The 54,467-nt window shown below is 68.9% G+C and carries 59 protein-coding genes and 3 tRNA genes (1 of these 62 running past the window's edge); 33 read left to right on the top strand and 29 right to left on the bottom strand.

Annotated elements, in window-relative coordinates:
* The 7 genes from topA to DXT68_RS12595 all read left to right on the top strand — a co-directional run.
* On the top strand, positions 1 to 1,351 hold the final stretch of the coding sequence (gene topA, locus DXT68_RS12625; RefSeq protein WP_045254282.1) for a type I DNA topoisomerase. 1,508 nt of this gene lie to the left of the window's left edge; the window shows 1,351 of its 2,859 coding nt (coding positions 1,509-2,859); its start codon lies off the left edge, out of view; the stop codon is at positions 1,349 to 1,351.
* A 29-nt stretch (positions 1,352 to 1,380) separates the two neighbouring features.
* Positions 1,381 to 2,010 (top strand): dTMP kinase, encoded by a 630-nt coding sequence (gene tmk / locus DXT68_RS12620; RefSeq protein ID WP_045254283.1) that lies wholly within the window; start codon positions 1,381 to 1,383, stop codon positions 2,008 to 2,010.
* 80 nt (positions 2,011 to 2,090) lie between these two features.
* Positions 2,091 to 3,248 (top strand): DNA polymerase III subunit delta', encoded by a 1,158-nt coding sequence (locus DXT68_RS12615; RefSeq protein ID WP_045254284.1) that lies wholly within the window; start codon positions 2,091 to 2,093, stop codon positions 3,246 to 3,248.
* Positions 3,245 to 4,801 carry an alpha/beta hydrolase gene (locus tag DXT68_RS12610; RefSeq protein WP_045254285.1) on the top strand — a complete coding sequence of 519 codons (1,557 nt, stop codon included), beginning with the start codon at positions 3,245 to 3,247 and terminating at the stop codon, positions 4,799 to 4,801. The genes DXT68_RS12615 and DXT68_RS12610 overlap by 4 nt, the downstream gene beginning before the upstream one ends.
* 51 nt (positions 4,802 to 4,852) lie before the next feature.
* Positions 4,853 to 4,928: transfer RNA gene (locus tag DXT68_RS12605), tRNA-Thr, on the top strand.
* Positions 4,929 to 5,009: 81 nt separating this feature from the next.
* Positions 5,010 to 5,591, top strand: a complete 582-nt coding sequence (locus DXT68_RS12600) for an isochorismatase family protein (RefSeq protein ID WP_045254286.1) — start codon at positions 5,010 to 5,012, stop codon at positions 5,589 to 5,591.
* Positions 5,588 to 6,115 carry a DUF1697 domain-containing protein gene (locus tag DXT68_RS12595; protein WP_045254287.1) on the top strand — a complete coding sequence of 176 codons (528 nt, stop codon included), beginning with the start codon at positions 5,588 to 5,590 and terminating at the stop codon, positions 6,113 to 6,115. Before DXT68_RS12600 ends, DXT68_RS12595 begins: the two co-directional genes overlap by 4 nt.
* Here the strand turns inward: DXT68_RS12595 and DXT68_RS12590 are convergent.
* Complete coding sequence (locus DXT68_RS12590) at positions 6,105 to 6,320, bottom strand: hypothetical protein (protein WP_045254288.1); 216 nt, start codon at positions 6,318 to 6,320, stop codon at positions 6,105 to 6,107. The two genes, DXT68_RS12595 and DXT68_RS12590, sit on opposite strands and share 11 nt — an antisense overlap.
* Before the next feature lie 25 nt (positions 6,321 to 6,345).
* On the opposite strand from DXT68_RS12590, the gene DXT68_RS12585 reads away from it, so the two are divergent.
* Positions 6,346 to 6,867, top strand: a complete 522-nt coding sequence (locus tag DXT68_RS12585) for a CGNR zinc finger domain-containing protein (protein ID WP_045254289.1) — start codon at positions 6,346 to 6,348, stop codon at positions 6,865 to 6,867.
* A gap of 59 nt (positions 6,868 to 6,926) precedes the next feature.
* Here the strand turns inward: DXT68_RS12585 and DXT68_RS12580 are convergent, their stop codons facing one another.
* The 3 genes from DXT68_RS12580 to DXT68_RS12570 form a co-directional block, all read right to left on the bottom strand.
* On the bottom strand, positions 6,927 to 7,475 hold the full coding sequence (locus DXT68_RS12580) for a type 1 glutamine amidotransferase domain-containing protein (protein ID WP_045254290.1): 549 nt from the start codon (positions 7,473 to 7,475) through the stop codon (positions 6,927 to 6,929).
* A gap of 108 nt (positions 7,476 to 7,583) precedes the next feature.
* A tRNA-Lys gene (locus DXT68_RS12575) sits at positions 7,584 to 7,656 on the bottom strand.
* A 128-nt stretch (positions 7,657 to 7,784) separates the two neighbouring features.
* Entirely contained in the window at positions 7,785 to 8,447 is a 663-nt protein-coding gene (locus DXT68_RS12570; protein WP_045254291.1) for a fasciclin domain-containing protein, read from the bottom strand.
* Between the two features lie 224 nt (positions 8,448 to 8,671).
* Between DXT68_RS12570 and sigK the strand changes: the two genes are divergently transcribed.
* The 4 genes from sigK (at position 8,672) to DXT68_RS12550 (ending at position 11,836) form a co-directional block, all read left to right on the top strand.
* Positions 8,672 to 9,271: an ECF RNA polymerase sigma factor SigK gene (gene sigK, locus DXT68_RS12565; protein WP_174233211.1), complete on the top strand. Its 600-nt coding sequence runs from the start codon at positions 8,672 to 8,674 to the stop codon at positions 9,269 to 9,271.
* Positions 9,268 to 10,125 carry an anti-sigma factor gene (locus DXT68_RS12560; protein ID WP_045254293.1) on the top strand — a complete coding sequence of 286 codons (858 nt, stop codon included), beginning with the start codon at positions 9,268 to 9,270 and terminating at the stop codon, positions 10,123 to 10,125. The genes sigK and DXT68_RS12560 overlap by 4 nt, the downstream gene beginning before the upstream one ends.
* A gap of 28 nt (positions 10,126 to 10,153) precedes the next feature.
* Positions 10,154 to 10,783: a hypothetical protein gene (locus tag DXT68_RS12555; RefSeq protein WP_045254294.1), complete on the top strand. Its 630-nt coding sequence runs from the start codon at positions 10,154 to 10,156 to the stop codon at positions 10,781 to 10,783.
* A gap of 168 nt (positions 10,784 to 10,951) precedes the next feature.
* The gene (locus DXT68_RS12550) at positions 10,952 to 11,836 is read left to right on the top strand and encodes an aminotransferase class IV (protein WP_045254295.1); all 885 of its coding nucleotides are present in this window, start codon (positions 10,952 to 10,954) and stop codon (positions 11,834 to 11,836) included.
* Between the two features lie 182 nt (positions 11,837 to 12,018).
* Here the strand turns inward: DXT68_RS12550 and pstB are convergent, their stop codons facing one another.
* From pstB to DXT68_RS12515, 7 genes are all read right to left on the bottom strand, one after another.
* Complete coding sequence (gene pstB, locus DXT68_RS12545; RefSeq protein ID WP_045254296.1) at positions 12,019 to 12,798, bottom strand: phosphate ABC transporter ATP-binding protein PstB; 780 nt, start codon at positions 12,796 to 12,798, stop codon at positions 12,019 to 12,021.
* Positions 12,799 to 12,848: 50 nt separating this feature from the next.
* Entirely contained in the window at positions 12,849 to 13,952 is a 1,104-nt protein-coding gene (gene pstA / locus DXT68_RS12540) for a phosphate ABC transporter permease PstA (protein ID WP_045254297.1), read from the bottom strand.
* A 1-nt stretch (position 13,953) separates the two neighbouring features.
* The gene (pstC, locus tag DXT68_RS12535) at positions 13,954 to 14,922 is read right to left on the bottom strand and encodes a phosphate ABC transporter permease subunit PstC (RefSeq protein ID WP_045254298.1); all 969 of its coding nucleotides are present in this window, start codon (positions 14,920 to 14,922) and stop codon (positions 13,954 to 13,956) included.
* Positions 14,923 to 15,049: 127 nt separating this feature from the next.
* Entirely contained in the window at positions 15,050 to 16,153 is a 1,104-nt protein-coding gene (pstS, locus tag DXT68_RS12530) for a phosphate ABC transporter substrate-binding protein PstS (RefSeq protein ID WP_045254299.1), read from the bottom strand.
* A 166-nt stretch (positions 16,154 to 16,319) separates the two neighbouring features.
* Positions 16,320 to 17,297 (bottom strand): NUDIX hydrolase, encoded by a 978-nt coding sequence (locus DXT68_RS12525; protein ID WP_045254300.1) that lies wholly within the window; start codon positions 17,295 to 17,297, stop codon positions 16,320 to 16,322.
* Entirely contained in the window at positions 17,294 to 19,459 is a 2,166-nt protein-coding gene (locus DXT68_RS12520) for an RNA degradosome polyphosphate kinase (RefSeq protein ID WP_045254355.1), read from the bottom strand. The genes DXT68_RS12525 and DXT68_RS12520 overlap by 4 nt, the downstream gene beginning before the upstream one ends.
* Positions 19,460 to 19,512: 53 nt before the next feature.
* A complete protein-coding gene (locus DXT68_RS12515) occupies positions 19,513 to 20,196 on the bottom strand; it encodes a winged helix-turn-helix transcriptional regulator (protein WP_045254301.1) in 684 nt (227 codons plus the stop codon).
* A 72-nt stretch (positions 20,197 to 20,268) separates the two neighbouring features.
* Here DXT68_RS12515 and DXT68_RS12510 point away from each other — a divergent pair, with 72 nt between their 5' ends.
* The 3 genes from DXT68_RS12510 to ygfZ all read left to right on the top strand — a co-directional run bounded on the left by DXT68_RS12510 (position 20,269) and on the right by ygfZ (position 22,466).
* On the top strand, positions 20,269 to 20,556 hold the full coding sequence (locus tag DXT68_RS12510; protein WP_045254302.1) for a hypothetical protein: 288 nt from the start codon (positions 20,269 to 20,271) through the stop codon (positions 20,554 to 20,556).
* Between the two features lie 184 nt (positions 20,557 to 20,740).
* Complete coding sequence (locus DXT68_RS12505) at positions 20,741 to 21,343, top strand: heme-binding beta-barrel domain-containing protein (protein ID WP_045254304.1); 603 nt, start codon at positions 20,741 to 20,743, stop codon at positions 21,341 to 21,343.
* A gap of 1 nt (position 21,344) precedes the next feature.
* Positions 21,345 to 22,466: a CAF17-like 4Fe-4S cluster assembly/insertion protein YgfZ gene (ygfZ, locus tag DXT68_RS12500; RefSeq protein WP_045254305.1), complete on the top strand. Its 1,122-nt coding sequence runs from the start codon at positions 21,345 to 21,347 to the stop codon at positions 22,464 to 22,466.
* Between the two features lie 4 nt (positions 22,467 to 22,470).
* On the opposite strand, the gene DXT68_RS12495 is transcribed toward ygfZ, so the two are convergent.
* Positions 22,471 to 23,295 (bottom strand): class I SAM-dependent methyltransferase, encoded by an 825-nt coding sequence (locus DXT68_RS12495; RefSeq protein ID WP_045254306.1) that lies wholly within the window; start codon positions 23,293 to 23,295, stop codon positions 22,471 to 22,473.
* A gap of 60 nt (positions 23,296 to 23,355) precedes the next feature.
* On the opposite strand from DXT68_RS12495, the gene DXT68_RS12490 reads away from it, so the two are divergent.
* A complete protein-coding gene (locus DXT68_RS12490; protein ID WP_045254307.1) occupies positions 23,356 to 24,105 on the top strand; it encodes a phosphoglyceromutase in 750 nt (249 codons plus the stop codon).
* Positions 24,106 to 24,236: 131 nt separating this feature from the next.
* Here the strand turns inward: DXT68_RS12490 and phoU are convergent, their stop codons facing one another.
* On the bottom strand, positions 24,237 to 24,935 hold the full coding sequence (gene phoU / locus DXT68_RS12485; RefSeq protein ID WP_045254308.1) for a phosphate signaling complex protein PhoU: 699 nt from the start codon (positions 24,933 to 24,935) through the stop codon (positions 24,237 to 24,239).
* Positions 24,936 to 25,154: 219 nt separating this feature from the next.
* Here phoU and DXT68_RS12480 point away from each other — a divergent pair, with 219 nt between their 5' ends.
* Together DXT68_RS12480 and DXT68_RS12475 are read left to right on the top strand one after the other, a co-directional pair.
* Complete coding sequence (locus DXT68_RS12480; RefSeq protein WP_045254309.1) at positions 25,155 to 26,369, top strand: sensor histidine kinase; 1,215 nt, start codon at positions 25,155 to 25,157, stop codon at positions 26,367 to 26,369.
* Positions 26,366 to 27,049, top strand: a complete 684-nt coding sequence (locus tag DXT68_RS12475; protein WP_045254310.1) for a response regulator — start codon at positions 26,366 to 26,368, stop codon at positions 27,047 to 27,049. The genes DXT68_RS12480 and DXT68_RS12475 overlap by 4 nt, the downstream gene beginning before the upstream one ends.
* Positions 27,050 to 27,126: 77 nt before the next feature.
* On the opposite strand, the gene DXT68_RS12470 is transcribed toward DXT68_RS12475, so the two are convergent.
* Complete coding sequence (locus tag DXT68_RS12470; RefSeq protein WP_045254311.1) at positions 27,127 to 27,660, bottom strand: hypothetical protein; 534 nt, start codon at positions 27,658 to 27,660, stop codon at positions 27,127 to 27,129.
* Positions 27,661 to 27,795: 135 nt separating this feature from the next.
* Between DXT68_RS12470 and DXT68_RS12465 the strand changes: the two genes are divergently transcribed.
* From DXT68_RS12465 to DXT68_RS12440, 6 genes are all read left to right on the top strand, one after another.
* On the top strand, positions 27,796 to 28,278 hold the full coding sequence (locus tag DXT68_RS12465) for a CarD family transcriptional regulator (protein ID WP_045254312.1): 483 nt from the start codon (positions 27,796 to 27,798) through the stop codon (positions 28,276 to 28,278).
* A 73-nt stretch (positions 28,279 to 28,351) separates the two neighbouring features.
* The gene (gene ispD, locus DXT68_RS12460; protein ID WP_045254313.1) at positions 28,352 to 29,566 is read left to right on the top strand and encodes a 2-C-methyl-D-erythritol 4-phosphate cytidylyltransferase; all 1,215 of its coding nucleotides are present in this window, start codon (positions 28,352 to 28,354) and stop codon (positions 29,564 to 29,566) included.
* Positions 29,567 to 29,660: 94 nt separating this feature from the next.
* Positions 29,661 to 30,251: a short chain dehydrogenase gene (locus DXT68_RS12455; RefSeq protein ID WP_045254314.1), complete on the top strand. Its 591-nt coding sequence runs from the start codon at positions 29,661 to 29,663 to the stop codon at positions 30,249 to 30,251.
* Positions 30,252 to 30,405: 154 nt separating this feature from the next.
* On the top strand, positions 30,406 to 31,809 hold the full coding sequence (gene cysS, locus DXT68_RS12450; protein WP_045254315.1) for a cysteine--tRNA ligase: 1,404 nt from the start codon (positions 30,406 to 30,408) through the stop codon (positions 31,807 to 31,809).
* Positions 31,802 to 32,809: a 23S rRNA (guanosine(2251)-2'-O)-methyltransferase RlmB gene (rlmB, locus tag DXT68_RS12445; protein WP_045254316.1), complete on the top strand. Its 1,008-nt coding sequence runs from the start codon at positions 31,802 to 31,804 to the stop codon at positions 32,807 to 32,809. Before cysS ends, rlmB begins: the two co-directional genes overlap by 8 nt.
* Before the next feature lie 11 nt (positions 32,810 to 32,820).
* Entirely contained in the window at positions 32,821 to 33,462 is a 642-nt protein-coding gene (locus tag DXT68_RS12440) for an NAD(P)-dependent oxidoreductase (RefSeq protein ID WP_045254317.1), read from the top strand.
* An 18-nt stretch (positions 33,463 to 33,480) separates the two neighbouring features.
* Here DXT68_RS12440 and DXT68_RS12435 read toward each other — a convergent pair whose 3' ends face one another.
* Entirely contained in the window at positions 33,481 to 34,779 is a 1,299-nt protein-coding gene (locus tag DXT68_RS12435; protein ID WP_045254318.1) for a DUF4032 domain-containing protein, read from the bottom strand.
* A 76-nt stretch (positions 34,780 to 34,855) separates the two neighbouring features.
* On the bottom strand, positions 34,856 to 35,959 hold the full coding sequence (locus tag DXT68_RS12430) for an ABC transporter ATP-binding protein (RefSeq protein WP_045254319.1): 1,104 nt from the start codon (positions 35,957 to 35,959) through the stop codon (positions 34,856 to 34,858).
* A 229-nt stretch (positions 35,960 to 36,188) separates the two neighbouring features.
* Here DXT68_RS12430 and DXT68_RS12425 point away from each other — a divergent pair, with 229 nt between their 5' ends.
* Complete coding sequence (locus DXT68_RS12425; protein ID WP_045254320.1) at positions 36,189 to 37,181, top strand: thioredoxin domain-containing protein; 993 nt, start codon at positions 36,189 to 36,191, stop codon at positions 37,179 to 37,181.
* 42 nt (positions 37,182 to 37,223) lie between these two features.
* A tRNA-Thr gene (locus tag DXT68_RS12420) sits at positions 37,224 to 37,296 on the top strand.
* An 81-nt stretch (positions 37,297 to 37,377) separates the two neighbouring features.
* Here the strand turns inward: DXT68_RS12420 and DXT68_RS12415 are convergent.
* Both DXT68_RS12415 and DXT68_RS12410 read right to left on the bottom strand, forming a co-directional pair.
* Positions 37,378 to 38,466: a tyrosine-type recombinase/integrase gene (locus tag DXT68_RS12415; RefSeq protein WP_156149300.1), complete on the bottom strand. Its 1,089-nt coding sequence runs from the start codon at positions 38,464 to 38,466 to the stop codon at positions 37,378 to 37,380.
* A gap of 74 nt (positions 38,467 to 38,540) precedes the next feature.
* Positions 38,541 to 38,978, bottom strand: coding sequence for an ImmA/IrrE family metallo-endopeptidase (locus DXT68_RS12410; protein WP_052677734.1), 438 nt, complete (start codon positions 38,976 to 38,978; stop codon positions 38,541 to 38,543).
* A 203-nt stretch (positions 38,979 to 39,181) separates the two neighbouring features.
* Here DXT68_RS12410 and DXT68_RS12405 point away from each other — a divergent pair, with 203 nt between their 5' ends.
* On the top strand, positions 39,182 to 39,499 hold the full coding sequence (locus tag DXT68_RS12405) for a hypothetical protein (protein WP_045254322.1): 318 nt from the start codon (positions 39,182 to 39,184) through the stop codon (positions 39,497 to 39,499).
* A gap of 160 nt (positions 39,500 to 39,659) precedes the next feature.
* Here the strand turns inward: DXT68_RS12405 and DXT68_RS12400 are convergent, their stop codons facing one another.
* Entirely contained in the window at positions 39,660 to 39,866 is a 207-nt protein-coding gene (locus DXT68_RS12400) for a hypothetical protein (RefSeq protein ID WP_244268190.1), read from the bottom strand.
* A gap of 654 nt (positions 39,867 to 40,520) precedes the next feature.
* Between DXT68_RS12400 and DXT68_RS12390 the strand changes: the two genes are divergently transcribed.
* Positions 40,521 to 41,474 (top strand): aldo/keto reductase, encoded by a 954-nt coding sequence (locus DXT68_RS12390; RefSeq protein WP_045254323.1) that lies wholly within the window; start codon positions 40,521 to 40,523, stop codon positions 41,472 to 41,474.
* Positions 41,475 to 41,546: 72 nt separating this feature from the next.
* On the opposite strand, the gene DXT68_RS12385 is transcribed toward DXT68_RS12390, so the two are convergent.
* The 6 genes from DXT68_RS12385 to DXT68_RS12360 form a co-directional block, all read right to left on the bottom strand.
* A complete protein-coding gene (locus DXT68_RS12385) occupies positions 41,547 to 42,281 on the bottom strand; it encodes a response regulator transcription factor (RefSeq protein ID WP_045254324.1) in 735 nt (244 codons plus the stop codon).
* Positions 42,278 to 43,555, bottom strand: a complete 1,278-nt coding sequence (locus DXT68_RS12380; RefSeq protein ID WP_052677736.1) for a sensor histidine kinase — start codon at positions 43,553 to 43,555, stop codon at positions 42,278 to 42,280. The genes DXT68_RS12385 and DXT68_RS12380 overlap by 4 nt, the downstream gene beginning before the upstream one ends.
* 37 nt (positions 43,556 to 43,592) lie before the next feature.
* Positions 43,593 to 44,402 (bottom strand): ABC-2 transporter permease, encoded by an 810-nt coding sequence (locus DXT68_RS12375; protein ID WP_045254325.1) that lies wholly within the window; start codon positions 44,400 to 44,402, stop codon positions 43,593 to 43,595.
* Positions 44,399 to 45,310, bottom strand: a complete 912-nt coding sequence (locus tag DXT68_RS12370; RefSeq protein ID WP_045254358.1) for an ABC transporter ATP-binding protein — start codon at positions 45,308 to 45,310, stop codon at positions 44,399 to 44,401. The genes DXT68_RS12375 and DXT68_RS12370 overlap by 4 nt, the downstream gene beginning before the upstream one ends.
* 92 nt (positions 45,311 to 45,402) lie before the next feature.
* Entirely contained in the window at positions 45,403 to 45,789 is a 387-nt protein-coding gene (locus tag DXT68_RS12365; protein WP_045254326.1) for an MmcQ/YjbR family DNA-binding protein, read from the bottom strand.
* A gap of 3 nt (positions 45,790 to 45,792) precedes the next feature.
* Complete coding sequence (locus DXT68_RS12360; protein WP_045254327.1) at positions 45,793 to 46,446, bottom strand: SOS response-associated peptidase family protein; 654 nt, start codon at positions 46,444 to 46,446, stop codon at positions 45,793 to 45,795.
* 78 nt (positions 46,447 to 46,524) lie between these two features.
* Here DXT68_RS12360 and DXT68_RS12355 point away from each other — a divergent pair, with 78 nt between their 5' ends.
* Positions 46,525 to 47,466 carry a DMT family transporter gene (locus DXT68_RS12355; RefSeq protein WP_045254328.1) on the top strand — a complete coding sequence of 314 codons (942 nt, stop codon included), beginning with the start codon at positions 46,525 to 46,527 and terminating at the stop codon, positions 47,464 to 47,466.
* Between the two features lies 1 nt (position 47,467).
* Here DXT68_RS12355 and DXT68_RS12350 read toward each other — a convergent pair whose 3' ends face one another.
* Together DXT68_RS12350 and msrB are read right to left on the bottom strand one after the other, a co-directional pair.
* Positions 47,468 to 48,052: a nitroreductase family protein gene (locus DXT68_RS12350; RefSeq protein ID WP_045254329.1), complete on the bottom strand. Its 585-nt coding sequence runs from the start codon at positions 48,050 to 48,052 to the stop codon at positions 47,468 to 47,470.
* A complete protein-coding gene (gene msrB / locus DXT68_RS12345; protein ID WP_045254330.1) occupies positions 48,049 to 48,453 on the bottom strand; it encodes a peptide-methionine (R)-S-oxide reductase MsrB in 405 nt (134 codons plus the stop codon). The genes DXT68_RS12350 and msrB overlap by 4 nt, the downstream gene beginning before the upstream one ends.
* 68 nt (positions 48,454 to 48,521) lie before the next feature.
* Between msrB and DXT68_RS12340 the strand changes: the two genes are divergently transcribed.
* The 4 genes from DXT68_RS12340 to groL all read left to right on the top strand — a co-directional run bounded on the left by DXT68_RS12340 (position 48,522) and on the right by groL (position 52,159).
* Positions 48,522 to 49,514: a DUF2332 domain-containing protein gene (locus DXT68_RS12340; RefSeq protein ID WP_045254331.1), complete on the top strand. Its 993-nt coding sequence runs from the start codon at positions 48,522 to 48,524 to the stop codon at positions 49,512 to 49,514.
* Between the two features lie 9 nt (positions 49,515 to 49,523).
* Entirely contained in the window at positions 49,524 to 49,781 is a 258-nt protein-coding gene (locus DXT68_RS12335; protein WP_045254332.1) for a DUF3263 domain-containing protein, read from the top strand.
* A gap of 68 nt (positions 49,782 to 49,849) precedes the next feature.
* Positions 49,850 to 50,416 carry a LytR C-terminal domain-containing protein gene (locus DXT68_RS12330; RefSeq protein WP_230111236.1) on the top strand — a complete coding sequence of 189 codons (567 nt, stop codon included), beginning with the start codon at positions 49,850 to 49,852 and terminating at the stop codon, positions 50,414 to 50,416.
* Between the two features lie 123 nt (positions 50,417 to 50,539).
* Positions 50,540 to 52,159, top strand: a complete 1,620-nt coding sequence (gene groL / locus DXT68_RS12325) for a chaperonin GroEL (RefSeq protein ID WP_045254334.1) — start codon at positions 50,540 to 50,542, stop codon at positions 52,157 to 52,159.
* Between the two features lie 90 nt (positions 52,160 to 52,249).
* Here groL and DXT68_RS12320 read toward each other — a convergent pair whose 3' ends face one another.
* Positions 52,250 to 52,537, bottom strand: a complete 288-nt coding sequence (locus DXT68_RS12320; protein WP_045254335.1) for a WXG100 family type VII secretion target — start codon at positions 52,535 to 52,537, stop codon at positions 52,250 to 52,252.
* 193 nt (positions 52,538 to 52,730) lie between these two features.
* Positions 52,731 to 54,428, bottom strand: a complete 1,698-nt coding sequence (locus DXT68_RS12315; protein WP_045254336.1) for a sensor histidine kinase — start codon at positions 54,426 to 54,428, stop codon at positions 52,731 to 52,733.
* Between the last annotated feature and the right edge of the window lie 39 nt (positions 54,429 to 54,467).

Below are 54,467 nucleotides of genomic sequence, written 5' to 3'. Positions count from 1 at the left end.
CATCGGCCGCCCCTCCACGTTCGCGAGCATCATCGGGACCGTGATCGACCGCGGCTACGCCACCAAGCGCGGACAGGCGCTCGTGCCCACCTGGCTCGCTTTCAGCGTCGTCCGACTGCTCGAGGAGCACTTCGCGCACCTGATCGACTACGACTTCACGGCATCGCTCGAAGACGATCTCGACGCGATCGCCCGCGGTGAGCAGAAGCGCGTCGAATGGCTGCGCTCCTTCTACTTCGGATCCGACTCGCATGTCGGCCTCCGCCAGGTGGTCGACAACCTGGGTGAGATCGATGCGCGGGCGCTGAACTCCACGCCGATCACCGAGAACGCGACTCTGCGCTTCGGCAAGTACGGTCCGTACCTCGAGGTGGCCGACCCCGCGGCGCCCGACGAGAAGCCGCGCATCGTGAACGTCCCCGAGGACCTCGCGCCCGACGAGCTCACCGCCGAGAAGGCGCAGGAGCTCATCGATGCTCCCGTCGCGGGCGATCGAGTGCTGGGAGTCAACCCGGAGAACGGCAAGATCGTCGTCGTCAAGGACGGCCGCTTCGGTCCCTACGTGCAGGAGAACGATCCGGTGTCCGACGACGCCGAGGTCGACGAGACGACCGGTGAGGTCGTCGAGGAGAAGCCCAAGCCGAAGCGGGGGGCGAAGAAGGAGACTGCGCCGAAGCCGCGCACGGGCTCGCTGTTCCGGTCGATGTCCGTCGACACGATCGACCTCGACACCGCGCTCCAGCTCCTGAGCCTGCCGCGAGTGGTCGGGGCCGACCCTGAGACCGGCGACGAGATCACGGCGCAGAACGGACGCTACGGTCCGTACCTGAAGAAGGGGACCGATTCGCGTTCGCTGGACAGCGAATCGCAGATCTTCGACGTCACCCTCGAGAAGGCGCTCGAGATCTACGCGCAGCCGAAGTACGGCGCAGGATCCCGTCGGGCCTCCAGCGCGCTCGCGGAGTTCGAGGCCGACCCGGTGAGCAACAAGCCGATCCGCATCCGCGACGGTCGCTTCGGTGCGTATGTGACCGACGGCGAGACGAACGTGACGATCCCCCGTGGGCAGAAGCCCGAGGACATCACCTTCGAGATCGCCGTGCAGATGCTCGCAGACAAGCGCGCCAAGGGACCTGCCCCGAAGCGCGGCGCGGCGAAGAAAGCTCCCGCCAAGAAGCCCGCCGCGAAGAAGCCCGCGGCCAAGAAGCCCGCCGCGAAGAAGCCTGCCGCCAAGAAGGCTCCGGCCAAGGCGTCGGCGACGGATGTAGAGAAGGCCGCTGCGCGCTCCGCCGCAGCCAAGAAGGCAGCGGCGACCCGCGCCGCGAACGCGGCGAAGCGTCGTACTGAGTGAGCGGAGCGAGTCGAAGTGAAGGCCGGTTCGTGACGTCGGGGTCCGGTGTCTGGATCACTCTCGAAGGCGGCGACGGGTCGGGCAAGACGACCCAGTCGGATCTCCTCGCGGACTGGCTGACGGAGGCGGGACGCACTGTGGTGCGCACCCGCGAGCCCGGCGGCTCCGAAGTCGGCCAGCTGATCCGCGACATCGTGCTGCACCACCGCGGTGACATCGCACCGCGCGCCGAGGCCCTGCTCTATGCCGCCGACCGCGCACACCATGTCGCCACGGTCGTGAGGCCGGCTCTCGCCCGCGGTGAGGTCGTGCTGCAGGATCGCTATCTCGATTCGTCGGTCGCCTACCAGGGTGCGGGCCGTGTGCTCGACGGCGATGAGATCCGCAACCTCTCGCTGTGGGCAGCCGAAGGCGCCCTGCCCGATCTCACCGTGCTGCTCGACCTCGACCCCGAATCGGCGCGGGTACGTCTCGACGCCGCCGACAAGCCGTTCGATCGGCTCGAGGCCGAGAAGACCGAGTTCCACGCCCGCGTGCGCGATTCCTATCTCGCCCTGGCCGAGGCCGAGCCCGAGCGCTTCCTCGTTCTCGACGCCTCCGCATCGCCCGAGGCCATCGCAGCGCAGATCCGCGACCGCGTGGCGACGCTGGTCGGCTGAGAGTCGCTGCGGTCGTCCACGCCCGCAGAAGCATGCGGGGCGGTGCCGCGCACGTCGGTGCTCCCGATTAGGCTGAGGGCATGCCCCAGACCGTCGCCGCTCCGTTTCCGTGGGCCGACGTCTGGGGGCAGGACGCAGCCGTCGAGACGCTGCGCCATGCGGCCTCCGATCCGACGGCCCTCTCGCACGCCTGGCTCATCACCGGGCCGCCAGGATCCGGGCGATCCACTCTCGCGCACGCATTCGCAGCGGCGCTGATCGCCGACCGCCCCGACGACGAGGCGGCGATGCGACAGGTCCTCGCCGGCACGCACCCCGACGTCACCGCACTGCGCACCGACAAGGTGATCATCACGATCGCCGAAGCCCGCGCCCTCGTCGAGCGCTCATACTTCGCGCCGTCTGCCGGCCGCTACCGCGTGATCATCGTCGAAGACGCCGATCGCATGGTCGAACGCACCTCCAACGTGCTGCTGAAGGCGCTCGAGGAGCCGCCCGAAGACACGGTGTGGATCCTGTGCGCGCCCAGCGAGGCCGACCTGCTCCCCACGATCCGCTCACGGGTCCGCTCGCTGCGGCTGCGAGAACCGGACGTCGCCGACGTCGCGCGTCTGATCACGCTCCGCACCGGCGCCGACGAAGCTGTCGCCGAGCAGGCGGCCCGTCACGCGCAGCGACACATCGGGATGGCGCAGCGGCTCGCCACCGACGAGGCCGCGCGACGTCGTCGCGATGACACCCTGAGGTCGGTTCTGGGCGTTCGCGGTGTGAACGACGCCGTGGAGGTGGCCGGTCGCATCATCCAGGCGGCGAACGACGACGCGAAGACCCTCACGGCCGAGCGAGACGCGAGCGAGCGCGCGAGCCTGCTCCGCACCGTCGGCATCGCCGAGGGGCAGGCCGTGCCGCCCGCGCTGCGGACCCAGATCTCCGCACTCGAAGACGACCAGAAGAAGCGCGCCACGCGCAGCCTCCGCGACGGGATCGACCGTGTGCTGACGGATCTGCAGTCGCTCTTCCGCGACGTCGTGATGCTGCAGTTCGGCCGGGGCGACGATCTCATCAACCGCGAGCTCCGAGAAGAGCTCGAAGCGCTCGCGGCCGCGTGGCCCGAGACCCGTACTCTTGTCGTACTCGATCACCTAGCCGATACCCGCCAGTCGTTGGAGCGCAACGTCGCACCGCTTCTCGCACTCGAGAGCTTGCTCGTGACTGTCACGAGCGGGAGGACACCGTGAACACCAGACCGACTTCCCGCCTCCGTCGCACCATCGCGGTGATCGCCGGCCTCGCCGCCGCATCCGTCGCCCTCTCGGGGTGCCTGTACTCGATGATCCCCGAGCAGGCCGAGCCGAAGCCGTCGACCACCAAGGCACCCGACACCGAGGGCGTCTCGGCAGATCTGATGCCCTTCTACGGGCAGACGCTCTCGTGGAGCGAATGCGGCACCGGCTTCGACTGCACCGATGTGACCGCACCCCTGGACTGGGAGAGCCCGGGCCAGGGCGAGATCACTCTGTCGGTGGTGCGCCACCAGGCGACCGGCACTGCTCAGGGCTCGCTGCTCACCAACCCCGGTGGCCCCGGCGCCAGCGGTGTGGAGCTCATCCGCGACAGCCTCGACTTCGCCGTCGGCGCCGACCTGATCGAGAACTACGACGTGATCGGCTTCGACCCACGAGGGGTGGGGCAGTCCACGGCGGTCACCTGCTTCGACGCGTCCGAGATGGACGACTACCTCTACTCGATCCCCACGGCCAAGCGCGGCAGTGCGCAGTGGGAGGCCGAGCTGCTCGCCGGTCACAAGAAGTTCGCCGAGGCATGCGAGGCGAACAGCGGCGGCATCCTGCCGTACATCACGACCATCAACGCGGCTCGCGACATGGACCTGATCCGTGCGGTGCTGGGGGACGCGCAGCTCAACTACCTCGGCTACTCCTACGGCACCTTCCTCGGAGCGACCTACGCGAACCTCTACCCCGACAAGGCGGGACGCCTGGTTCTCGACGGGGCCATCGACCCCGCGGTCTCCGGCCTCGACGTCGGCGCGACGCAGGCGCTCGGATTCGAATCGGCGCTGCGTGCGTACATGCAGGACTGCCTGGATTCGGGGGAGTGCCCGTTCACCGGCACCGTCGATGAGGCGATGGCCGACCTCGGCGCACTGCTCGCGAGCGTCGACGCGTCGCCGCTCAAGAACGGCGACGGGCGCCTGCTCGGTGCCGATGCGCTGATGACCGGCATCATCGCGGCGCTCTACTCCGCCGACAGCTGGTCGTACCTCACCCAGGCCTTCGACGAGGCGCTGCAGGGCGATCCGACGACCGCGTTCTTCCTGGCCGACTTCTACAACGGCCGTGAGAACGGCAGCTACCTCGACAATTCCAGCGAGGCATTCCGCGCCTACAACTGCATGGACTACCCGGTCGAAGACGACCCGAACGCCGAGGCGGCGACCACCGCCAAGATCGCCGAGGGTGCGCCGACGATCGCTCCGTACTGGAACGGCCCCGATTCGTGTGCCGTGTGGCCGTACCCGCCGACCGGCACCCGGGGCGAGATCACCGCCGAGGGCGCCGGCCCGATCCTCGTGGTCGGCACGACCAACGACCCGGCCACCCCGTACGAGTGGTCGGAGTCGCTCGCGGACCAGCTGCAGGAGGGCGTGCTCATCACACGCGTGGGCGAGGGGCACACCGGATACAACAAGGGCAACACCTGTGTCGACGGCGCCGTCGAGGCGTTCCTCCTCGACGATGTGGTGCCCGAGGATGGGCTGCGCTGCGAGTGACCCGACGCCGATTCGCGGTGCGGCTCAGGAACGGGTAATATCGATGATCGCGCCGCTTTAGCTCAGTCGGCAGAGCATCTCACTCGTAATGAGAAGGTCGTCAGTTCGATTCTGACAAGCGGCTCCAGCAGGCCCCGTGATCTGAAAAGATCACGGGGCCTTTTGGTTTCCGGATGAGCCGGCGTCGGATCCCGCGTACGCTCGGATCATGAGCCGAGCGCTTCTGATCGTCGACATCCAGAACGACTTCACCGAGCACGGCGCGCTCGCCGTCGCGGGTGGGGATGCCGTGGCATCCGCCGTCTCCGCCTTCCTGGAGGCTCACGCCGCGGAGTACGACGTGATCGTCGCCTCGCGCGACTGGCATGACGCGCAGGGGGACAACGGCGGTCACTTCGCCGAGAGTCCCGACTTCGTCGACACGTGGCCCTCGCACTGCGTCGCGGGCTCGGATGGGGCCGAGTACGATCCGCTGCTGGTGACGGATGCCGTCACCCATCATGTCCGCAAGGGGCAGGGTGAGCCGGCGTACTCGATGTTCGAGGGTACGACCGAGGACGGCAAGACGGTCGCCGGGATCCTGGCCGGAGCCGGCGTGGTCTCCGCAGACGTGGTCGGGATCGCCACCGATCACTGCGTCCGGGCCTCCGCCCTCGATGCGATCGCGCACGGTGTGCAGGTGCGGGTCCTCACCGACCTGATCGCCGGGGTCGCCGCGGAGCCGAGCGCCGCGGCCCTCGCCGAACTCGCCCATGCCGGAGCGGTCCTGGCCCAGAGCGGTGCGGCATGACCCGCAGCGTGATGCTGTTGAGAGCGGTGAACGTGTCTGGGCGCAACCTCGTGCCGATGGGGCGGCTGCGCGAGGTGCTCGCCCCGCAGCTCGGTGAGGTGTCGACCTACATCGCCAGTGGCAACATCGTGTGCGACGAGCCAGACGATCCGGCGGCCGCCTGTGCGCGAGTCCGTGCACTGATCTCCGCGGAGTTCGGTGTCGACACCCCCGTGATCCTTCGGACGCACGAGGCGCTCGTGCGCGCCGAGAACAGCCACCCCTTCGCCGATGCGTCCGACAAGCTGCTGCACGCGATGTTCCTCGAAGGTCCTGCATCCCCGGGCGCGGTCGCGGCGCTCGAGCAGAGACTCGTGCCGGGGGAGCGGATCGCCCTGACCGGCGAGGAACTGTGGATCGCCTACAGCGAGCGCGGAGTGCACAGCACCAAGCTCACCAAGGCCGCGCTCGACAAAGCGCTCGGTGTTGCCGGAACCGCCCGCAACCTCCGCACGGTCCGCACGCTCGTCGAGCTCACGGCGTGAGCCCGACGCCCCCTGCCTCTCGAGTCAGGGCGAGGGGCGGACGGTGCGGATGCGGCTGCAGATCCACTCGGTGCGCATCGCATCCCACGCAGCGGACATAGAGAACCGTGCCCTCGCTGGTGGCGTGGCGCGAGTCGACGGCCCAGGCGTGCTCGTGCGGCAGGGCGGTCGGGCGGAGGATCGGGAGAGTCTGCGAAGAGGTCATGCGTCCAGCGTGATGTAATGCCCTTATGCATCTCAACCCTTACGGCGAGTACGCGGTGCTTCTGGCCGCCTCGCTCGCGGACGACTTTCCCGACGATCGTGCCGGCATCGAGGACAGAACACTCGAGAGGGGCATGACGATGACGTTCCCGCCCGCACGCGATGATCACGAGCGCGTCCGCGAGGTCGTCGACGACTGGCTGCAGATCGTCGACGAGCACGATCCCGCGGCGCGAGCCGAGGTGCTCAATGCGCAGATGGCGAAGGCGGCGGCCTATCCCCGACTCACGAATCATGACGGGGAGGGCTGGCACCTGCACTACCGGGACGACGTGCAGTCGCTGCCGTACGTGCTCCGGGCGATCTTCGCGGTCGGCACGTCGCTGCACCTCGTCACGCGCGGCATGGATCGCCTCGGGCGATGCGAGGCCTCGCCCTGCACGAACGTCGTCGTCGACGTGACCCGCAACGGCAGGCAGCGGTTCTGCTCGGTGCGCTGCGCGAACAGAGCGGCGGTCCGGCGTCACAGGGCACGCATGGGCGCCTGACACCGGACCGCCGGAGGATCAGATCAGATCAGATCAGATCAGGATCAGATCAGATCCGATCAGGCCGTCTGCTCGGCGTGCCGCCCTTCGGCGACCTCTTCGATCAGCTTCGCGTTGAAGGCGGGCAGGTCGTCGGGGGTGCGGCTCGACACGAGACCTTCGTCGACCACGACCTCCTCATCGACCCAGGTCGCGCCGGCGTTGCGCAGATCGGTGGCCAGGCTCGGGTAGCTCGTGAGGGTGCGTCCGTCGACGACTCCCGCTTCGATCAGGATCCATGCGCCGTGGCAGATGACGGCGACCGGCTTGTGCTGCTCGAAGAACGAACGGGCGAGTTCGATGGAGGGCTTGTCGAGGCGCAGGTGGTCGGCGTTCACGACGCCTCCCGGGAGCACGAGCGCGTCGAACTCGTCGGCCTTCGCGGTGTCGGAGGTCAGGTCGACGTGCTGGACGTGGCCGTTCTTGCCGGTGATCTGCAGTCCCTCGGGTGCGATGAGCGTGGCGCTCGCGCCCTCGCCCTGCACCGCTTCCCACGGACTGGTCAGCTCGCTGTCCTCGAATCCGTCCGTGGCCAGGAATGCCACTCGGCTGTCGGTGAGAGTCGCCATGATGCGTCCTTTCGTGGAGGTCGAGGTCCCGGATGGGACACCTCGACACTCTCGTAGGACACCGGCCCCGTGAAGGGGGTGGCCGGATCGTCGATGCGGTGATAACGGTGGGCCCCGTGGGGCTCGAACCCACGACCCGCGGATTAAAAGTCCGATGCTCTGCCAACTGAGCTAGAGGCCCGCATGACCAGTCTATTGCGCAAAGAAGGAGCCGCTGACGACGTATCGCCAGCGGCTCCTTCTCCGTCTCGTCGTCCTCCCCCTGAGTGACGAGACGGTTTACCGAGAGTGCCTCGGTGATTCCCTGCCTTACGCGGCCGGGGGCATCAGCACCGAGTCGATGAGGTACACGGTGGCGTTGGCGGTCTTGACTCCACCGCAGATGACGTTGGCGTCGTTGACCATGATCGAGTCGCCGCTTCCGGTGACCTCGAGGTCGGCGCCGTTGACCGTGGCGTGGGTGCCGTCGATGTCAGCCGGAGCGATCTGGCCGGGGACCACGTGGTACGTCAGGATCGAGCTCAGCGTGGCGCTGTCGGTCTTGAGTGCCTCGATGGTGGCGGGGTCGATCTTCGCGAAGGCGTCGTCCACGGGGGCGAAGACGGTGAACTCGTCACCGTTCAGGGTGTCGACGAGGTTGACGTCGGGGTTGAGCTGACCGCTGACTGCGGCGACCAGCGTCTTGAGCAGCGGGTTGTTCGATGCGGCGGTCGCGACCGGGTCGAGCGACATGCCCTCGACCGATCCGGCGCCGTCCGGCACTGCCTCTGCGTATGCGGCGCAGCCGGGGCCGACGAGGTCCGCGGCCGGGTCCATCGTCTCGGCGGGGGCCGTGGTCTCGGAAGACTCAGGAGCCATCGACTCCGACGGCTCGTCGCTGGTGGTTCCGCCCATGGAACATGCGGAGAGCAGGAATGCGCTCGCAAGGCCGAGGGTGATCGCTGCGGTGACCTTCTTCTTGGTGCTGAACATCTCAAGCTCCTTCAGAACATTTGCCACGGCCTCTCCGTGGCGTTGACAGTCGTTCGGAGCCCCGTCGGGATCGGATGGGAGAAAGTCAGAACTTTTTTTCTCGGGTACCGGATTCAATCCGTTTCGCACCTCGCGGCGAACAGCTTTCGACGATTAGACCTTAAGAGGACTCGTTTACGTCTCTTTCGGGCGGCGGTTGCAAGGGAAAGCGAGGTGAATGCGGCATGCTGGTACAGATGGTCATCGATGGAATGGACGTACCCGAAGACGGTACGCCGCAGGATGCTGTCGCCGACCTGCTCGTGCGTATCGGCGGCGGTGATCAGCGCGCATTCGCCGAACTCTACGATGCGCTGTCCTCTCGGGCATTCGGCCTGATCCTGCGGGTCCTGGTCAACCGTTCGCAGAGCGAAGAGGTGCTGCAGGAGGTCTTTCTCGAGATCTGGCAATCCGCTTCGAAGTTCGCTCCGAACAAGGGGCAGGGAAGAACCTGGGTGATGACGATCGCGCACCGTCGTGCGGTCGACCGGGTACGGGCATCCCAGTCCAGTGCGGACCGGGATGTGCGGGCCGGGTTCAGAGATATCGGAGTCGCACACGACAGTGTGTCGGAGACGGTGGAACTGGGCATCGAGAGCGAGAAGGTCCACCACGCGCTCGCAGCTCTTCCCGAGGCGCAGCGCGAAGCACTCGTTCTGGCCTACTACGGCGGATACAGTCAAAACGAAGTCGCAGTGCTCGTCGGAGCACCGCTGGGGACCATCAAGACACGGATGCGAGACGGACTCTCGCGTCTCCGGGCAGCCATGGGGGTGACAGCATGAACGAACAGGAATTCGCGGAACTCGCGGCAGGAGCGGCACTCGACGCGCTGTCGCCGGACGACCAGCAGCGCTACCACGCCGCTCTCGTCGCGAACCCGCAGTGGCAGGCGATCGCGGACGACGACGTCGACACCGCCGGCATGCTCGCATCCGGCGCGACCCCGGTGGTCCCGGGCCCCGGCATCAGGGCCGCACTGCTCGCCCGCATCGCCGAGACGCCGCAGGACGGTCGGGCCATCGTGTCCGACTCCATCCCGGACACTCTCCCCGAATCGAACTCAGCCGGCGCGGAAGACTCAGCCGATGCCGAGGACTCCTCGTCCGTCGCGGACGAGCTCGAGTCCGACGACCTCGCGCCGGGAGACCCGCGCGCCGCGGCGACCCCGAAGGCTCCGCCGCATCGTCTCCGCATCCTGTTCACGCTGGCCGCCTGCCTCGCGCTCCTGGTCGGAGTGGGCATCGGCGCAGTGGCCGTCAACGACTACCTGAACCGCCCTGCGAGCGTCATCGCCCTGCAGGACATCCAGGCCGCAGGCGACGCACAGCAGGCGAGCGTTCCGCTGGAGGGCGGCGGCACCGCGACCGCACACTGGTCGGCCTCGCTCGGCACCTCGGTGCTGGTGACGGACGGCGTCCCGTCGCTCGCCGATGGCGAGACCTACGAACTCTGGTACGTCCGTGGTGAGACGCCGATCTCGGCCGGCGTGTTCGACGCCGACGGTGGAGAGGCGACGGCGGTGCTCGCCGGCGACATGCATGCCGGAGACGTGATCGCGGTCACGGTGGAGCAGGCCGGCGGCTCGCCGTCGGGTTCGCCGACGACCGATCCCGTCGTCGTCATCCCCACCGCCTGACCGCGTCGATCCCGCGTACCCTGGACTGATGCCTGAGCAGTTCTCCCGTCCCGTGCGCCGACCGTCCAGCGCCTTCGACAACATCGTCAGCGCACACGACCCTGCGGAGGAGACGCGGATCGCGCACGCGACCGCATCCGCACTCCTGACCCGTGTGCGTGCGGACGAGAGCGGAGTGAGCGCCGACAGGCTCGTCGCCTTCACCGCGGAGCACGGCATCGACGAGATCGCCGAACTCTGGTCGAAGGCACCGGCGCGGACGCTTCCTGGTGCGCTGTGGCGGCTGTACCTGCTGCAGCTCGCGATCCACACCGATCCGCACACGGCGGCCCTGCTGTACGAGCGCGGTCGGGTGGAGCTCGCCTCGGTCGACGCGATCGTCGCGGGAGCGCCGGTGCCTGCGAGCCCCGATGAGATCGTCGCCCTGATCGACACGATCCTGCGGGGAGCGTTCCGGGGCGACTTCGCCGTCGCGCTCGATCGAGCGGCATCATTCTGCCGGGTGCACGCCTCCGGTGCCACGCACACCGCCGACGATTACGAGCTCACCGAACCGTCCCGAGCGAGCGAACTGACCACCCGCGCCCTGCGTCTGAGCAGCTACGCACAGGATCTCACCGCGGCGGCGACGCTCTGGCGAACGGATGCCCTGGTCTGAGATCTCCCGGGCGCATCGCCGGGGAAAAGATAAGACCGGGCCGCAAGAACGCCTCTCGGCGGAAGGCCGCTCGCAGCGGCAAAAATTGGAGCCCGGGGTTATGCGGCCCGGCCACTACATTGTAACAAGATCGCTGCGGGTCTATTCCCTGGGCTCTAGGCTCGGACCATGACCCGGCGCTTCGCTCTGATGATCGACCCTGCAGCATCCGACGACGTCCGCGCGGACTTCGCCGACACGTTCACCCTCGTCGATGCGGCGGCACCCGCGCTGAGCGTCGGGGAGCTGAGCACGCAACGAGGAGACGGGGTCTTCGAGTCGATCGGCGTGGTCGACGGGCATGCGCAGGAGGTCGTGCCGCACCTGGAGCGGCTCGCGCACTCCGCGGCGCTGTGCGATCTGCCGCTTCCGAACCGGGCGCAGTGGCACCAGGCGATCGAACGCGCGGCGGAGCACTGCGAGGCGGGCGAGTACGTCATCAAGCTCATCCTCAGCAGGGGAGTGGAGCACGGTCCGACTCCGACCGCGTGGGCGACGGCTGCGCCGGCATCCGATTTCACCGCGGTGCGCGAACGGGGTATCCGCGTGGTGACGCTCGACCGCGGATACGACCTCGACGTCGCCGCGAACGCGTCCTGGCTGCTGCTCGGAGCCAAGACCCTCTCGTACGCGGTCAACATGGCCGCACTGCGCGAGGCGCACCGGCGCGGCGCCGACGACGCGATCTTCCTGTCGCGCGACGGCTTCGTGCTGGAGGCGCCGACCGCGTCGCTGATCCTGCGCCTGGACGACCGCTTCGTGACGCCCGCGCCGAACGGCGGCATCCTGCACGGCACCACCCAGCTCAGCGTCTACGAGTATCTGACGGACCGTGGTCTCGCGGCGGAGTACGCGCGCGTCCCGGCGTCCGACCTGTCTCGAGCGGATGCCGCGTGGCTCGTCTCGAGCGTGCGCCTGGCGGCTCCGATCACCGCCGTCGACGGGGTCGAGCTGCCGGTCGACCATGCTCTCACGGCCGATCTCAACCGCTACCTGCTCTCGCCGCGCGACTGAGTCGTTCGCGGGCTGCAGGAGAGGTTCATCGCGCCACTGCGGGCACGGCTTCGGCCCCACGACGACGACACGCCGTGCGGCCACAGGGCCGCACGGCGTGTCGAGACTCCTGCTCCGACGTCGTGCCCGCGAGACGCGGACCGGACGCCGGAGAACCCCGGGGGAGAGCCCGGGGGAGAGGATTATCCGAAGCGTCCGGAGACGTAGTCCTCGGTGGCCTGCACCGACGGCGTCGTGAACATCGTGCGGGTGTCGTCGTACTCGATGAGCTTGCCGGGCTTGCCGGTGCCGGCGATGTTGAAGAACGCCGTCTTGTCGGAGACGCGGCTCGCCTGCTGCATGTTGTGCGTCACGATCACGACCGTGTACTGGGTCTTGATCTCGGCGATCAGCTCCTCGATCGCGAAGGTCGAGATCGGGTCGAGGGCCGAGCAGGGCTCGTCCATGAGGATCACGTCGGGCGAGACGGCGATCGCACGGGCGATGCACAGACGCTGCTGCTGTCCACCGGAGAGGCCCGAGCCCGGACGGTCGAGACGGTCCTTGACCTCGTTCCACAGGTTCGCGCCGCGCAGGGACTTCTCGACCAGGGCGTCCTGATCGCTCTTGGCCATGCGCGTGTTGTTCAGCTTCACACCCGCGAGCACGTTCTCCTTGATCGACATGGTCGGGAACGGGTTCGGGCGCTGGAAGACCATTCCGACCTGGCGACGCACCAGCACGGGGTCCACGCCGGTGCCGTAGAGGTTCTTGCCGTCGATCAGCACCTCGCCCTCGACGCGTGCGCCGGGGATGACCTCGTGCATGCGATTGAGGGTGCGCAGGAAGGTGGACTTGCCGCACCCGGACGGGCCGATGAACGCCGTCACGGTATTGGGCTTGATGTCGATGCTGACGCCTTCGACAGCGAGGAAGTCGCTGTAGTAGACGTTGAGGTCGTTGACTTCGATGCTCTTGGACACGGGAGATCCTTCTTGTTCAGTCAGTCAGTCAGTCAGTCGGGTGTGTCGGCTCAGCGGCCGTTGATCTTGGGTGCGAACACCTTGGCGATGATGCGGGCCAGCAGGTTCAGCACCATCACGATGACGATCAGGGTGAGAGCGGCAGCCCACGCCCGGTCGAGATAGGCATCGACGGGGATGCCGGGGTACTTCGCCTGCATGTACGAGAACACCGGCAGAGTCGCCATCTGGCCGCTGAACATGTTGAGGTTCATGCCCTGCACGATGCCGACGGTGAGCAGCAGCGGAGCGGTCTCGCCGATGACGCGGGAGATGGCCAGCATCACGCTGGTGAGGATGCCGGCGATCGCGGTCGGCAGCACCACCTTGATGATCGTCAGCCACTTCGGCACGCCGAGCGCGTAGGCGGCCTCGCGCAGCTCGTTCGGGACGATGCGGAGGAGCTCCTCCGAGCCTCGCACCACGACGGGGATCATCAGCACCGACAGCGCGAGCGAGCCCATGATGCCCATCCGTGTTCCCGGACCGACGATCAGGGAGAACACCGAGTAGATGAACAGACCGGCGACGATCGAGGGGATGCCGGTCATGACGTCGACGAGGAACGTGATGCCTCGGGCGAGCTTGCGGCCCTCTCCGTACTCGACCAGGTAGATCGAGGTCATCAGGCCGATCGGCACCGAGATCACCGTCGCGCCGAGCGTGATCAGGAGGGTTCCCCAGATGGCGTGCACGGCGCCGCCGCCCTCGCCGACGATGTTGCGCATCGAGAAGCTGAAGAACTCCCCGTCGAAGCGCATCAGACCGTTGACGACCACGGTGTAGAGCAGCGAGATGAGGGGGAGGAGCGCGACCACGAAGGCCCCGGAGACCAGAGCGGTCATGAGGCGGTCGATCGCGTGCCGGCGACTCTCGACGAGAGTCGAGATCACCATGATCAGCGCCATGTAGAAGATCAGGCCGACGACGAGGGTGAGCGCGATGTTGAAGTCGGCCGGGTCGTTGCCCACGTTGACGAACGCGAAGATCGTCGCCGACACGATGAACGCGACCAGCAGCAGCGCCCAGGGCGCCCACTTCGGCAGGTGTCCGGCCGACGTGCTGTGGGTGGGAGCGACCACCGAGGACGGCGAGGGGGTGAGTGTGGTGGTCATGTCAGTTGGCTCCCGAGAACTCGGCACGGCGCGAGACGATCCAGCGGGCGACGAAGTTGACCGCGAAGGTGACGATGAAGAGGATCAGACCCGCGGCGATGAGCGTGTTGACGCCCTCGTCGTGGGCTTCGGGGAACCGCAGGGCGATGATCGCGGGGATCGTCGTCGGGTTCTCCGGGTTGATCAGGTTGAACGTGATGATCCCGAGAGGGGAGAGCACGAGCGTCACGGCCATGGTCTCGCCCAGTGCGCGACCGAGGCCGAGCATCGCGCCCGACACCATGCCGCTGCGGGCGAAGGGCAGCACGGCCATCCTGACCATCTCCCAGCGCGTCGCGCCGAGGGCCAGGGCGGCCTCCTCGTGGAGCTTCGGAGTCTGCAGGAACACCTCGCGGCAGATGGCGGTCATGATGGGCAGGATCATCACGGCGAGGACGAGGGATGCCGTGAGGATCGTCTTGCCGGTGCCCGAGGGCGTGCCGCTGAAGATCGGGATCCACCCGAGGTGCTCGTTCAGCCACTTGTAGAAGGGCACGAGCATCGGGGCGAAGGTGAGCGCACCCCAGAGGCCGAACACGACCGACGGCACCGCCGCCAGCAGGTCGATGATGTAGCCGAGGAAGCCGGCGAGCCTGCGGGGCGCGTAGTGCGAGATGAAGAGCGCGATGCCGATGGCGATCGGAGCGGCGATGACGAGGGCGATGAGGCTCGACCACAGCGTGCCGAAGACGAACGGCCAGACCCAGGAGAGGAACGACTGGCCCGAGAGGATGTGATTGTCCGACGTGTCCGCCGACAGGGCGGGGATCGACTGCACGATCAGGAACAGTGCCACCGCGGCGAGGGTGACGAGGATGATGATCCCGGCGGCCAGCGCGGTGCCCGAGAAGACCAGGTCACCCCGTCGGCGCAGCGTGTGGGGTGTGCCGGGTGAACGGGTGGTATCGGGACCCGTTGTGGTTGTGGTCATCGGAGCGACTCCAGGCTCTGAGGGACTTTCAGGGTTTTCATGCGGGTGCCCCCGGGTGTCGGTCGAGTCCTCTCGACCGACACCCGGGGGCGTCGGACCGGAGCTCAGCCGTGGGCTGAGCCGTCGGTCACTTCGTGACGATCGCGTCGATAGCGGTGCTGATCTGGTCGCGCAGGCTGTCCGAGATCGGCGCGCTGCCGGCAGCCTCGGCGGCGGCATCCTGACCCTCGGCGGACGAGACGTACTCGAAGTACGCCTTCACGAGGCCGGCGGTCTCGGCGTCGTCGTAGTCGACGCAGCCGATGAGGTACGAGACGAGCGCGATCGGGTACGAGCCGGCGGGTGCGGCGGCCGGGTCGACGGCGAACGCGAGGTCGTGGTCCGACCGGCCCTCCTCGAGCGGCGATGCCTCGACGAGCGCCGCGGCGGCGTCTGCCGAGTAGGGGACGTAGTCGCCCTCGACCTCGACGGCCACCTGGCCGAGCTCCGAGGTGCGCGACGCGTCAGCGAAGCCGATGTAGCCGGAGCCGTTGGTGATCGCGTCGACGACTCCCGAGGTGCCGTCTCCGGCCTCGCCCGTCTGCAGCGGCCACTCGTCGCTGGCCTCGTAGGTCCACACGTCGGGGGCGACGGCGCTGAGGTACTTGGTGAAGGTCTCCTGCGTGCCCGAGGGGTCCGAGCGGTGCACGGTGACGATCGCCTGGTCCGGAAGGTCGACGCCCTCGTTCTGCGAGGCGATGGCCGGGTCGTTCCACTGGGTGATCGTGCCGGCGAAGATCTTGGCGATGGTCTCGCCGTCGAGGTTCAGCTCGTCGATTCCGTCGAGGTTGAAGGCGACGGCGACCGGGGAGATGTAGACCGGGATCTCGACGATCTCGTCGGATGCGCAGGAGCCGAAGCCGCCCTTGGCGAGCTCGTCGGCGTTGAACGCGCGGTCGGATCCGATGAAGTTGGAGGAGCCGGCGATGAAGTTCTCGCGGCCGGTGCCCGAGCCCGTCGCGGTGTAGTTCACCGTCGTGTCGGGGTTGGCGGTCTGGAACGCGGCGACCCAGGACTGCTGGGCGGCCTCCTGCGACGAGGCGCCGGTGGCCTCGATGGTGCCGGAGAGGGTGGAGTCGGTGGGGGCGTCGGTGGAGCCGCCGGTGCCGCCTTCGTTCGCGGCACAGCCGGCGAGTGCGAGAGCGGCGACGGCGCCGATGGCGCCGATACGTGCGATTCGGGAGATCTTCACTGTGGATCCTTCGATCTTGGATGGGTGGGGCCCGGTGCAGGGCACACAGTGACGCTAGGTGCGGCGGTTAACGAGACTCTCCCGCACAGGTGAACGGAAGGTGAACGGCGATCGACTCTCTGGGGCGGGTCCCGCGCCCATCCGCGGGATCCCGGCGGAGTCGGGGTCAGACCTTGGGGATGTGCGTCTCGATCGCGATGATCCCGGAGCCGGGATTCGTCGCGGAGAGGTGGACGACGGAGAACGCGGCGGGCTCGAGGGCTGCGGCGCTGCTCACGTACGATCCGCGGATGGTGCCGGTGGCCAGCGCGAGCTCGGTGAGGATGCCGGGGAGCACGGGCCCGTGGCTGCACAGCACCGCGGGCTTTCCCGAGCGGACGCGGCGGCCGACCACGGAGCGGAGGTCGTCGCGACCCTCCTCCCAGGCGTCCTGACTGATCGCCTCGGTCTTCACCTTCTTGCGGTCGAGGGCGGCGGCCAGGGGCGCGACGGTCTGCACGCACCGCACCGCATCGCTGGTGACGATCTTGCGCACGCCGAAGGCGCGCAGCGGCCCGACGATCGACGACGCCTGGTGCTGGCCGCGCTCCGTCAGCGGACGCGCGGCATCGGCACCGTCCCAGTCCGAGCGGGACAGCGCCTTGGCGTGACGCAGCGCGATCACGGGAAAGGTCCGCAGCACCCCGTCGTCGACGAGGTTGGCGAAGAAATCGAGGATCTCGAGGTCGACCGGGTAGCTCAGGCGCGCACGCGCCTTCTTGATGCTGACCCATTCGAGGGCGGCGATCTCGCGATTGGGCACGAAGGTCGAGGCGCGGATGGCGTCGGCCGTGGCCTCGGCCGCCCAGTAGTGCACGACCTTCTGCTTCTTCGACGGCAGGTGGTAGCGGCTGACCCCGACCGGCACACCGAGGGACACCCGGATGCCGGTCTCCTCATGCACTTCGCGCACGGCGGTCTCCGCGAGCATCTCGCCGGGATCGACCTTGCCCTTGGGCAGCGTGATGTCGCGGTACTTCGTGCGGTGGATGAGCAGGATCCGCAGCTTGCCGTCGATCAGGCGCCAGACGACGGCACCGGCCGCGTACACGGCCTTGTCCGTCCACTTCGACCGCGCCGCCTGGGCCGTCGACGGCGAGCTCATCGGACCGACCGTGCGCGACGACGTCGCTGGATCAACCCCATGGTCTTGTCCTGCAGGTCGACGAGGGGGGTGCCGTCGGCATCCTCGGAGTGCCGCGTCCACACGCCCTCGGCCCCCAGGTGCCAGGAGGTGGTGCGCGGGTCCATGGCCAGGTCGAAGAAGTCGAGCAGGTCCTTGAGGTGCGCGGGGTCGGTGACCCGCACCAGCGCCTCGACACGTCGATCGAGGTTGCGGTGCATCATGTCGGCGCTGCCGATGTACACCTGCGGGTCGCCGTCGTTGTGGAACGCGAAGATCCGGGAGTGCTCGAGGTAGCGACCGAGGATGCTGCGCACCGTGATGTTGTCGCTGATGCCCTCGAGGTCGGTGCGCAGGCTGCAGATGCCACGCACCCAGACGTCGACCTTCACTCCGGCGGCGCTCGCGCGGTACAGCGCGTCGATCACCTCTTCGTCGACCATCGAGTTGACCTTGATGCGGATGCTCGCGGGCTTTCCGTTCTCGGCGTTCCGGCGCTCGTGATCGATCTGCCGCACGAGCCCCTTGCGCAGGTGCAGGGGAGCGACGAGCAGGCGCTTGAACTTCTTCTCGATCGCATAGCCGCTGAGCTCGTTGAACAGTCGGGTCAGGTCCTTGCCCACCTGCGCGTCGGTGGTGAAGAGCCCGAAGTCCTCGTAGATGCGGCTCGTCTTCGGGTTGTAGTTGCCGGTGCCGATGTGCGAGTAGTGGCGCAGCACGCCGTCCTCCTCGCGGATCACGAGCGCGAGCTTGCAGTGGGTCTTCAGCCCGACGAGCCCGTACACGACGTGCACGCCGGCCTTCTCGAGCTTGCGCGCCCAGACGATGTTGTTGGCCTCGTCGAAGCGGGCCTTGACCTCGACGAGGGCGAGCACCTGCTTTCCCGCCTCGGCGGCATCGATCAGCGCCTCGACGATCGGGCTGTCACCGGAGGTGCGGTAGAGCGTCTGCTTGATCGCGAGCACGTGCGGGTCGCGTGCCGCCTGCTCGAGGAACGACACGACGCTCGTCGTGAACGACTCGTACGGGTGGTGCACCAGCACGTCGGACTTGCGGATGGCGGTGAAGATGTCGGCGCGCGTGTTGCTGCCCGTGGGCTGGAAGGCGACCGCGGTGGTGGGCAGGTGCGGCGGGTAGCGCAGGTCGGGGCGATCGATCCGCGACAGGTCGAACAGACCCCGGAGGTCGAGCGGCCCGGGGAGGCGGTAGATCTCCTTGTCGGTGATGTCGAGCTCGCGGACCAGGAGGTCCATCGTGACCTCGTCCATGTCGTCGGTGATCTCGAGGCGGATCGGCGGACCGAATCGGCGCCGCAGGAGCTCGGCCTCGAGCGCCTGGATGAGGTTCTCGCTCTCGTCCTCCTCGATCTCCACGTCTTCGTTGCGGGTGAGGCGGAAGGCGTGGTGATCGAGCACCTCCATGCCGGGGAACAGATCGCCGAGGTGGTTCGCGATGAGCTCCTCGAGAGTGAGGAAGCGCTTGATCTCGCCCGTGCCCGGCACCTCGACGAAGCGCGGCAGCATCGGCGGCACCTTCAGGCGGGCGAACTCCTGGCGTCCCGTGCGGGCGTTGCGGATGCGGATGGCGAGGTTGAGCGACAGCCCCGAGATGTAGGGGAAGGGGTGTGCCGGGTCGACGGCGAGCGGCATCAGGACGGGGAACACCTGCGCTCCGAAGTACTCGCTGAGCTTGCCCCGCTCCTCGTCGGTGAGCTCGGACCACACGGTGATCTCGATGCCGGACTCGGCCAGCGCCGGCCGCACCAGCGAGTTCCATGCATCCGCATGGCGCAGCTGCAGGGCGTGCGCCTCGCGAGCGATGTCGGCGAGCGCGTCGGCGGGTGAGCGCCCGATGTTCGTCGGCACGGCGAGGCCGGTGACGATGCGGCGCTTGAGCCCCGCGACGCGCACCATGAAGAACTCGTCGAGGTTGCTCGCGAAGATCGCCAGGAAGTTGGCCCGCTCGAGTTCGGGGAGCGACGGATCCTCCGCAAGCTCGAGGACCCGCTGGTTGAACGCGAGCCAGCTCAGCTCGCGATCGAGGTAGCGGTGGTCGGGAAGCAGCGCGTCAGGAGCCTCGGTGGCATCGAAGTCATCATCTTCAGCGTCACCGAGACCAGCGTCGGCGAGAGCGGGATCGATCATGGGGTACATCTAAGCACCGTGAGGTGACGCGCGCGTGAACGGGCGCGGCCGGGTCACACCGTGGCGGCGACCGTCTCGTCGTCGTGGACGTTGAACCGGTACCCCACGTTGCGCACGGTGCCGATGATCTGCTCCTGATCGCCGAGCTTGGCGCGCAGTCGGCGCACGTGCACGTCGACCGTGCGGGTGCCGCCGAAGTAGTCGTAGCCCCAGACCTCGCTGAGCAGCTGCTCGCGGGTGAAGACCCGCGAGGGGTGCGTCGCGAGGAAGTGCAGCAGCTGGAACTCCTTGTACGTGAGATCCAGCGGGCGCCCCCGCAGCTTCGCCGAGTACGACTGCTCGTCGATCGTGACGCCCGAGGCCTGCACGCGAGTGGGCTCGGCGACCTCGTCGCGGCGCGCGAGCGCGAGGCGCACGCGGGCGTCGGTCTCGGCAGGTCCCGCGGTGGAGAGCAGCACGTCGTCGATACCCCACTCTCCGGACAGTGCGCTCATGCCGCCCTCGGTGACCACCAGCAGCAGCGGAGCATCCTGCCCCGTCGCGCGCAGCAGTCGGCACAGCGACTTGGCTCCGACCAGGTCGAGACGGCCGTCGACGATCACGATGTCGTAATCGGGAGCGCTCACCAGCTGGGCGGGCTCGGCCGGGATCTGACGCACGCGGTGGCTGAGAAGCTCGAGCGCGGGCAGGACCATCTCCGACACCGGAGCATTGGTCAACACCAGGACCTGGGCCACACGCACTCCTTCCGGACGGCGGGGAACGCCGTGACGCCATGATACCGGGCGCGGATGGGTGACAATGGAGGTATGTCCGATCCTGCGCTCGCACCGCGTAACGCCTTCGTCGGTGTCCTCATCGTCTGGGCGGTCGCCGTCGTCGCGTCCATCGGGGTGGGCGTCTTCGTCTCGTCGGAGTGGCGCGTCCCCTGGCTGATCGTGGCATTCGGGGGGATCGTCCTGCTCTCCTTCGCCACGCAGCTCTGGTACGGGCGCACGCAGGGGTTCATCCTCCGCGTCGGCGGGAGCACGATCGGGGCGCTGCTGCTGATGGGCGTCATCTCCATCGGATTCGGCCTGGCGGCGCTGGTCACCTGACCCGTCCGCGAGACATCCGACCCGCCCGGGAGACACCCGTGCGCGCGGAGGGTAAAGTGGGCGACATGGATCTCCTGGCGCTCGAACTCTTCTTCATCGGCCTGCTCGGCCTGGCGAGCCTCGCGATCGTGTTCGTCTCGGTCGTCGTGCTGCGCAACCTCTTCCGCGGTCAGCGCTGAGCGTCGTGCTCGAGCTGCCCACCGATCTCCCCGCCGACCTCGCGCCGCTCTCGTGGCTCCTCGGCGTCTGGGAGGGCACCGGCGTCATCGACTACCCCGTCGGTGACGATCGTCTGCAGGGCGAGTTCACCCATCGGGTGAGCTTCAGCCACGACGGCGGAGCCTTCCTCAACTACGCGGCGACCGCCGTCCTCGCCGGTGACGACGGCGAGGAGTCGATCCCCCTCGTCGCCGAGACCGGATTCTGGCGCCTCTCCCGGCCTGCGACCGACGCCGACGCCGGACCCGCGCTGCTGCCGCCGCGCGCCGCCGCCGTGACCCGCGGGGTCGACGACGTCGAGGCCCTCCGTGCCCCCTCGGGCGGCTTCCCCATCGAAGTCTCGATCGCCCACTCCGACGGGATGCTGGAGCTCTACCTCGGGGAGATCGCCGGTCCGCGCATCGACATCGCCTCCGACGCGATCGTCCGCGGCGCCGGTGCCAAGGAGTACGGCGCGGCCACACGCATGTACGGCCTCGTCGACAACCATCTGCTGTGGGCGTGGGACATCGCCGCCCTCGGAACCACGATGCGCTCGCACGCGTCGGCCCGCCTGGCGAAGGTCTGACATGACCGGTTTCACCGACATCCCCGGTGCCGTCGCCGACGAGACGGGGATCTCCCATTTCGGAGACGCGTTCCGCGAGCAGCGCCGACTCGCCGCCGGTGCGGCGGTGGCGCCGCTCGACGACCGCACGGTCATCGAGGTCGCCGGACCCGAGCGTCTGAGCTGGCTCGACTCGATCACCTCCCAGGCGGTCGGGCGACTCTCCGCAGGCGAGAGCACCGAGCTGCTGGTGCTCGACCCCCAGGGAAGAGTGGAGCACGCGGCCGGTGTGGTGGACGACGGGTCGTCGACCTGGCTCATCGCGGACGCCGGCGACGCCGACGCCCTCGCGACCTGGCTGACACGCATGAAGTTCCGCACGCAGGCCACCGTGACCGTGCGCCCCGACCTCGTGCTGCTGGGCTTCGTCGACGGGGGCGTCGCGGCCGAGCTGGCGCTCGCCGCGGCATCCGCTCCGTCGGGCGTTCCGCTCGTCTGGGTGGACCCGTGGCACGCCGTGAGCGCCGGCGGGCATCAGTACGCCGAGATCGCCGAGCACCCGGGGGCGTCGCTCGCCTGGCGGGTGGCGATCCTCGAGCGCGAGAGCTCCGATGCCCTCGCGAAGACGCTCGCCGCCGACCAGCTCGCGGGACTCCTCGCCGCCGAGGCGCTGCGCGTCGCCGCATGGCGTCCGCGCTGGTCCGCGGAGGTCGATGAGAGGTCGTTGCCGCACGAGTCCGATTGGATCCGCACCGCCGTGCACCTGAACAAGGGCTGCTACCGGGGGCAGGAGACGGTGGCGAAGGTGCACAACCTCGGCCACCCCCCTCGCCGCCTCGCCGCGTTGCACCTCGACGGCAGCGAGGCGGTGCTGCCCGCGGTCGGTGATCCGGTGTTCGCCGGAGACGACGAGGTCGGTCAGGTGACCTCGGTCGCCCGCCACCACGAAGACGGTCCCATCGCCCTCGCGATCCTGTCGCGCCGCACGCCGGTCGGCGATCTCGTGGTGAGGTCCGACGGCGTCGACGTGGCGGCGACGCAGCAGGTCATCGTGCCGGCCGACGCCGGTGCCACCGCCGACATCCCGCGGCTGACCCGTCTGTCGCGACGTCCCAGCGCACCGGACCCTCGTCAGGCGGGCTGAGCGCTCACCCGAGCGGCGCGACCGCGTGCCAGGGCAGCGTGAGCTCGCCCAGGCGCCAGCGGCTCTTGCCGCCGAGCACCGGCCACCCCTGCTCGCGCAGCGCACCGACGGCAGCGAGGAACCTCTGGGTGGCCCCGAAGGTCGACAGCGGAGCAGCGCGCGCCCACTCGCGATCGAGGTCGAGGAGCAGCGCGTGCACCCGCTCGCCGGGCACGTTGCGATGGATCAGTGCCTTGGGGAGTCGTTCCGCGACGATGCTCGGATGCTCGAGATCGGCCAGACGCAGCGAGATCGTGAACCGCTGCGGTGCTCCCGTCGGATCCACGTCGATCCAGCTCGACACGCGACCGATCTCGTCGCACGTGCCCTCGATCAGCAGGCCACCGGGTGAGAGACGCGCGGCCATCGTGCGCCAGGCCGTCGCCACATCGGCCTCGTCGTACTGCCGCAGCACGTTCATGGCGCGGATCAGCGCGGGACGACGGCCGGCCGGCAGCGGCACCTCGAAGCCGCCGCGGTCGAAGGACACCCGCAGCTCGGGGGAGAACGGCGTGCGGCCGGCGTGCACCTCGGCGAGCTGCCGGGTCGCGGTCTGCACGCGCGCGGGGTCGATCTCGAGGCCACGCACCTCGGCGTCCGGGCGCACGCGCTGCAATCGGGTCGCGAGCTCGAACGCGGTGACGCCGCTCGCCCCGAAGCCCAGATCGACGACGAGTGGATCCTCGGCGCGGCGGAAGGCGGTGCTCGCAGCGATCCAGCGGTCGTTCCGGCGGAGTCGGTTCGTCCCGGTGGTGCCGCGGGTCGGCCGACCGAGAGGAGATGACGCCATGCGTCAATCCTCGCAGGGCGCGGGCGTACACGTGCCGGGCTGCGCCGATAAACTGATGCCATGACTTCGAAGCGCACCCTGATCCTGCTCCGTCACGGCCGGAGCGAGTGGAACGAACTGAACCTCTTCACCGGTTGGGTGGACGTCCGACTCAACGCGCAGGGCGAGAAGGAGGCGAAGCGCGGAGGCGAGCTGCTCGCCGAGGCCGGCATCCTGCCCGATGTCCTGCACACCTCGCTGCTCAGCCGTGCGATCCAGACCGCGAACATCGCGCTGGATGCCGCCGACCGTCTGTGGATCCCGGTCACGCGCTCGTGGAGGCTGAACGAGCGTCACTACGGCGCCCTGCAGGGCAAGGACAAGGCGCAGACCCTCGAGGAATTCGGTCCCGAGCAGTTCCAGCTGTGGCGTCGATCGTTCGACGTGCCGCCGCCCGTGCTCGACGACGACAGCGAGTTCAGTCAGGTCCACGACGCGCGCTACGCGGGCATCGACGGCGAGGTGCCGCGCACCGAGTCGCTGAAGCTCGTCATCGACCGTCTGCTGCCGTACTGGGAGAGCGCGATCGTTCCCGACCTCGAGGCGGGCAAGACGGTTCTCGTCACGGCCCACGGCAACTCCCTCCGCGGCCTGGTGAAGCACCTCGAGGGCATCAGCGACGACGACATCGCCGAGCTGAACATCCCCACCGGCATCCCGCTCGTGTACGAGCTGGACGAGAACAACGTCCCGACCGGGCCGGGTCGCTACCTCGACCCCGAGGCCGCTGCGGCCGGCGCGGCGGCGGTCGCCGCCCAGGGCAAGAAGTAGCCCAGGGCAGGAAAAAGCCCAGGGCAGGAAAAAGCCCAGGGCAGGAAAAAGCCCAGGGCAGGAAACAGCCCGGACACAGCGAGGGGGCGGATGCAGTCAGCATCCGCCCCCTCGGTGCATCCGGGCCAGGATCAGGCGTGCCCGAGCTCCCGCTGCTGCTCGATCGCGAGGGCGATGTCCTCTTCCTCGATGCGCCAGTCTCCGGTCGCCAGGTAGATGACCTTCTTGGCGACGGCGACCGCGTGGTCGGCGAAGCGCTCGTGGTAGCGGCTGGCGAGCGTGGCGTCGACCGTCGCGGTGGCCTCGCCCTTCCAGTTGTCGCTGAGCACCTTCTCGAACACGCTCGCGTGCAGCTCGTCGATGTCGTCGTCGGTGTTGCGGATGGTGTCGGCGAGCTTCAGGTCCTGCGTGCGCAGCAGCTCGGAGAGGGTGCGGGAGATCTCGACGTCCAGCTCGCCCATCTTCGTGAAGGTGCCCTTGAGGCCCTTCGGGATCGCGCGCTCGGGGAAGCGCAGGCGCGCGAGCTGCGCGATGTGCTCGGACATGTCGCCCATGCGTTCGAGCGACGCGCTGACGCGCAGTGCGGTGACGACCACGCGGAGGTCGCGGGCGACCGGCTGCTGGCGGGCGAGGATCTCGATGGCCTGCTCGTCGAGGGCGACGGCGAGCTCGTCGATCTTGGCGTCGTCGGCGATGACCTCCTCGGCCAGCTCGACGTCGCTCGTGGCGAACGAGCGGGTGGCCTTGTCGATCGAGACCGTGACGAGGTCGGCGATCTCCACGAGCTGGGACTGCAGGTCCTCGAGGGACTGATGGAAGACTTCGCGCATGTCGGCGCAACCTTTCGTTCGGGTCTCGGCTGTGGTGTCAACGCGAGACGGCTGGGTCGTCCGCGCGGGGAGAGCACAGCGCTCCCGCACAGGCCCGAAAGCGATTGTCTGCTTCGAAGGTTAACGAACGGTGCCCAGCACGTGAATAGTACTTCTCGCCTTGTGGCCAGCGCGGGCGAACCCGCCGAATAGCGGGTGAACGCCCTCTACGCTGAGGGTATGACCCTGCCGCAGATCGCGCTGCTCGCACTGGCCGTCGGCCTCGCGATCGGTGTCGGACTCTCCCTCCTCGTGGCGTGGGCGTACCGCGCGAGGGCCCGGGTCGCCGACGAATCCTCGCTGGTCGTCCCCGACGGCGTCACCGCGGTGCTGGGCAGCATGGACGACGCGGCCTGCGTCGTCGACTCCTCCGGTCTCGTCCTCGCGGCCTCCAGGGCGGCATCGCGCTTCGGCATCGAGGTCGGTGCTCCTCTCGAGAATCCGGAGCTGCGCCAGCTCGTGCGGGGCGGGCGCGCCGAGGGCGGGTCCGCCTCCGAGTCGCTGCGTCTGACCCGCGGCGGCCTCAGCCTCGACCCGCGTCTGGTGTCGGCTCGCGCGAGCGTGATCAGTCCGCGGATGACGCTGCTGATCATCCGCGACGTCACCGAGCAGGAGCGCCTCGACCAGATGCGCAGGGACTTCGTGGCCAACACGAGCCATGAGCTGAAGACACCGGTCGGCGCGGTCACGCTGCTCGCCGAGGCGATCGAGTCTGCGGCCGACGATCCGGCGCAGGTGCGTCATTTCGCCTCCCGCATCTCCGCCGAGGCGTCTCGGCTCGGTCAGCTCACCGGTCGCATCATGAGCCTCTCCCGCCTCCAGGCGGAGGACGCTCTCTCCGACGTGCGGCCCGTCGCGATCGACGAGGTGCTCGCCACCGCGTTCGAGGCGCACGTCGTGCAGGCGGACTCCGCGGGCGTGGAGATCGCGCGCGGCGGCGACCGCGGCGCCTGGGTGCGCGGCGACTCCCAGATCCTCATCGAGGCCTTCGGCAACCTCATCGCCAATGCCGTCGCATACTCGCCGAAGGGCTCCCGGGTCGGCATCGGCGTGAAGGTCGTCGACGACGTCGTCGAGATCGCGGTGTCCGACCAGGGCATCGGCATCGCCGAGAGCGACCGCGAGCGGATCTTCGAGCGCTTCTACCGTGCGGACGAGGCGCGCTCGCGTCGCACCGGAGGCACGGGCCTGGGGCTCGCGATCGTCAAGCACGCGACCCAGCGGCACGGGGGCGAGGTGCGGCTGTGGTCGCGCCCCGGCCGAGGATCGACCTTCACCATCCGGCTGCCGAGGATCGATGCTCCCCCGAGGATCGACACGGACAAGAAGAACAAGAAGCGCGAGCGCAAGGCGGCGAAGGCCGCGGCCCGCGTCCGAAACGGAGAGCACGAATGACACGCATCCTTCTCGTCGAAGACGAGCCCGACCTCGCCGACCCGCTCGCGTACCTGATGCGCCGCGAAGGGTACGAGGTGGAGATCGCCGAAGACGGCCCCGGCGCGCTCACGGCGTTCCGCGAGCGCGGCGCCGACGTGGTGCTGCTCGACCTGATGCTGCCGGGGATGCCGGGAACCGAGGTGTGCCGCCAGATCCGGGCGACCTCGGCCGTGCCGATCATCATGGTCACGGCCAAGGACTCGGAGGTCGACATCGTCGTCGGGCTGGAGCTCGGCGCCGACGACTACGTCACCAAGCCCTACTCGTCGCGCGAGCTGCTGGCCAGGATGCGGGCGGTGCTGCGCCGCGTCGTGCAGGCCGACAGCGAGCTCGACGAGCGCGTGCTCGACGGAGGCCGCGTCTCGCTCGACATCGACAGGCACACGGTCTCGGTCGCCGGCGCGCAGATCAACATGCCGCTGAAGGAGTTCGAACTGCTCGAGGTGCTGATGCGCAACTCCGGGCGCGTGCTCACCCGGGGGCAGCTGATCGACCGGGTCTGGGGCAGCGACTACTTCGGCGACACCAAGACGCTCGACGTGCACATCAAGCGCATCCGGTCGCGCATCGAGGAGAACCCGGGCGAGCCGGTGATGCTCGTGACCGTACGCGGACTCGGATACCGTTTCGAGAACTGACCGCGCTCACCGCGCACCGACGAGAGAGGCCGGCACCCCGTGGGGTGCCGGCCTCTCTCGTCAGCGTGGTGGTGCGATCACTCCGCCGGGGCGGGAGCCGCGGTGTCGCTCGGGGTCGGCGTCGGCGTGGGCGTCGCCTCGGCCTCGTCGGGGACGAGGTCGGAGTAGTAGGGCAGGGTGCCGTCGAGCACAGGGACGGCCGTCTTGGTGCCGGCGCCGTCGCCGGACTGGAAGTGGATCTCGATGGTCGATCCTGGCTTGGCGTCGAGGTCCTCGATCCGCAGCGGCTCCTGGTCGGCGCCGTAGCTGAGGGTCTTGCCCGCGGGCACCGTGACGGTCAGAGGGTCGAGGTTGCCGACGGTGATCGTCAGCGTCGCCTTCTCGGAGCTCGGGTTCACGACGGCCCCGATGAAGTTGCCCACGGTGCCGTCTTCCGACGCGACGATGAAGGCGTTGCGGACGTCGATCGGTCCGTCGGAGTCGAGGACGTTGACGCCGTCGGACGCGGAGTACTCGATCTTGGTCGCCTGCGGCGAGATGAACGTGCATCCGGTCGCGCCCAGAAGGACGAGGGCGCTGATGGCGGCAGACGCAACAAGGCGCGATTTCACGGGTCCTCCTGAGGTCCGACGGGATATCCGCCTCCATTCTATGCGTATGCGGAGGGCGGTCAGAGGACGCAGGGGCGCGAACCTTAGCGCATATTCCCTGTGGTATCCTTGAGGTTGCCGAAAGGACAATTTTTTATGCTTTTTGAGGTTGGCGAGACTGTCGTCTATCCGCACCATGGCGCTGCGACCATCATCGAGGTCAAGGAGCGCATCATCAAGGGTGAGGCGAAGAAATACCTGAAGCTCAACGTCACCCAGGGGGACCTCATCATCGAGGTGCCCGCTGAGAACGTCGATCTGGTCGGGGTCCGCGATGTGATCGGCCGCGAAGGCCTCGATCACGTGTTCGAGGTGCTGCGCGCCCCGTTCACCGAGGAGCCCACGAACTGGTCGCGTCGTTACAAGGCGAACCTCGAGAAACTCGCCTCCGGCGATGTCATCAAGGTGAGCGAGGTCGTGCGCGACCTGTGGCGTCGGGATCAGGACCGCGGACTGTCTGCGGGAGAGAAGCGGATGCTGGCCAAGGCGCGTCAGATCCTGATCTCCGAGCTGGCTCTCGCGGAGAAGACCGACGAGGACAAGGCGGGCGCACTGCTCGACGAGGTCCTCGCTTCCTGAGAGATTCGAGAGAAGGCGGATGCTTCGGCATCCGCCTTTTTTCGTGCGCGCGGGTAACGTGAATCGAGTGAGCATGCTTCCCGTCCCAGACACCGCGATCCTCGTCGTCGCCGCCGGTTCCGGCACCCGACTGGATGCCGGAGCGCCCAAGGCGTTCGTCGGCATCGACACGCACACGATCCTGCGGCATGCGCTCGAGGGCGTCTTCGCCGCCGCCCCGGCGCAGGTGATCGTCGTCGCGCCCGCCGGGTTCGAAGGCGACGCCGAGACGGAGCTGCGCGCGGCGGCGGGCGACCGGATCGACCTCGGACGCGTCGTCACGGGCGGCGACACCCGTCAGCGCTCCGTCGCCGCGGGGCTCGACGCGCTGTGGGGCGATGTCACGCGGGTGCTCGTGCACGATGCCGCGCGGGCGCTGACACCCCCCGAAGTGATCGACGCGGTGGCTGCGGCGGTCGACGGCGAGACGGGGATCATCCCCGCCCTTCCGGTGGTCGACACCCTGAAGCGGGTCGACGGCGACACGATCACCGCGCCGGTCGATCGCTCGCAGCTGGCCGCCGCGCAGACGCCGCAGGGCTTTCCCCGCGCGCTGCTCGACGACGCGTACGCGGCGGCCGCGGCATCCGGCATCGACTACACCGACGATGCGGCCCTCTTCGCGGCGGCGGGCCATCGCGTGCGGCGGATCCCCGGGTCGGCACGAAGCTTCAAGATCACGACGCCGGACGACCTGGAACGCGCCCGCCATCTGCTCGCCGCCCGCGAGGCCGCGCCCGCCGAGGCGATGACGGAGCGGTCCTCGCGGCCCTCGAGCGGCCCCAGGGTGGGACTCGGCACCGACGTGCACGCCTTCGGAGGAGAGGGGTCGCTGTGGCTGGCCGGTCTCGAATGGCCGGGGGAGCCGGCGCTGTCCGGTCACTCCGACGGCGACGCGGTCGCGCATGCGATCGTGGATGCGCTGCTCGGTGCGGCAGGGCTCGGCGACATCGGCGAGCACTTCGGCACCGCGCATCCCGAGTACGCGGGCGCCCACGCCGAGGCCTTCCTCGCGCGGACCAGGGAGATCCTCGCCGAGGCCGGCTTCACGATCGGCAACGTGTCGGCCCAGTTCCAGAGCAACCGTCCCCGCTTCAGCGGCCGACGGGCGGAGGCCGAGCGCGTGCTGTCGGACGCACTCGGGGGCGCCCCGGTCGCGATCACCGCCACGACCACCGACGGCCTGGGCTTCCCCGGCCGTGGCGAAGGGGTCGCGGTCACCGCGGTCGCCATGATCCACCCGGTCTGACGATGCAGCATCCGGATGCCGGGAATGTCCCGGTCGGCTCACCCGTTGGGGCACACAGCAGCGTGCGGCGATCGCATGCGCAGAAGGAGATGTCATGAGGATCCTGGTCATCGGAGCCACCGGACAGGTGGGCCGCACAGCGGTCGACGCCCTCGAGGGGCACGAGATCGTCTCCGCCTCCCGCAGCGGCGAACCGACGGTCGACATCACCGACCCGGCGTCGATCGAGCGGCTCTTCGCCTCGGTCGGTCAGGTGGATGCCGTGATCGTCGCCGTCGGAGAGGTGCCGTTCGCCCCGCTGGCCGATCTGGGGCGCGACGCCCACGAGTCGGCGTTCCGCGGCAAGGTGCTGTCGCAGCTCGAGGTCGTGCGCATCGGCACGCCGTTCGTGCGCGACGGCGGCTCGATCACGCTGACCTCCGGCATCCTCGCCCGCGAGCCGATCGCGACCGGAGCCGCTGCCTCGATGGCGAACGGGGCCGTCGAATCGTTCGTCGTGGCCGCCGCGGCCGAGCTGCCACGCGGCATCCGCATCAACGCCGTGAGCCCGTCGGTGCTGGAGGACGCGCCGGCGTATCACTCGTCGTTCCCCGGGTTCGTTCCCGTGTCGTCGTATCGAGTCGGTCAGGCCTTCGCGAAGAGCGTGCTCGGCGTGCAGACGGGGCAGGTCTTCCCGGTCGACTGAACGCGGGCACGACCGTCCGCCCGATCTGCGGACGGTGTCCCGTTCCGCGGAGCGTGCGGCCCATCCGCACTGCTGAACGTGACGGCATCCGCAGATCGTGATCCGGTGCGAGACCGCCCAGTCTTCGGATTCCGGCGCCCGGTAAGCTTGTGCGGTGACACTCCGCCTCTACGACACCCGCGCACAGCAGCTGCGCGACTTCGTGCCTCTCGATCCCGAGAACATCACGATGTACGTCTGCGGACCCACGGTGCAGTCCGGCCCGCACATCGGGCACGTGCGGGCGGCGTTGAGCTTCGACCTGCTGCGGCGCTGGCTGGCGCACCGGTACGGTCGCGTCACCTTCGTGCGCAACGTCACCGACATCGACGACAAGGTGCTGGCGAACGCGACGGACGCCGAGCCCTGGTGGGCGCTGGCGTACCGGATGGAGCAGGAGTTCACGGCGGCGTACGCCGGCGTCGGCATCCTCGCTCCGACCTACGAACCTCGGGCGACGGCCTCGATCCCGCAGATGCAGGAGCTCATCGAGACCCTCATCGAACGCGGCCACGCGTATCCCGCGCCCGACGGCTCGGGCGACGTCTACTTCGACGTGCGCTCGTGGTCGCGGTACGGCGAGCTCACCAACCAGTCGGTCGACGCGATGGAGGCCGCCGAGGACGCGGATCCCCGCGGCAAGCGCAATCCGCAGGACTTCGCGCTGTGGAAGGGCGCGAAGGCCGACGAACAGGCGGATGCGACCTGGCAGTCGCCCTGGGGCGCGGGGCGTCCCGGCTGGCACATCGAGTGCTCCGCGATGTCGAAGCGCTATCTCGGACCGGAGTTCGACATCCACGGTGGCGGTCTCGACCTGCGGTTCCCGCACCACGAGAACGAGCTCGCACAGTCGACGGCCGCGGGCGACGGCTTCGCCAACTACTGGGTGCACAACGGCCTCGTGACCGTCGGCGGGCAGAAGATGTCGAAGTCGCTCGGCAACTTCACGCTCGCGCGCGACGTTCTCGCCGGGCACGATCCGCTCGTGATCCGTTACGCGCTCGCCGCCGCGCACTACCGTTCGAGCCTCGACCTCACCGAGTCGTCATGGGCAGAGGCCGAGGCGGCGCTGGGGCGCATCCGGACTTTCGTGGAGCGCGCGGAGCGCACTCTCCCCAAGACCTTCGGATGGGCGGAGCCGACTCCGGTTCCCGAGGCCTTCGGCGCGGCGATGGACGACGACCTCGGCATCCCGCAGGCCTTGGGAGTCGTGCACGAGACCGTGCGTACAGGGAATGCGGCGCTCGATGCCGGCGACACCGACGCAGCGGCGACGGCGCGGCACGAGGTGCTCGCGATGCTCGATGTGCTCGGATTCGACCTCGTCGGCGGGGCGCGGGGCGACGGTGCCACGGCATCCGCTCTCGACGCGCTCGTGCAGACGATGATCACCCAGCGCGCGCAGGCGCGCGCTGACAAGGACTGGGCCGCGGCCGATCGCATCCGTGATGCGATCGCCGCTGCTGGAATCACGCTGGAGGATTCTCCGGCCGGAACTCATTGGAGTATCGATGGCTAAGCCACAGCGCCCCGGCGCGAACAAGGGAAACAAGAAGGGCCCCACCAAGGGCACCGGTGGAATGGGACGCAAGTCCCTCGAGGGGCGTGGACCGACCCCGAAGGCGGAGGACCGCGCCTGGCATCCTGCGGGCAAGCGCAAGGCCGCGGCCGAGCGCTACGCCGCATCGGGCGGGAAGGGCAAGCCGGGACAGCGTCAGACCTCGGGCGGCAACCCGAACAGGTCGGCACGCGCCAAGGACAACACGACCGAGGTCGAGGTCGTCACCGGCCGCAACTCCGTGCTCGAGGCCCTGCGCGCGAAGATCCCGGCCTCGGCGTTCTACATCGCCCAGCGCGTCGAGATGGACGACCGCGTCAAGGAGATGCTGTCGATCGCCACGAACCGGGGCATCCCGGTGCTCGAGGTGACACGTCAGGAGCTCGACCGCATGGCCGGGTTCGACGGCGTGCACCAGGGCGTGGCCGTCAAGGTGCCGCCGTACGAGTACGCGCACCCGCAGGACCTCCTCGAGGCGGTCATCGACCGGGGCGAGGTCCCGCTGTTCGTCGCTCTCGACGGCATCACCGACCCGCGCAACCTCGGTGCGATCATCCGCTCGACCGGTGCGTTCGGCGGCCACGGCATCATCCTGCCGCAGCGCCGCTCGGCCGGAGTGAACTCCGCGGCCTGGAAGACCAGCGCCGGTGCGGCGGCCCGGGTTCCGGTGGCTCTCGCCACCAACCTGACGACGCAGCTCAAGGAGTTCAAGAAGCAGGGCGTGTTCGTGCTCGGACTCGACGGCGACGGCGACGTGCTGCTGCCGGAGCTGCAGCTGGCCGATCGCCCCGTCGTGATCGTCACGGGCTCCGAGGGCAAGGGGCTGTCGCGCCTCGTCGCCGAGACCTGCGACCAGATCGTCTCGATCCCGATCTCTGCGGTGACCGAGTCGCTCAACGCCGGGATCGCGACCTCCGTCGCGCTGTACCAGGTGTCGACCATCCGCAACGCGAAAAAGTAGGGGAGAAGCACATGGCACGCATCGTCGTCCTCGGAGGGACCGGCTACGCCGGACGCCACATCGTCGCCGAGGCGGTGAACCGCGGTCACGAGGTCATCGCGGTCTCCCGATCCACTCCGTCCGACGCGGTGCAGGGCGCCTCGTACGTGCAGGGTTCCGCCCTCGAGAAGGGCTCGCTCGCGAGCGCCTTCGACGGAGCGGATGCCGTCGTCTCGGCCCTCTCTCCGCGTGGCGACATGACAGATCGGGTGCTCGACGCGCTGCGCGTCGTCATCGCCGAGCTCGACGGTGCGCGAACGCGTCTGGGCGTCGTGGGCGGCGCCGGCGGCAGCCTCGTCGCCCCCGGCGGACCCCGCCTGTTCGACCTCGACTTTCCCGAGGAGTACAAGCACGAGGCCCAGGTCGGAATCGATTCCCTCGCCCTGCTCGAGAGCACCGACGAGTCGCTGGACTGGTTCTTCGTGCACCCCGCCGAGGTCTTCGGTCCGTGGGCCGAGGGGGAGCGCACCGGTCACTACCGTGACGGCGGCGATGTGATCGTGCGAGACGACGAGGGCAAGTCCTTCATCTCGGGCGCCGACTTCGCTGTCGCGGTGGTCGACGAGATCGAGCGTCCGGCGCACCGCCGCGCGCGGTTCACCGTCGGGTACTGATCACCCGAGCGGACGCCGTCAGACGAGGTCGCGCCAGTCGACCTCGTCGTCGGAGACCGTGGTCGCTCCGGTGATCACGGGCAGCCCCATCGTCTCGGTGGGAGGACCCATGATGGTCGCCTCGTCACGTCTGTGGCGCAGCACCTCGTTGATGTAGCTCGTGAGCACTTCGGCGAGGGGCACGGACCGGCCCTGCGCCTGCGACAGGTACCACCGGTGCTCGAGCACCTGGTGGAACACCTCGGCCGGTTCGAGCTTGGCACGCAGCTCGTAGGGGATCGCCCGCACCACGGGCTCGAACACGCGCGTCAGCCACTCGTGCGCGTACATCTCCTCGTCGGACCACTGCTTGGTCGAACGAGCGCGGAACTCGTCGAGGTCGTTGAGCAGGCGACGTGCCTGATTCTCTTCGACGTCGAGCCCCGTCAGGCGGATGAGGCGACGCTGATGGTGCCCGGCGTCGACGACCTTCGGCTGGATCTCGACGACCGTGCCGTCGGACGTCGTCGACATCGACATCTCGTCGATGTCGAACCCGAGGGCGTTCAGGCGCTCCACGCGTTCGGTGATCCGCCAGGTCTCGGCGGCGGCGAAGGACTCCTGCACCGTGAGCTCGGCCCACAGCGAGCGGTAGGAGGAGACGATGCCGTCGGCGATCGCGACCGCATCGACGCCGTGCTCGAGACGTCCGCCCGCGGCGAGGTCCATGATCTCGCCGGCGATGTTCGTGCGTGCGAGGTCGAGGTCGTAGGAGCGCTGGCCGTCGGTCAGGCCCTCCTCATGCAGCTCGCCCGTCTCGGCATCGACGAGGTACGCCGCATAGGCGCCCGCGTCACGTCGGAACAGCGTGTTCGACAGCGAGACGTCGCCCCAGTAGAAGCCGACGTTGTGCAGACGCACCAGCAGCACGGCGAGGGCATCGACCAGGCGGTCGGCCGTGTCGGGGCGCAGCACTCGGGTGAACAGCGCGCGGTACGGCATAGAGAAGCGCAGATGCGAGGTGACGAGTGCGGCGGGAAGCGGTTCTCCGGAGGCATCCGTCCGTCCCGCGATGACCGCCACCCTGTCGACGCACGGCACGTCGAGGCGGGCGAGGTTGCCGAGCATCTCGTACTCGCGTCGCGCCATCTCGTCGGTCGTCTCCTTGACGGCGACGACACGTCCTGACAGGTCTGCGAACCGCACCAGATGCCGGGAGAGTCCCTTGGGGAGCGACACGATCTGCTCGGACGGCCATTTGGCCAGGGTCGTGGACCAGGGCAGCGCGAGCAGCGCCGGGTCGACGGAGCTGGCGGTGATCCGCAGCGCATCCTGCATGGGACTCCAGACGGTGGGAGAAATCAGAAGCGGCGCGGGCGACCGAAGTCAGCCCGCGCCGCGTCCGTGGATCCGATCAGGCGGAGACGACCGGCTTGTCGTTCAGACGGACACCCGACTCGATGTCGAACGCGTGCACGTGGCCCGCGTTCGCGGCGAGGGTGACGGTCTCGCCGGCGTTCGGGTGGCTGCGACCGTCGACGCGAGCGACGAGGTCGGCGCGCTTGCCGTTGATCTCGGTGTGACCGTAGAGGTATCCGTCGGCGCCGAGCTCCTCGACCAGGTCGACGGTGACCGAGAGGCCCTTGCCGTCGGCCGGGCCGACCGTGATGTCCTCGGGGCGCACGCCGACCGTGACCTGCGAGCCGTTGGCACGGCCGACCGTGTCGCGGTCGAGCGGCACGACCTCGGTGCCGAAGCGGATGCCGCCCTCAGCGAGATCTGCCGAGAACAGGTTCATGGCGGGGGAGCCGATGAAGCCGGCGACGAAGACGTTCTCCGGCTTCTCGTACAGGTCACGCGGCGAACCGACCTGCTGGAGCAGTCCGTCCTTCAGCACGGCGATGCGGTCGCCCATCGTGAGCGCCTCGGTCTGGTCGTGGGTGACGTAGACCGTGGTGACGCCGAGGCGACGCTGCAGCGACGCGATCTGCGTACGCGTCTGGACGCGGAGCTTGGCGTCGAGGTTCGACAGCGGCTCGTCCATGAGGAAGACCTGCGGCTGACGCACGATCGCGCGGCCCATCGCGACACGCTGACGCTGACCACCCGAGAGGGCCTTCGGCTTGCGGGTCAGGTACTCCTCGAGGTCGAGGAGCTTCGCGGCCTCGAGGACGCGGGTCGCGCGCTCCTCCTTGCCGACGCCGGCGATCTTGAGCGCGAAGCCCATGTTCTCGGCGACGGTCATGTGCGGGTACAGCGCGTAGTTCTGGAACACCATCGCGATGTCGCGGTCCTTCGGCGGGACGTCGGTGACGTCGCGGTCGCCGATGAGGATGCGGCCTGCGTTGACCTCTTCGAGGCCGGCGAGCATGCGCAGCGAGGTGGACTTTCCGCAGCCGGAGGGGCCGACGAGGACGAGGAACTCGCCGTCAGCGACCTCGAGGTTGAGCTTGTCGACAGCCGGGCGGGTTCCGCCCGGGTAGAGGCGGGTGGCCTCGTCGAAAGTCACAGATGCCATTGTGTTTCTCCTTCACCGGCAGGTACGTGCCGGACGATCCGTAGTGATAGAGCGGTGGAGGACTCCACCGTGACCCCTCATCGGGTCACGATCAGTATGGCAGACGGGGGTGCATCTGGGTATTTCTCAGCCTGGCTGGTTAGCATCGATCTCGGCCGCCTACCGCGGCGTTCGCCGCCCGAGTGGCGTCCGGGGCCACCCTGCCCCCCTGAGACTGTCTAGAGGAACGATGTCGAGCGACGAGACGCCGAACGTCCCCAGCCCTCGCAATTCGCGTGAGGCCGTGCGGGAGAAGGCACAGAAGGTGCACGCCCAGCAGTCGAGGGCGCGCGTGATGCGACGGATCATCCTGGGTGCCGTCGCCGTGGTCGCCGTGGGTGCCATCGGCACCGCGATCACCCTCGCCGTCTCGGCGCAGGTCTCGAAGCCGCAGCTCACGCCCGCGGGGATGGATCACGACGGCATCCTCGTCTCCGACATCAGCGCCACCACGGTCGCGGCGGAGGCATCGACCGCCCCCGACCCGGACGACACCGGCGCCGGTGGCGAGACGGCACCCGCTCCCGCGCCGACGACGTCGAGCACGGTCGACATCCACATCTACGTCGACTACCTCTCTCCGGATGCCGGCGAGTTCGAGCGGGCCAACGCCCGCCAGCTCGTGAACTGGATCTCCGAGGGGGCCGCCACCGTGACGTACCACCCGGTCGCGCTGCTGACCGCGAGCTCGAACGGCACGAAGTACTCGCTGCGCTCGGCGGCCGCGGCAGCGTGCGTCGCCACGCACTCGCCCGCCCAGTTCTACGCCTTCAACCACGACCTTCTCGACGACCAGCCCGAGGTGAACACCGACGGCTTCTCCGACGCGCAGCTGGCCGACATCGCCGGTGCGGTCGGATCCGACAATGTGAAGAGCGTCCGCTCCTGCATCGAGGACCAGGACTACGTGACCTGGGCCAAGGACGCCACCTCGCGCGCCCTCGAGGGTCCGCTCGTCGGATCGGACGATCTGGTGCTCACCGCGGCGCCGATGATCGTGGTCAACGGCGAGGCCTATGTGGGGGCTCTCGACGACCCGAGCGAGTTCTCGCAGTTCGTGCTGACCGTCGCCAGCGACGCCTACTACGCCACCGAGACCCCGTCGCCGTCGACGTCTCCCTCGGCGACCCCGACGCCCACCGAGACCACGGAGCCTGCGCCCACCGAGACTCCCGCGTCGTAGGTCGTCGCTGATCACCGTCCCTCGCTAAGCTGGGGGGCGCCCGCCGACTTGGCGCAATTGGTAGCGCACCGTACTTGTAATACGGGGGTTGCAGGTTCAAGTCCTGTAGTCGGCACAAGAAATGCCTAGTCAGAGAACAAAAAATCGCCCCGGTTCCTTAACAGAATCGGGGCGATTCGTTGTTTATCCATGGTTTTCAGGTGAAGAGCTTCGACAGAACAAGTCCGGATGCCGGACCGCGGTGCACCTGGTCCGCGTAGTGCTTGAGCGTCGTGCGCTCCGACTCGTGACCGAGCTGGTCCTTCGCTGCCTCGACGCCGAGTTCATCGCGCAGGACCGTCGCGACTGTCTTTCGGAAGCTCTTGGGCGTCGTGCCCTTCCAGGCGGTGTCGCGCAGCGCGTCGCGCCACGACGTCCGGTAGTTATTCGGGTGGCGGAAAGTCCCGACGCTGGATGCGAAGACGAATGCCGAGTACGACGCGACCCGTCGACGCAGCAGCATGTCCACGAGATGGTCGGGCAGCTCGAGCTCGCGGTAGCCGGCCTCCGTCTTCGTGAAGTCCTGAACGAAGAACTTGCCATCGCGGTCCTGCGCGATCGTCCGGCGGATGGTGGCGAGCTTCGCATCGAGGTCGAGCTGATCCCATTGGAGTGCGAGCAGCTCGCCGGTGCGGACGCCGGTGCCGATGATCATGTCCGTCGTGTCGAGGAGGTCGCTCGCGCGCGGCCGTCGACGTCGCCGGTCGTCGGCGGGTCGCGGTTCAGTGCCAGCGTCCCACTCCTCGAAGCGGCTGCGCATCGCCCGCACGACCTCGAGGTTCGGAGCGGATCTCCTGGCCGCGCGCTTCGCCTTCTCCGGCGCGGGGACGTCGGACATCGGATTGGGCCGCACCGCGCCGTGACGGGCGGCGAGCGTGAACATCCCTCGCAGCACGACGTGCGCCGTCGTCGCGGTGCGGGGCCCCGAGGACTTCGTCAGCGCGGTGATGAACCGATCAAGCCGCGGCACGCTGATCTCGCTCAGGCGGACGGCGCCGAGGCCAGGGGTGATGTGCTTCTCGATCGCGTTCTTGTAGATGCGGATCGACCCCTCGGCCAGCCTGGACTTCGAGTCGAGCCACATCGCCGCGAGCTCGCGCACGGCCGAATCTGGCGTGAGCATCTCGCTCGCCGGAGCCAGCCGCTTCTTCAGCGCCTTGATCAGCACGCGCTCGGCATCCGGAGCCGTGCGGCCCTGTCGCTGCATGAGGCGCGTGATGCCGTCCGAGTCTCGGTAGTAGGCCACCGCGGTCGGCTTCCCCTTCACGGTGGTGCGACGGATGCGACCCCACGTCTCAAGCTCAAGAGGCGGACGGGGCACTACGCCACCTCGACGCGATGGTCGAACTGCGCGGCGCCCATGCGCGGACGGACATAGGTCGCCTGGTCGGTGCGCAGCAGCGTGCTGCGATAGATCGCGACGAGCTCGTCGGGCACGTTCAGCTCGATCGCCATCGACGTGATGTGCCCGTTCCGGTGCTGCTCGGCTTCTGCGTAGGCGTCCGGGGTGATAAGCGTGTGCGCAGCCCAGACGTTAGCGGATTGCTCTTGGCGCTTCCGGATGAGTCCGAACTCCGTCGGTCGATGACCGAGCACGTGATGCCCGATCTCGTGGCAGATGACCCCTCGGAGGATCCGGCCGCGCATGCCCGGCGTCAGATCGATGTGGTCGTCGCCGGGAGCGTAACCGCTCCGGTGCATGCCGCGTCGTTCGCGGACTGTGAGGCCGAGATCATCGGCGAGCTGCCAGACATCCATGCGGAACCCCCTCGGTTGTGCATGTTCAAGCGTGGTCGTAGTCGGCGTCATCGCCTTCAGGGAACTCGTTGATCGAGTCGTTCGCGACCAGGTCATAATCGGCGATAACTATCACAAGGGTTTGATCACCGCGTACTGTGCCGGAGTGACGGTGTGCCCGCAGTGGGTAGTCAACGCGGCGGGATGATATGGAAGGCGGTCTCATGGAATCCATTAGCGTCGTCGACGCGGTTCGAGCCGCGTGGGCCAGGGTGGGGGGCACGCAGATTCTTCCTGGTGAGTTCAAGTTGCTTGAGGTCACCGAAAAACACGAGACGCTCGAGCTCCTCGTGACGGGGCCAGCCGGTGAATCATTTGGTTACCGCACGCCACTGCATGATCCGGAGCGGAGCTTCGAACAGGCCCCGGATGAGTGGGTGATGTGGAACGTGATCGTCCCCCTGGTGGAGGAACTCGAGACGGATCCCGCCAGTCGGTACCCCGCGGACGAAAATGAGATCCGGTGGATCGATAGCGACTAACGAATCGGACCGCGAGCGGGCGTAGGGACTCGCCGCAGCGGCCACGAGGCACCCGCGTGCGCCGTAGGCGCGCGGTGGTCGGCGCGCACCTTCCCCTGATCCTCTCGCGAGCCGAAGACCCCCACCTAGCCTTCGGGCCGGGTGGGGGTTCTTCGTCGTTTCAGGCGCGGCGCACGGAGAGCATGCGCCACCCGTCGGGCACCTTCGCCCGCAGCGCCGGCATGTCGTCGGCGTCGATCTCACGGATGCCGTCGACCCGGGTGAACGTGCCGACCGCTTCCATCTTCGCCTCGCCCTTCAGCATCCGCACCGCGGCGTCGGCGAGGTCGAACCCGGGCTGACGGTGTGCGGCGAGCTGCGTCTGCACGTCCTCGAGAGTCGTGCCGATTACGTCGACGGTGCTGGTCTCGTGGGGGGGCGGATCAGGGCGATGAGCATCATCCCAGCCTAGGCGTGCCGCTGCGGCCACGAGGCGCCCGCGTGCGCTTCCGGCGTGCGGTGGTCCGCCTGTGCACGCCGGGCCGCGCCTTCGGCGGATCCACGGCTCGAGGTGTGGGAGATCGCGCAGCGCGGTCGCGAGCGTGAGCGTGTAGGCGTCTTCGTATTAGCCGATCCAGGAGCCGACGGACTGCTGCAGGATATCGACTCGGTCGCCGGCGGCCGCGATCAGTTCGGCGATCACCGGTCCAGGGTCCGAGGTGTATCGGTTCCGGGAGCAGATCGAGCCGAGCTCGATGCTCAGCATCGTTTCGGGGGAGAGTCAGACCGGAAAGCGGGACGCGGAAGGTCGAGCCCGGACGCTGCGCTGCTCGCGAGATCCATTGTTTAGTCGTGGTTTTGGATGTGTACCAACCTGTACATGGTTGTACCGACTGAACGGGAGGGCGCGGAAAGTCCATGAAAGTACAGGCATGGACAGGCGATCTTTCAAACGGGGGTTGCAGGTTCGAGTCCTGTAGTCGGCACCAACTCCGGGGAGCGTTCGGGAAATACTGCGCGCAGCGCGCGGGTTGTCCCGAATATGACCCGTATCGGAAACAGTGACCTCGACGTCTTCCCCCTCTCGCTCGGCGGCAACGTGTTCGGCTGGACCGCCGACCGTGACGCCTCGTTCGCGGTGCTTGATGCGTTCGTGGCCGGGGGCGGCGACTTCATCGACACCGCCGACGTGTACAGCGCCTGGGTGCCCGGCAACGCGGGCGGCGAGAGCGAGACGATCATCGGCGAGTGGCTGGCGTCGCGCAAGCCCGAGGGCGTGGTCGTCGCCACCAAGGTGAGCCAGCACCCGGAGTTCACCGGCCTCGGTGCCGCGAACGTGCGCAGAGCCGCGGAGGCCTCGCTCGGGCGTCTCGGCGTCGACACGATCGACCTCTACTACGCCCACTACGACGACGAGACGGTTCCGCTGGAAGAGACCGTCGGCGCCTTCGGACAGTTGGTCGCCGACGGCCTCGTGCGCAATGTCGCCGTCTCGAACTACAGCGCCGAGCGCATCCGCGAGTGGGTCGACATCGCGCGCCGGACGGGCGTCGCCCTGCCCGTCGCCGTGCAGCCGCACTACAACCTCGTGCACCGCAACGATGTCGAGGAGACGATCATCCCGGTGGCCCAGGAGTTCGGCCTCGGCCTCGTGCCGTATTACTCGCTGGCGAGCGGCTTCCTGACGGGCAAGTACCGGTCCGCCGACCCCGAAGGGCAGACCTCGCCGCGGGCATCCGGCGCCGCGAAGTACGCGACCGAGGCGGGTCTGAAGGTCATCGACGCTCTCGAAGAGATCGGTGCCGCCCACGACGCATCGATCGCCGCGACCGCGCTGGCCTGGCTTCGGGCCCAGCCGACAGTGGTGGCGCCCATCGCCAGTGCGCGCACCGTCGAGCAGGTGCCCGACCTGCTCGCCGGCGCGCGACTCGAGCTGACCAACGACGAGGTCGCAGACCTCGATCGGGTCTCGTCCTGGACACCGACCGCCCACTGACGCCGACCGCCTCCTGACATCCGCCTGCCTGCCCGCGACGACGGGCGGCTCCGACGCCCTGCCTCCCGATGCTCAATCGGAAGGCGGGGCGTCGTCGTCGGTGAGGCCGAGGCGGTGGGCGAGTATCACCAGGTGGATGCGGTCGCGCGCGTCGAGCTTCGCGAGGATCCGGCCCACGTGGGTCTTCACCGTCGACTCGCTGACGTACAGAGTCTGGGCGATCTCCAGGTTGGTGAGACCCCGCGCGATCTCGAGGAACACGTCGCGCTCGCGGTCGGTGAGCTCGGACAGAGCCTCGTCGCGTGATGCGGTCGACGAGGGCGTGGCGGTCGTCGAGGGCGTGGCGGTCGACGAGGGCACGGTCTCGGACGCCCCCAGGGTCGGCGCGACGTGCTGCAGCAGCATCCGGGTCACCCGCGGTGCGAGCACGGCATCGCCGCGGTGCACGGCGCGGACGGCGGCGATCATCTCGTGGCGCTGCGCATCCTTCAGCAGGAATCCGCTCGCACCGGCGCGGATCGCGCCGAACGCGTATTCGTCGAGATCGAAGGTGGTGAGCACGAGGACGCGGGTGTCGGGATGCTCGCGCACGATCGCCTCGGTCGCGGCGATGCCGTCGAGCCCCGGCATGCGGATGTCCATCAGCACGATGTCGGGGCGGAGCGCCGCCGCCTGCGCGATCGCGGCATGGCCGTCTGCGGCCTCGCCGACCACGATCAGATCCTCCTCGGCGTCGAGCACCATGCGGAAGCCCAGTCTGATCAGCTGCTGGTCATCGACCAGGAGGATCGAGATCGGAGGGGTCATGGCAGGTCCTTCGGGTCGAGTGCGACGGGGTCGGGGGAGTGCACGGGGAGTTCGGCGCGGAGGGCCCATCGGCCCCCACCTGCCGGCTGTGAGGTGATCTCTCCTCCCGCGTGCGCGGTGCGCTCGGCGAGCCCGCGCAGCCCGAAGCCGGAGGGGCGGACGGAGGAGTCGACCGCCGCGGTCACACCGTCGTTGACGATCTCGACCGTCACGCTCCCGGGCGCGTGGGTCAGGCGCACCGAGATCGATGTCGCACCCGGCGCGTGTCGCATGGCGTTCGTGACGCCCTCCTGCACGATGCGGCCGACCGCGTGGGCGACCGCCGGAGGGAGCTCGGCGCCGCCGCTGACCGAGAGCGTCACCGGGTAGCCGGCGCGCTGCGCCTGGGCCACGGTGTCCTGGGGCGGTGTCGGCGCGAGCGGCGCGAGCGGCAGCGGGGAGTCGTCGGCGCGCAGGACGCCGAGCATGGCGCGCATCTCGGTGAGGGCGCTCCTGGCCGTCTCCGCCGACGCGGACGCCGCGGCCTTGGCCTGCGCCGCATCGGGAGTCGCCGCCGCGCCCTCGGACAGGGCGACGATCACGGTGAGCGAATGCGAGACGATGTCGTGCATCTCTCGGGCGATGCGTGCGCGCTCGTCCGCCGCGGCCAGTTGGGCCTGCTGGTCGCGTTCCACGAGCAGCTGACGGGAGCGGTCGATCACCGCGGCGAGATAGCGCTGGCGACCGCCGACGTTGACGCCGATCAGCGTGCCGATCAGGCCGAGCACGAGAGACCCCACGAGGGTGTTCATCGCGATCTGCAGTGTGATCACACCCGTGAGCAGGAGCACGCCGGAGACGGCGGCGAGCGACGCGAGTCCGAGTCCGAGGCCGACCCACGCCGCCTTCGATGACCGGTACACCGCGAGCGAGTAGCTGGTGACGAGCAGCAGCGGCGACCCGATCGGCTGCAGGGCGAAGAGGAACGCCGCGTCGAGCACGAATGTCGCCACGAACGGCACCCACGGTCGACGCCGGCGCCAGAGCAGCGTCGCGCAGACGGCGAAGACCCCGACGGGCACCGCGATCGAGACGCCGACAGCGAGCGGTACCGGCAGGTCGCGGGTGATGACGCCGACCGGGACGATGGAGAGCAGGGCGCAGACGATGACGACCAGAACGTCGGCGACCACCGGATGCCGTGCCCAGAATCGCCGCATCACCCCCGGAGGACGCGGCAGCCGCAGCGCCTCGTCCTCACGGACCGAGGTGCTGCGGCTGCGCGGTCTGCTCACCGGGCGACTCTACGCGGGTGCGGCTCGGGGTGACGGGTCACGCGTCGCGGGTGCGCAGCACGGTCCAGGCGGCGAGCATCCCCGCGACGACCCATGCGGCCAGCGTCAGATACGCGACCGGGCCTTCGAGGGCGGCGTTCTCCGGCAGGATGGCGCTCTGCGCGGCTGCTACCGGCAGGTAGTTCGAGGCATCCGTCACCCACGCCCAGGCCTCGCCGGCCACGGCGAACAAGCTCGCGACGATCGGCAGCACGAACAGCACTCCGACGGTGGCGGCGATCGCACCGGCGCCCGAACGCAGGAGGAAGCCGAACGCGACGCCGATCAGTGCGAACACCGACATGGCCAACGAGGAGACGACGATGGGCAGGATCGATGCTGCGGGGTCGGACCAGTCGATGCTCTGATCGCGAGACGCGACGACGACCGAGACCGCGGCCGCGGCGGCGGCGAAGATCACCAGCGACGACACGAACATGAACACGCCGACGACGACGGCCTTGGCGGCCAGCATCGATCCGCGCTTCGGGTTCGCGGCCAGGGTCGACCGGATCATGCCGGTCGAGTACTCCCCGGTCACCGAGATCGCGCCGAGGATGCCGGCGAGCAGCATCGTGAACTGGATCGGCATGACGACGGCCTGGATCGGCTCGAATCCCGGCACGTCGATCGCCTGCGCGATGAGCACGGCGATGCCGACCGTGAGCAGGGCCGCGATGCCGATCGACCACCAGGTGGAGCGGAGCGTGGACAGCTTTATCCACTCGCCGCGGATCGCCCGCACGAACGTGAGGCGGTGTGCGGACTCGACGCGCCGGGTGACGGGCGGGGCTGCCTGAACGGTCATGAGATCTCCTTGGTGCGGTACTCGACCGATTCGCCGGTGAGGGCGAGGTAGGCGTCTTCGAGCGAGCCCGTGGTCGGGGTGAGTTCGTGCAGGGGGATGCCGCGTTCCGCCGCGAGATCGCCGATCCGTGCGGCGGGCAGACCGACGATGTCGAGCACGTCGGGAGCGGCGCTCACGATCTCGACCGACGGGCCGCCGACGGCCGCTGCCAGATCGGTGGCGCGGGGGGTGCGGACCCGCACCGTGTTGGTCGTCCAGGCGCGCACCAGCTCCTCGAGCGGCGCATCGGCGAGGACCTTGCCCCGGCCCATCACGATCACGTGATCGGCGGTCTGCGCCATCTCGCTCATCAGATGGCTGGAGAGCAGCACCGTGCGTCCTTCCGATGCCGCGTGGCGCACGAACTGGCGCACCCAGCGCACACCTTCGGGATCGAGACCGTTCACCGGCTCGTCGAGGATGAGCGTGTGCGGATCGCCGAGCAGCGCCGAGGCGATCCCGAGCCGCTGTCCCATGCCGAGCGAGAACTTGCCTGCGCGCTTGCGGGAGACCGAAGCGATGCCGGCGAGGTCGATGACCTCGTCGACCCGGGAGGCAGGGATGCCGTGGGTGGCCGCCATCGCCCGCAGATGGTCGCGGGCACTGCGGCCGGTGTGCACGGCCTTCGCGTCGAGCAGCACGCCCACCTCGGTGAGCGGAGCCCGCAGCTTGCGGTACTCGCGTCCTGCGACGGTCGCTGTGCCGGAGGTCGGCCGGTCGAGGCCGACGATCAACCGCATCGTCGTGGACTTGCCGGCGCCGTTCGGACCGAGGAACCCGGTGACCGTTCCCGGCTGCACCGTGAACGACACGTCCTGGACGGCGGTCTTGTCTCCGAATCTCTTCGTGAGGCCATCTGCTGTGATCATGTCGTCGACGCTACCGAGCGCGACAGGGGGTGCGCGTCCTCCCCGGGTACCGATCCGCTGCAGACGCGTCATCCTCACGGGGGATGCGGCCGTCAGGGTGCGGGTCTGCCGAAGAGCTGCGGATCGACCGGACGCTGAGCCTTCGGCAGCTTCTCGACCACCAGTAGGTACGACTCCGTGACGAGCTCTCGCACCAGTTCCTCCTCGAGCGAGCCGCCACCGGCCACCAGCGTGATCCAGTGCTTCTTGTTCATGTGGTACCCGGGGACGATGTCGGCGAAAGACTCTCGCAGAGCGATGGCGTCTTCGGGGTGGGACTTGAGCGTGACCCGGCCTGTGCCGTCGACGGGCGCCAGCAGGAAGACCCTCCCGCGCACCTTGTAGACGTCCCATTCGGGGCCGAACGGGTTCTCGCGCGCGGAACCGGGCATTTCGTCGGCCCGGGCCGTGGCGATGGCGGTCAGCTGAGCGGCGTCCATGGTTCAGAACAGCCGATCCGTGCCCTTGTCGTCGCGGCGGGGAGCGACCCGCACGCGATCGTCGAGGGCGGCTGCGGCGAGCAGCGCCTCTTCCAGGATCTCGCTGCTCGGCTCAGCGGTGAGCCAGTCGCCGCTCAGCGACGCGGGGATCAGCACCGGCATCCGGTCGTGGACATCGGCCAGATGATCGGGAGCGGGGCGCATCACGATCGAGTAGCAGGTGAAGGATCGGTCGTCGGCCGTGCGCCCCTGCTGAGTCACCGCCGCCATGCCGAAGAGCACGCCGTCGTCGAGCCCGAACTCGTGCCACACCCGCTCGGGCTTCTTCATCTCGTACCAGCTGGTCGCGGGCACCAGGGCGCGATTCCGCAGCCCTCCCGGACGCTCCCTCAGTCGCTCCGACCGGGTGTTGATGGAGGGGAACTTCGACGGCTCGCCGCCGACGAGGAACCCCCACCAGCCCGGTTCGAGAGTGGGCGCACCCTCTGACGGCACGACGATCGGATTCAGATTGCGCAGGTTCCTGCCGGTCGGGCGCACCGTCTCGCGATCGTTCTCCTCCGCCCACCCGCGGAGTCCGTCGAGCACAGCCTCATCGGCGGCGGCCAGCAGCTCGGTGTCGGTGAATCGCGGATCCAGTCCATAACTCGCGCACATGCCGCCAGGGTACGCCCGGGCACAGACATCCGCGTCGCGCATCCGTTGCGCCCGTCTGCCCTCTACTAGGGTCGACGGGTGACTCCGACCCGCCGACTCCCTGCGCCCGTCGCCCTCGGCGGAGCGGTGGCGATCGGCATCATGACGGCCGTCCAGGCGCGGATCAACGGCGTGCTGGGGCTTCGTGTCGAGAACGGCGTCGTGGCAGGGCTCATCTCCTTCGCCGTCGGCCTCGCCGCCCTGATCGTCGTGATCCTCTGCATCCCCGGCGCACGCCGGGGAGTGGGACGTCTGCGCGTCGGTGTCCGCGATCGCACGATCCCGTTCTGGATGCTCCTCGGCGGGGCGTGCGGAGCGTTGACCGTGTCGACCCAGGGGATCACCGCCGGCGTGCTCGGGGTCTCCCTGTTCACGGTCGGCGTGGTCGCGGGCCAGACGCTGCACGGCCTCGTGCTGGATCGCATCGGCTTCGGCCCCGCGGGCGTCGTCGCCGTCACGCCGGGGCGCGTGGTCGGCGGACTGCTCGCGCTCGCCGCCGTCGGCATCTCGCTGAGCGGCGACGTGCTCGCCACGGCGCCGCTGTGGATGCTCCTGCTGCCCTTCGCCGCGGGAGTGGGCATCGCCTGGCAGGCCGCGACCAACGGCCGACTCGCGCAGCGGGCGCAGTCGCCCGTCGCCGCGACGCTGATGAGCTTCATCGCGGGCACGATCGCCCTGCTCGTCGCCGCGGGGATCAGCGTCGCACTCCGCGGGATGCCGGCCCCACCGCCCGCGGAGCCGTGGCTGTACCTGGGAGGATTCCTCGGTTCGGCGTACATCCTGCTGGGCGCCTTCATCGTCGCGCACACGGGGGTTCTGCTGATGGGGCTCGGGTCGGTGCTCGGTCAGCTCACGACATCGGTGGTCATCGACCTGGTCTGGCCGGCGGCAGCGGGCCCCGCGCTCTGGCAGCTCGTCGCCATGGTCGTCGTCGCCGTGGCATCGGTCGTGGCTGCGCTGCCGCGACGACGACGGCGCTGAGCTACTTCGTGGCGCTCTTCTCTTTCTTCGTGCTCTTCTCTTTCTTCGTGCTCTTGGGCATGCGCGTCACGAGAGCACGCGCATCGACGGGTTTGCGGCGGCCGGGCTTCTTGCCCTCGGGCTTGCCGCCCACGTACAGCCAGCCGAGGAGCTCCTCGTTCTTGCCCACCCCGTGGGCCTTCGCGACCGCCTTGGACCGCGTGTAGTGGCCGGTGCGCCAGAGCACCCCGTACCCGGCCTCGTCGAGCAGCAGACTCAGCATGTGCGCCACACCCGAAGCGACGGCCTCCTGCTCCCACCGCGGCACCTTCTCGCTCTTGCGGTAGCTGGCCACCACGGCGATCAGCAGCGGTGCGCGGAGCGGCTTCGACGACGGCGACCTGTCGCCCTCGGCCTTCGAGATCGCCGCGCCGAGCGTCTCGCGGTCTGCGCCGCGCAGCTCGATGAGCCGCCATGGACGCAGCGAGGAGTGGTCGGCGACGCGACCGGCGGCCGAGACGAGCCGCAGCAGCTCGTCGCGCGACGGAGCCTGGTCGGTGACCTTCGACCAGGACTGCCGGGCGCGGACGGCGTCGAGCGCGCTCACGAGGCGTCGGGAGTGAAGTTCAGGGCGATCGAGTTCATGCAGTAGCGGTCGCCGGTCGGGGTGCCGAAGCCGTCGGGGAACACATGCCCGAGGTGCGAGCCGCAGTTCGCACAGCGCACCTCCGTGCGCACCATGCCCAGAGTGGTGTCCTCGATGAGCTCCACCGCATCGGGGCGGATCGACTCGTAGAAGCTCGGCCATCCGCATCCGGAGTCGAACTTGGTTCCGCTCTTGAACAGCTCGGCGTTGCACGCGCCGCACGTGTAGAGGCCGGCGCGGCCCTCATCGAGCAGCTCGCCGGTCCATGCCCGCTCGGTCGCGGCCTGGCGCAGCACGGCATACTGCTCCTCGCCGAGCTCGGTGCGCCACTCTTCTTCTGTCTTGTCCACGCTGTACGACATCGGTCCTCCTGGGGTCTGCTCCATTCTCTCGTGTTCCGCACCCCCTGGCTCCACGCGAGAATGGGAACATGACGGATGCCGTGCAGCTGCGCTACGCGCGCTTCGCCGAGCAGGAGGCGCCGGGACGCAGTGAGCTGTACGGCGAATGGGCACGAGGCGTCGCGGCGGATGCCGGGCTCGCGGCGATCCTCGCGCGCATCCCGGAGAACCGCCGGCAGCCGCCGCTGGTGTTCGCGGTGACCAGGATGCTCGGCAGCGGCCTGGTGGGCGCCGAGGCGTGGCGCGACTTCGTGATCGCGCACGCCGACGCCGTCGTCGCCGAGTGCACGGCACGTCGGCTGCAGACCAACGAACCACTGCGTCTCGCGCCGCTGCTCCCGGTGCTCACCGAGGTCGAGGGGCCGATCGCCCTCCTCGAGGTGGGCGCATCGGCCGGGCTCTGCCTGTACCCCGACCGCTATTCGTACCGCGTGGTCGACTCGCAGGGAGGCCTGCGCGCTGCGCTGGATCCCGAGGACGGCCCGTCGACGGTCGTGCTGCAGAGCACCGTCGACGGCGTGCTCCCTGCGCTGGCGATGCCCGACATCGTCTGGCGTGCCGGCATCGACCTCGCCCCTCTCGACGCCCGAGAGGACCTCGATCGCCGCTGGCTGCAGGGGCTCGTGTGGCCGGGGGAGCAGGGCAGGGCCGAGCGGGTGGACGCCGCGCTGGACATCGCGGCCGCCGATCCGCCGCTCCTCGTCGCGGGCGATGCGGCCGCGCGCATAGACGCGCTCGCCGCGGACGCACCGCGCGACGCCACCCTGGTCGTCACCACCCCCGGCGTTCTGGTGCACATCCCGCGCGAGGCGCGGACGGCCCTGGTCGCGCGCATCCGCGCTCTGGAGGCGCGCTGGATCACGATCGACCCGCCCGGTCTGCTCGACGTGTGGGAGCCCGCCGTGGACGCGGCGGACTGGCCCGGATTCGTCGTCGCGCTCGACGGTCGGGTCCGCGCCTCGGCCGATCCGCTCGGGCGATGGTGGGAGTGGCGTGCCGGCGGGAGCGCCGCAGCGACCTAATCTGGTCCCATGCTGGGAGAGCTGAGTGAGCGGGATCGCGCGATCCTCGCGCTGGAGACCGCGTGGCCGCGTCACGGCGGCGCGAAAGAGGAGACGATCCGCACCCAGCTGGGCATGAGCGCGGCACGGTACTACCAGCTCCTCGGTCGGCTGATCGACTCGGAAGCGGCCCTGGAGTACGATCCGATGCTCGTGCGTCGTCTGCGGAGGATTCGCGACTCGCGCTCCTTCCGACGCGCGACCAGGGCGCCCGGGTTCGTCGGCTGACCGCTGCGGATCTCCGTGTCGCGGCGCCACGATGCGGCGTCGCGCGCGAGTGCCGTTAGCATCGAGGGGTGTCAAAGCCCTCGCGAGATCGATTCGACGACGTCCCCCGCTCGTCCGGACGCGTCGGAGCGCATCGCGCCGAAGCCCCGGGGATGAACGGCTGGGTCGTCCTGCTGTGGTCCTTCGTGGCTGCTCTCGTTCTCATCATCGGCGGTATCTTCGGATCGCTCGTGGTGATGGGGCGCATCGACCTCTTCCCCGAGGCCGTGCCGACGTCCACCCCCACGCCCGCCGAGACCGGCGTGGTCGATGTCGCCTACTCCGTCATGATCCTCAACGCCTCGCCCGACGACGGCCTCGACGATCAGATGCGCGAGCTGCTGATCACCAACGGCTGGTCGGCCGACATCGTGTTCGCGACCGACAGTGCGAGCCAGGACTTCGCGACGACCACCGTCTACTACGTCGCCGACGGCGACGAACTCGCCGCCATCGGGCTCGCGAACCTCATCGGCGGAGCGGCCGTCGAGCAGAGCGACTTCTATGCGGATCTCAACGACACGGGCGGATCCCAGCTCACGGTCGTCATCGGGGTGGACCGTTCCTCGGCGGCGCCCGCGACGCCCGCTCCGTAGACCTCGGTTCCGTCTCTCCACGCGGCTTGCACTCGATGGGGTCGAGTGCCAGAATGGCGTTAGCACTCTCTCACTCTGAGTGCTAAAACCCAACGTCTACGTCCAGGAGGGACGAAAAAACTCATGGCAAAGATCATTGCTTTCGATGAGGAGGCCCGCCGCGGCCTCGAGCGCGGCCTCAACATCCTCGCCGACGCGGTCAAGGTGACCCTCGGCCCGCGCGGTCGCAACGTCGTCCTCGAGAAGAAGTGGGGCGCCCCCACGATCACCAACGACGGCGTCTCCATCGCCAAGGAGATCGAGCTCGACGACCCGTACGAGAAGATCGGTGCGGAGCTCGTCAAGGAGGTCGCCAAGAAGACCGACGACGTCGCGGGTGACGGAACCACCACCGCGACCGTCCTCGCCCAGGCGCTCGTCCGCGAGGGCCTGCGCAACGTCGCCGCCGGCGCCGACCCGATCTCGCTCAAGCGCGGAATCGAGAAGGCCGTCGCCGCGATCACCGAGGAGCTCCTCGCCAGCGCGAAGGAGATCGACTCCAAGGAGCAGATCGCCGCCACCGCGTCGATCTCCGCCGCTGACCCCGCCATCGGCGAGCTCATCGCCGAGGCGATCGACAAGGTCGGCAAGGAGGGTGTCGTCACCGTCGAGGAGTCGCAGACCTTCGGCACCGAGCTCGAGCTCACCGAGGGCATGCGCTTCGACAAGGGCTACCTGAACCCGTACTTCGTGACGGACCCGGAGCGCCAGGAGGCTGTCTTCGAAGACGCCTACATCCTCATCGCGAACCAGAAGATCTCGAACATCAAGGACCTTCTGCCCATCGTCGACAAGGTGATCCAGGACGGCAAGGAGCTCGTCATCATCGCCGAGGACGTCGAGGGAGAGGCTCTGGCCACCCTCGTCCTGAACAAGCTCAAGGGCATCTTCAAGTCGGTCGCCGTCAAGGCTCCCGGCTTCGGCGACCGTCGCAAGGCGCAGCTGCAGGACATCGCGATCCTCACCGGTGCGCAGGTCATCACCGAAGAGGTCGGCCTCAAGCTCGAGAACGCCACGCTCGATCTGCTGGGTCGTGCGCGCAAGGTCATCGTCACCAAGGACGAGACCACCATCGTCGAGGGTGCCGGAGAGGCAGACCAGATCGAGGGTCGCGTCACGCAGATCCGTCGCGAGATCGACAACACCGACAGCGACTACGACCGTGAGAAGCTGCAGGAGCGCCTCGCGAAGCTCGCCGGTGGCGTCGCCGTCATCAAGGCCGGAGCCGCGACCGAGGTCGAGCTCAAGGAGCGCAAGCACCGCATCGAAGACGCGGTCCGCAACGCGAAGGCAGCCGTCGAAGAGGGCATCGTCCCCGGTGGTGGCGTCGCGCTGATCCAGTCGGGCACCAAGGCGCTCGCAGGTCTGTCGCTCTCGGGCGACGAGGCGACCGGTGCGAACATCGTTCGCGTCGCGATCGAGGCTCCGCTGAAGCAGATCGCGATGAACGCGGGCCTCGAGCCCGGTGTCGTCGCGAACAAGGTCTCCGAGCTCGAGGCGGGCTTCGGCCTGAACGCCGCGACCGGTGAGTACGTCGACCTGTTCGCAGCCGGCATCATCGACCCCGCCAAGGTGACCCGTTCGGCGCTGCAGAACGCGGCATCGATCGCGGCCCTCTTCCTCACCACCGAGGTCGTCGTGGCCGACAAGCCCGAGAAGTCCCCCGCTCCCATGGGTGACCCGTCGGGTGGCATGGACTTCTGATCCATCCGCAGTGACAGAGACGCCCCGACCGCATGGTCGGGGCGTCTCTGCGTGGCGGGGGCATGATTCGCCGCAGCCGCTCGAAGGAGCTCAGCGGAACAGGCTGGCCGAGTACTGGTCGGCATCGGCGTACTGTGCGGCCGCGCTGCCGAGCGAATGCCCGATCGATTCGAGTGCCTGCTCGACGTGCAGCTGCGCTCCCCGCCATTGGTCGGCGCAGGACTGGAAGGCGGACGACGCGGTGCCGACCCAGCTGCTCTGCAGCTGGGTGAGCTGGGACATCAGCACGGCGGACTCGCTCTGCACCCGCTGCATGGTGGCGAGGGCGGCACTCTGGGCCGCACCCACTGCTTCGGTGTCGACGGTGAAGACGGACATGGGAACTCCTTCTCGTTGGGTCTCCGACGATAGAAGGGTTCGCGGATCGGCCGCAGGCCCGCACGGAGTCGCGCCCGGCGGCTGTGCAGAACGAGGCGGAGCGCCTCCCCGTGCAGGAGCGCCTCCCCGTGCAGGAGCGCGCGCATCGCGCAGGAGCAGTCGGAGAACGCGTGAGAACGTGCGGAGGAGCGGCTCAGAGGTCGAGCGGCTCAAGAGGCTGAGTGTCCTCCAGCAGATGAGCGGGGGTGGCGCGGGAGGGGGCGAGCGGCAGGGTGACGGTGAACGTCGCACCGCCCCCTGGCGTCTCCGACACCGTCACGCTGCCGTGCAGCGCCTTGACGATCGACGAGACGATGGCGAGCCCGAGGCCCGAGCCGCCGGTCTCCCGTGCCCGCGACGTGTCAGCGCGCCAGAACCGCTCGAAGATCTGCTCGCGGATCTGCGGGGGGATGCCCTCGCCGTGGTCGACGATCGAGATGCTGCCGGTGCCGCGCACGCGGTCGGCATCGACGATCAGCTCGATCGGGCTCTCCTCCGGCGAGAAGCGACGCGCGTTCCCGAGCAGATTGGTGATCACCTGACGGACCTTGTTCTCCTCGCCGAGAACGATCGGGGGCGTCCGGACGGGGATGTCCGCCGCCTCGGTGAAGTCGATCCCGGGCACCTCGACGCTCGCCGCGCGCGGGCGTCGGCGCAGCCGGGCGAGCGTGCCGCGGGAGAGCCCGCGCGGCGCGGGCGCGGGCGGGGCCGTCACGGGGGTGGAGCGCGTGGTCAGATCGATCAACGGCGCCTCGACGGTCCGGTCCACGACCGTGACGGTGCGGGCCGGCGCGGCGGCCCGCAGATCGAGGGCGGCGTCACGGGCGATCGGGCGGAGGTCGAGCGGTTCGATCTCGGGTTCGCGCTCCTCGTCGAGGCGCGCGAGAGCGAGGAGATCCTCGACGAGCACACCCATCCGGATCGCTTCCTTCTCGATCCGCTCCATCGCTCGCGCGGTGTCCTCTTCGCCGGTGATCGCCCCCATCCGGTACAGCTCGGCGTAGCCGCGCACGCTCACCAGCGGCGTGCGCAGCTCGTGGCTGGCGTCGCCGATGAAGCGGCGCATATGCCGTACCGTGCGGTCGCGCTGCGCGAGCGACCCGTCGACCCGGTCGAGCATGGTGTTGATCGCGCTGTTCAGACGCCCGACCTCGGTCGTGGGCTCGAGGTCGGTGAGGCGCTGGCTGAAGTCTCCGGCGGCGATCGACATAGCCGTGGATTCCACCTGGCCGAGGCGACGGAAGGTCAGAGTCACCAGCCCCCGGGTGAGCAGCGCGGCGAGGAAGATCGTCACGAACGCGACAGTGATGTAGATGCCGAAGTACTGGCCGATGATGCGGTCGGCGTATTCGAGCGGCATGGCGACGATCTGGATCCTCAGCGATCCGTCGCCCTCACCGGGTACACGGGCCACGGCGGCGCGGTAGCTCGCGCCCTTCGTGCCCTCGAGTGTGAAGCGCGTGTCCTCGTTCGCCTGCACATCGAGGGGGGAGTACGACGACGGGAACAGCGGAGCGCCGTTCGCGGAACTGGAGCTTCCCGTCGTGGTCTGCAGCACGCCCTCGGCGTCGTAGATCGCGACGAAGAAGTCGCGGGGCGAATCGCTGGGCGTGTAGACGGTCTTGCCGTCTTCGACGGAGACCTCGAAGTAGCGGTTCGCGAGATCGGCCGACACGAGCGCGGGCAGCTGCGCGTCGATGTTGTCGACCAGGGAGTTGCGCAGGATGGGGACGGTGCCGATGCCCGCAGCCAACAGCCCCAGTGCGAGCACCGCGACGGTGACGCCGGTGACCTTGGCGCGCAGGCTGATCGACCGCCACCAGCGGGTGATCGCATCGGGCTTGTGCGCCATGCGGTCGGTCCTCCCTGCAGCGGATGCGGTACGTCGTCA

It is taken from the genome of Microbacterium foliorum (assembly GCF_003367705.1).
Classification (GTDB): domain Bacteria; phylum Actinomycetota; class Actinomycetes; order Actinomycetales; family Microbacteriaceae; genus Microbacterium; species Microbacterium foliorum.
This window is presented reverse-complemented; position numbering and strand designations above follow the sequence as displayed.

Bases quoted from the DNA above. Each gene is read 5' to 3' on its own strand.
- DXT68_RS12615 (WP_045254284.1), top strand. From the start codon at position 2,091: ATGCCCCAGACCGTCGCCGCTCCGTTTCCGTGGGCCGACGTCTGGGGG.
- DXT68_RS12600 (WP_045254286.1), top strand. From the start codon at position 5,010: ATGAGCCGAGCGCTTCTGATCGTCGACATCCAGAACGACTTCACCGAG.
- DXT68_RS12595 (WP_045254287.1), top strand. From the start codon at position 5,588: ATGACCCGCAGCGTGATGCTGTTGAGAGCGGTGAACGTGTCTGGGCGC.
- DXT68_RS12590 (WP_045254288.1), bottom strand. From the start codon at position 6,320: ATGACCTCTTCGCAGACTCTCCCGATCCTCCGCCCGACCGCCCTGCCG.
- DXT68_RS12585 (WP_045254289.1), top strand. From the start codon at position 6,346: ATGCATCTCAACCCTTACGGCGAGTACGCGGTGCTTCTGGCCGCCTCG.
- DXT68_RS12580 (WP_045254290.1), bottom strand. From the start codon at position 7,475: ATGGCGACTCTCACCGACAGCCGAGTGGCATTCCTGGCCACGGACGGA.
- DXT68_RS12570 (WP_045254291.1), bottom strand. From the start codon at position 8,447: ATGTTCAGCACCAAGAAGAAGGTCACCGCAGCGATCACCCTCGGCCTT.
- sigK (WP_174233211.1), top strand. From the start codon at position 8,672: ATGCTGGTACAGATGGTCATCGATGGAATGGACGTACCCGAAGACGGT.
- DXT68_RS12560 (WP_045254293.1), top strand. From the start codon at position 9,268: ATGAACGAACAGGAATTCGCGGAACTCGCGGCAGGAGCGGCACTCGAC.
- DXT68_RS12555 (WP_045254294.1), top strand. From the start codon at position 10,154: ATGCCTGAGCAGTTCTCCCGTCCCGTGCGCCGACCGTCCAGCGCCTTC.
- DXT68_RS12550 (WP_045254295.1), top strand. From the start codon at position 10,952: ATGACCCGGCGCTTCGCTCTGATGATCGACCCTGCAGCATCCGACGAC.
- pstA (WP_045254297.1), bottom strand. From the start codon at position 13,952: ATGACCACCACACTCACCCCCTCGCCGTCCTCGGTGGTCGCTCCCACC.
- pstC (WP_045254298.1), bottom strand. From the start codon at position 14,922: ATGACCACAACCACAACGGGTCCCGATACCACCCGTTCACCCGGCACA.
- DXT68_RS12525 (WP_045254300.1), bottom strand. From the start codon at position 17,297: ATGAGCTCGCCGTCGACGGCCCAGGCGGCGCGGTCGAAGTGGACGGAC.
- DXT68_RS12520 (WP_045254355.1), bottom strand. From the start codon at position 19,459: ATGATCGATCCCGCTCTCGCCGACGCTGGTCTCGGTGACGCTGAAGAT.
- DXT68_RS12510 (WP_045254302.1), top strand. From the start codon at position 20,269: ATGTCCGATCCTGCGCTCGCACCGCGTAACGCCTTCGTCGGTGTCCTC.
- ygfZ (WP_045254305.1), top strand. From the start codon at position 21,345: ATGACCGGTTTCACCGACATCCCCGGTGCCGTCGCCGACGAGACGGGG.
- DXT68_RS12495 (WP_045254306.1), bottom strand. From the start codon at position 23,295: ATGGCGTCATCTCCTCTCGGTCGGCCGACCCGCGGCACCACCGGGACG.
- DXT68_RS12490 (WP_045254307.1), top strand. From the start codon at position 23,356: ATGACTTCGAAGCGCACCCTGATCCTGCTCCGTCACGGCCGGAGCGAG.
- phoU (WP_045254308.1), bottom strand. From the start codon at position 24,935: ATGCGCGAAGTCTTCCATCAGTCCCTCGAGGACCTGCAGTCCCAGCTC.
- DXT68_RS12480 (WP_045254309.1), top strand. From the start codon at position 25,155: ATGACCCTGCCGCAGATCGCGCTGCTCGCACTGGCCGTCGGCCTCGCG.
- DXT68_RS12475 (WP_045254310.1), top strand. From the start codon at position 26,366: ATGACACGCATCCTTCTCGTCGAAGACGAGCCCGACCTCGCCGACCCG.
- DXT68_RS12465 (WP_045254312.1), top strand. From the start codon at position 27,796: ATGCTTTTTGAGGTTGGCGAGACTGTCGTCTATCCGCACCATGGCGCT.
- ispD (WP_045254313.1), top strand. From the start codon at position 28,352: ATGCTTCCCGTCCCAGACACCGCGATCCTCGTCGTCGCCGCCGGTTCC.
- DXT68_RS12455 (WP_045254314.1), top strand. From the start codon at position 29,661: ATGAGGATCCTGGTCATCGGAGCCACCGGACAGGTGGGCCGCACAGCG.
- rlmB (WP_045254316.1), top strand. From the start codon at position 31,802: ATGGCTAAGCCACAGCGCCCCGGCGCGAACAAGGGAAACAAGAAGGGC.
- DXT68_RS12440 (WP_045254317.1), top strand. From the start codon at position 32,821: ATGGCACGCATCGTCGTCCTCGGAGGGACCGGCTACGCCGGACGCCAC.
- DXT68_RS12435 (WP_045254318.1), bottom strand. From the start codon at position 34,779: ATGCAGGATGCGCTGCGGATCACCGCCAGCTCCGTCGACCCGGCGCTG.
- DXT68_RS12430 (WP_045254319.1), bottom strand. From the start codon at position 35,959: ATGGCATCTGTGACTTTCGACGAGGCCACCCGCCTCTACCCGGGCGGA.
- DXT68_RS12425 (WP_045254320.1), top strand. From the start codon at position 36,189: ATGTCGAGCGACGAGACGCCGAACGTCCCCAGCCCTCGCAATTCGCGT.
- DXT68_RS12410 (WP_052677734.1), bottom strand. From the start codon at position 38,978: ATGGATGTCTGGCAGCTCGCCGATGATCTCGGCCTCACAGTCCGCGAA.
- DXT68_RS12405 (WP_045254322.1), top strand. From the start codon at position 39,182: ATGGAATCCATTAGCGTCGTCGACGCGGTTCGAGCCGCGTGGGCCAGG.
- DXT68_RS12390 (WP_045254323.1), top strand. From the start codon at position 40,521: ATGACCCGTATCGGAAACAGTGACCTCGACGTCTTCCCCCTCTCGCTC.
- DXT68_RS12385 (WP_045254324.1), bottom strand. From the start codon at position 42,281: ATGACCCCTCCGATCTCGATCCTCCTGGTCGATGACCAGCAGCTGATC.
- DXT68_RS12375 (WP_045254325.1), bottom strand. From the start codon at position 44,402: ATGACCGTTCAGGCAGCCCCGCCCGTCACCCGGCGCGTCGAGTCCGCA.
- DXT68_RS12370 (WP_045254358.1), bottom strand. From the start codon at position 45,310: ATGATCACAGCAGATGGCCTCACGAAGAGATTCGGAGACAAGACCGCC.
- DXT68_RS12365 (WP_045254326.1), bottom strand. From the start codon at position 45,789: ATGGACGCCGCTCAGCTGACCGCCATCGCCACGGCCCGGGCCGACGAA.
- DXT68_RS12360 (WP_045254327.1), bottom strand. From the start codon at position 46,446: ATGTGCGCGAGTTATGGACTGGATCCGCGATTCACCGACACCGAGCTG.
- msrB (WP_045254330.1), bottom strand. From the start codon at position 48,453: ATGTCGTACAGCGTGGACAAGACAGAAGAAGAGTGGCGCACCGAGCTC.
- DXT68_RS12340 (WP_045254331.1), top strand. From the start codon at position 48,522: ATGACGGATGCCGTGCAGCTGCGCTACGCGCGCTTCGCCGAGCAGGAG.
- DXT68_RS12335 (WP_045254332.1), top strand. From the start codon at position 49,524: ATGCTGGGAGAGCTGAGTGAGCGGGATCGCGCGATCCTCGCGCTGGAG.
- groL (WP_045254334.1), top strand. From the start codon at position 50,540: ATGGCAAAGATCATTGCTTTCGATGAGGAGGCCCGCCGCGGCCTCGAG.
- DXT68_RS12320 (WP_045254335.1), bottom strand. From the start codon at position 52,537: ATGTCCGTCTTCACCGTCGACACCGAAGCAGTGGGTGCGGCCCAGAGT.
- DXT68_RS12315 (WP_045254336.1), bottom strand. From the start codon at position 54,428: ATGGCGCACAAGCCCGATGCGATCACCCGCTGGTGGCGGTCGATCAGC.